Here is a 57,671-nt window from a genome sequence, read left to right on the forward strand (position 1 = left end):
TGCAGCAGCGGCACGAGATGTTCGAGGAGGCCCTGCAGATCATCCGGCCGCTGCTCAACGGCGAGACGCTCACCTTCTCCGGCAACCACTTCGACGTGCCCGACGCCTACGTCTGGGACCGCCCGGAGCGTCCAGTGCCGATGGCCGTCGCCGCGTCCGGTCGGCAGTCCGCGACGCTCGCCGCCGAGTACGGCAACGGCATCATCGCCACCGAGCCCGACCGCCGGATCATCGAGATGTACGACGACGCCGGCGGCGCGGGCCAGCCGCGCTACGGGCAGGTGGCCATCTGCTACGGCCCGGACGAGGCGGAGTGCCGCAAGATCGTGCACGACCAGTTCCGCTGGTTCGGGCTGGGCTGGAAGGTCAACGCCGACCTGCCCGGCCCGGAGTCCTTCGCCGCCGCCACCCAGTTCGTCCGGGAGGAGGACGTCGCCGAGGGCATCCCCTGCGGCCCGGACGTCGACGCGCACGTCGAGGCGTTCCGCAAGTTCGTCGACGCCGGATTCACCCACGTGGCGGTCCTCCAGGTCGGTGGGGAGACCCAACCGATGTTCCTGGACTGGGCGCAGGAGCAACTGCTGCCCCGGCTGCGGCAGCTGTGAGGTTGAGCCGACAGGGCCGTTTCGGGCCGGCCGAGTTGCGCCGCGCGATGGCCGCGCCCCGGCCGGCCGCCGGACTGGTCAGCGAATGGCGGCTCGTCGACGGTCTGCGCACCCACACCCGGCGGAGCGAGGACCCCGGCACCGGCGCACCACCTGTGGTCCTGGTGCACGGGCTCGCGGTCTCCCACCGCTACCTCACCCCGCTGGCCGTCGCGCTCGCCGCAACCCACCAGGTGTACGTGCCGGACCTGCCCGGCTTCGGACTGTCCGAGCGCCCCCGGGGCGCGTACGACGTGCGCCGGCACGCCGAGCACCTGGCCGCCTGGCTGGCGGCGTACCGGCTGCCGCCGGTGTGCCTGCTCGGGCACTCGTTCGGCGCGGAGGTGGCCGCCTCGCTCGCCGCCACCCACCCGGACGCGGTGCGCGCGCTGGTCCTGGCCGGGCCGACGAGTGACCCGGCCGCCCGGTCCCGCCGCGGGCTGTTCGGCCGGTGGCTGGTGGACACCGTGCGGGAGGCGCCGTTGCAGGCGCCGATCCTGGTGCGGGACGTGTGGAACGCCCGACCGTGGCGGGTCCTCGCGACCCTGTCGTACTCGGCCCGCAACGCCATCGAGGCCGATCTGGTCCGGGTCACCGCGCCGACCCTCGTCGTCGCCGGACGCCGTGACCCGGTCGCGCCGGCCGGCTGGCGGGACGAGGCGGCCCGGCTGGCGAACGCCGACCTGGTGGTCGTCCCCGGCGCCGCGCACAACGTGGTCACCACCGCCCCGACGGCGGTCGCCCACGCGATCCGCCACCTCCTCGCCCCTACCCTGACGAAAAGGTGAACCCATGCGCTTCGGCAACACGGAGATCCGCCCCCTCGGCGGCGGCCTCGGCTGCCTCCTGATGATCCTCTTCTCGATCGTCGCCTCGGTGGTGTTGACGGTCCTGCTCAACCTGGTGCTCTGAGGCCCGACCACGTCACCGGCGCAGACCCAGGGCGGTGAGCACCTCACGGGAGGCCAACCGGGCCGGGTCGAGCACCGACCGACGGATCCAGCGGGCCACCGGCGAGACGGTGGCCCGCCAGGCCGCCCTGACACCGCGCGCCACCGGCACCACCGTCACCGACCAGACCCACCGGACACCGAGCAGCAGCGGACGCAGCAGCAGGCGGTGGAGGAACCCCAGCACACGTCCGGCCGTCCGCCACGCGGCGACGACCAACCGGCCGCAGCCCGCGACGATCCACCAGATCCCGCGCAGCAGCCAGACGAGTGCGGCACCCGCAGCCCCGACGAGAACGCCGACGCCACGCCACAGCAGCCGTCCGGCGGGCGCGAGCACCTCACCCAACCACGTCAGCGGACGCACGACCAGGTGCCCGGTGAGCCACACCAGAACGCGCCCCAGCCCGACGAGAGGCGGACGCAACACGCTGCGGGCCACCCAGACCAGCGGTAGCCAGATCAGGGTGCGGGCCACCCACGCGAGGCCCCGCCCCGACCACACCAGCGGAATCCAGACCAGCGTGCGGGCCGCCCACACCAGCGGAAGCCACAGCAGGTGGCGGACGCACCAGACCAGCGGGGCCAGCAGCCAACGGCGCAGGAACCGGCCGACCGGCGTGAGCAGGTGCCGGTGCACCAGCCGGCCGGCAGCCTCGATCAGCTCCCAGAGCAGGCGTACCGGCAGCACCACGACCAGCGCCACACCGCGCGCGACGGCCGCGACGAGCGGGAGCGCGACGGCGGCCGGCTCTCCCCCGTCGCCGGACTCACCTGCCGTCGTGGACGAGCCGGGGCGGCCGGGCAGCGGCGGGTGGACGGTGGGTCGATCGGTCACGGAGGGCACGATAACGGGCCTGTGCCACCGCTCGCGGACCGTTCACAGTGGAGTGGGGTCCAGGTCCAGGTCGGCAAGCAACGGATAGTGGTCCGAGGCCGTGTCGGCCGCCCCGCCGCGGATCACCCGACAGCCCAGGACGCGGTCGGCCAGCGCGGGGCTGCCGAACAGGTAGTCCAGGCGCATCCCGGCGAACTCGGCCCCGCCGAAGCGGGTGGGCACGGTGAGGCCGTCGGCCTCCGGCGCCCCGGAGGCGGACGCGGGCCAGAGGTCGACCAGCCCGGCGGCCAGCAACCGGGCGATGGCACGGGTGTCCACCGCCCCGCCGGCCCGTCGCAGGTGCCGCCGCCGGTACAGGGCGGGCATCCCGGCCAGGCGCGAGGTGTGGTCCACTGTGGGGTCCAGCGAGTTGAGGTCACCGCCGATCAGCGTCAACGGCCCCCGCGCGCGCCGCGTCGCCGACACCAGCCAGTCGACCTCCATCCGCCGGCGCCCACCCGCGTACGGGTAGAGGTGGGCGCTCACCACGGTCAGCGGGCCTCCCGATGTCGACACCACGACGCGGGAGGCGGCGTGGTGGAACGGGCGGCGCACCGGCCCCGCGTCGACGACCCGGTACGGCGGGCGGACCAGCACCGCCACCGGCTGCCCGAAACAGGACCGGGCCAGGTGGGGCGTCATCCCCACCCGGCCCGCCACGGCTGCCGTCAGCCCGTCCCGGTCGAAGCCGCGCAGCTCCTGAAGGGCCAGCACGTCCGGTGCCTGCTCGGTGACGACCCGGACCACCTGATCCAGCCGGTCGGGGCCACCGCGGTCCCGACCGCCGGTACGGATGTTCCAGGTCATCACGCGCAGCACGGCGCGGCGCTCAGTCGGCCCGGCCGGCCCGCGCCAGCTCGTCGTCGAGGGTGTCCACGTCCTCTGACTCGATCTCCGGCTGGTTGCCCTCCTTCAGGTCGGCGTTCGGCCGGACGACCAGGTAGAGCAGCCCGATCCAGAGCGCGGAGAGCAGGATCGCCCCCATGAAGTCGGTCGGGTGGTGCATTCCGCGGTACATCCGCGACGTGGCCACCCCGACCGGCATGATCACCGCCAGCGCCACGAAGATCCACCGCCACCACCTGTCGGTACGGGGGAACACGATGAGGGTGATGGCCAGCCAGACGCAGATCGTCGCCGCGATGTGCCCGGACGGGAACGACGAGGTGGGCATCTGCCCGTCCAGGTTCTCCACCGGCGGACGCGGCCGGTCGACCGCCCGCGCCGAGGCCAGGAAGAGGGTCAGCTCGCCGACCATCGCCAGCGCCACGAACAGCACCGGCCGCCAACGCCGCCACACCGCCAGCACCAGCGGGCAGAACACCAGCGAGATGAGCAGGATCGCGTGGGTGTCACCGAACTTGCTCCACCACCAGCTCACCTCGGTCAGCACCTCGGTGTGCCGCTCGGCGAACCAGCGCGGCACCTCCGTGTCGAGGGTGTCGAAGAAGGTGCCCTTGGCGTGGTAGCTGACGTACGTGCCGAAGGCGTACAGCGCGCCGAACACGAGCACCCAGCCGACCAGCAGCTCGGCCACCGCCGAACGCGGATGGGCAAGCACGTGCTCCTCGGCCGGGGCGGGGGCGATGTCGTGCCCGGCCTCCGGCTCCAGACCCTCGCTCAGCGACGGCACCCGCCGGCCCCGCTCACGCCGCCACAGCCGGAAGGCGTACGCGGTGACGCCCAGCCACGCCGCGCCGAGCAGCCAGCCGGCCAGCACGTCGGAGACGAAGTGCACGCCGAGCGCGATCCGGGTCAGGCCGATGAGCGCCACCAGCACGCCGACGCCGACGATCGCCGGCTTACGCCAACGCGGCGCCATCGCCGGCAGGAACACCAGCAGCAGCGCCCCGTACGCGACGAACGAGCCGAGCGCGTGCCCGCTGGGGAAGCTATTGCCCGGGGCGCTGGCGACCGGCACGTCCACGATCGGGCGGAGCCGACCGACGAGCGTCTTGAGCGACGGGTCGAGGATCAGACCGCCGACCCCGGTGATGATCAGGTAGACGGCCAGGCGGGGCTGCCGCCGGATCAGCAGCCCGACCACCGCGATGGTGACCAGCCAGATGAGAATCGGCCGGCCGCCCAGGTCGGTCACCGCCTGGAGCACGGTGACGAGCGCGTGGTGCGGGGCGACGAGTCCGTTGAACCATTCGGCGACGGCGTGGTCGGCGTCCTGCAACGGGCTCCATCGCACCCGGACGAGCAGCAACAGCAGCCCGAAGGCCACCCCGGCGCCGGTGACGGCCACCAGGCCGGCGATGCTCCGTTCGGCGAAATGACCGATCGGACGCCGCGCCACCTCTTTGACCGCGGTCACCCCGCACCTCCCTTGTCGTCTCTGGCGAGGCGCTTTACCCGATCCGCGTCGTGCGTACACGCGCGGGCCGCTACAGGGCGGTCATGTCCCCGGTGTCGAGCAGCTCGGCGCGGTCGGCGTCGGGCTCCCACAGATCCGGTTGGGCGGGCTCCTGCACGCCGATGCGCAGCGCCTCCAACTGGGCGGCGAACGCCAGCCCACCGAAGAGCGCCATGCCGGTCAGGTTGGCCCAGAGCAGCAGCGCCATCATGCCTGTCAACGCGCCGTAGGTCTGCCCGAAGCCGTCACTGAACCGCACGTACGCGGCGAGCAGCAGGCTGGCCATCCACCACAGGGCGGTGGCGATGCCGGCGCCGAAGAGCAGCCAGGACAGGCCGGGCTGCCGGCGGCGGGGCGCGTGCCGGAACAGCACGGCCACCGCGAGCACGGTCAGCCCGAGACTCAGCGGGAAGCGGACGGCGTCCCAGATGCCGTTGGCGACCTCGCCCCACTCGTAGTGCTCGCGCACCGAGTCACCCATCGCGCCGCCGCCGACCAGGATGAGGAACCCGGCGAGCGCGGGCAGGCCGGCGGTGACGGCCAGGACGGCGGCGCGCAGGTACTTGCCCAGGGCGGGGCGGTCCCGTTCGACACCGTAGATGCGGTTGGCGCCCCGCTCGATCTGGGCCATCGTGGTGGTCAGCGCGACCAGGCCGGTGAGCAGACCGAGGGTCAGCGCCAACTCGCCGGCGTCCTCGACGCGCTCGCCCTCGCCGAGCAGCTCGCCGACCACCTGGGCGCTCTGGCCGGGGGTGAGCGCCAGGACCGTGTCGGCCACCACCTGGCCGCCCTCCTGGACGCCCAGCTCGCTGACCAGCCCGGTGAGGGCGATCAGGAACGGCACGACGGCCAGGCAGAGTTGCAGCGCGAACGCCCGGGAGTGGCTGAACCCGTCGCCGTAGCGGAACCGGATGAAGGCGTCCCGCAGCAGGTGCCAGCCACCCTGCCGGCGCAGCGTGTGCCAGGCGTCGTCGGCGGACAGCTCCGCGTCAGCCATCAGCCGGGTCTCCGGCACGATCCGGGTGCTACTCACGGCGCGCTTCCTCGATCAGCCGCTCGCCCCGCTCTCCGGCGCCCTGCGCGTCCACGGCCAGGTCGGGGGCGTCCTCGGGTTGGGGGACGCAGAGCCAGAGCGCCTCGGGCCGGATGTCCGCCCGCAGTTGCCGGCCCGGGGAGATGAGGTCGCCGTCGAGCTCGCGGGGCTGCGCCCGGTTGCTGGTGACCACGACGCTCCGACCGCGGAACACCTCCATCCGGGGCACCTGGCCGCTGCGGCGGATCACCGCCCAGCCGAGCGCGAGCCAGTGCCGCAGGCTGTGCGGGGTGAGCACGGCGACGTCGAGCCAGCCGTCGTCCGGCTCGGCCTCGGTGAGCAGGCGTACCCCGCCCTGGAGCCGGCCGACGTTGGCGATCAGGACCGAGCGGGCGCGGCGGCGTACCGGCGGTCGGTCGTCGATGCGGATCTGCACCCGCATCGGCCGGTCCCGCAGGTGCCGGGCGGCGCCCACCACGTACGCGGGCCAGCCGATGCGGGCCTTGGTGGTCTCGTTCGTGGCTTCGAGCATCTGGGCGTCGAAGCCCATGCCGGCCATCACGGTGAAGTACTTGTCCTCGACGGCGCCGACGTCGAGCAGCCGGCGACCCCGCTCGACGGCGACCTGCAACCCGGCGGCCAGGTCGGTGGAGAGGCCCAGGTTGGCGGCGAGCAGGTTGCCGGTGCCCTGCGGCAGCACCGCGAGGGCCACGTCGGTGCCGACCAGCGCGCTGACGCAGGACATCACGGTGCCGTCGCCGCCGCAGGCGAAGACCAGGTCGACGCCGTCCTTGACGGCCTGCTCGGCCTGACCGCGGCCCGGGTCGTCGACTGTCGTCTCGTACCACTGCGGCGCCGGCCAGCCGGCGGCGGCGAGGGCGTCGTCGACGGTGCGGCGCAGCTCGTCGAGATCGTCGACCTTCACCGGGTTGACCACCACGGCGGAGCGCAACCCGCCGTCGCCGCCCGAGGGTCGTCTGTCCTGTCCAGCATCCACGGCGACAGTGTGCAGCACCCGGACGGCTTCAGCGAGCCTGTGAACGCGCGGCGTCGGAAGTGCCACAGACAGGTTTCAACGTGTGCGCGCCCGTCAGGCGGCGGCGCGGAGGGCGGTCTCCACCCGTCGGCGCAGATCGTCGAGGTCGACGCCGGACTCGGTGAGCACCTGCGCGCCCAGCCCGTGGCCCTCGCGGAGCACGCCCAGCAGGATGTGCTCGGTGCCGATGTGCCGGTGGCGCAGACGCAGCGCCTCGCGCAGGGACAGCTCCAGGACCTTCTTGGACCGGGGTGAGAACGGCCCGCCCAGGTACCTCCTGCGCCTCCAGCGGCGGCGCGGCGCGGGTACCGCCTCGCGGAGCGCGTCCGGGCCGAAGGACTGCTCGATGCGGGCCACGATCGCGGCCAGGTCGATGCCGATCTCCCGCAGGGCGGCCGCGTCGGCGTCGCCGAGTCCCGCGCCGCCGCTGGCGGTGTGCCGGCGGACCCGTTCGCGCAGGTCGTCGGCGCGCACCCCGGCGTCGGCCAGCACCCGGCTGGCCAGGCCGGCCTCGTCGGCGAGCAGGGCGAGCAGCAGGTGCTCGGTGCCGACGGGTCGTTGCCCCTCGACCCGCGCCTCCTCCAACGCCCGCCGCACCACGTCGCGCGCCCGGTCGGTGAACCGTTCGAACATCACGCCTCCCAGGATGAGTTGACCGCCGGTCGCCCGGCGTGCTTCTTGTGCACCGCCTGCCGGCTGACCTCGAGCGCGTCGGCGATCTCCTGCCAGGACCAGCCCTGTCGACGGGCGTTGTCCACCTGGACCACCTCGAGCCGCTCGAGCAGCCGGCGCAGCGCGCGGACGGCCCGCAGCCCGACCCGGGGGTCGGTGCTGCCGGCTTCCGCCGCGAGTTCCGTCGCCTGACTCATGCCGTCAACATACGTTGACAGCGCAACCCGTGTCAACTTTTGTTGACGAACGATCGCGGCTCGGCTCGGCTGTGCAGGATCAGCGAAGGCCACCGGCTCGACCGGGACCACACCCGCGCAGTCGGACGACCGCGACAACCACGCCGATCCGGCCCGCCGTCGCACCCGTCCGACTAGCCTCGATCAGGGACAGCGTGGTCGTGCCGGGCGCGACGCCCGGGAGGTGATGTCGGATGACCGCAGCCGCCGACGCGGAGGTGATCGTCGGCCTCGGCTCGGAGCGCGATCTCCCGGTCGTCCAGCAGGCGGCCCTGGAGGCCGCCGGACACGGCCGGGCACTGCACCTGCTGCACACCTTCGACTGGCACGCTGCCTTCGCCGCCGACACCGTCGCCGCACCCCGGGACCGGGCCGAGCGGCTGATCGCGCAGGCCGCCCAACTCGCCCACCAGACCGAGCCGGGGCTGACCGTACGCGGCGAGATCGTCCAGAGCGGCATGCTGCCGACCCTCATCCGGCGCTCCAAGGCGGCCTTCCTGCTCGCCGTCGGCGACAGCGGCATGGCCGGCAGTGGCCAGTGCGTACCGGCCGAGACGCCCGCGGTGCAGCTGGCGGCGCGGGCCGGCTGCCCACTGCTGGCGGTCCGCAGCGAGCCCCCGCCGGAGGGGCCCATCCTGGTCGGCGTGGACGGCTCACCCAGCTCCCACCTCGCCCTGCGCTGGGCTGTGGACTGCGCGGCCCAGCGCGACGCCCGGCTCGTGGCCCTGCGGGTCGTGGAGTACGACGAGGACACCGACGCGGTCGCCGAGCAGCTCACCGAGGCGCTGGCCCGGCACACCGCCGACCGCCCCGGGGTGGTGACCGAGTGCCGCGTCGAACGCGGCGACCCCGGCGAGGTGCTCGTCGAGACGTCCCGCTCGGCGCAGATGGCGCTTGTCGCGGCCCGGGGCGACGAACCGGGCCGAGCCATGTTGGGCGCTGTCGCCCAGTCCCTGCTCTACCACTCCCCCGCCCCGGTGATCGTCGTGCGAGGTCTCGCCACGAAGCCGCTCAACGGACCCGACGCCCAATCCGCGCAGGTCCGACAGCCCTGAAATCAAGTCGACAGCGCTCGTGTCGATTGGGTGGTTACCGCATTCGAAGAATGCCGTCCACTCTCACACCAGAAGCCACCGCCGACGTTCCGCAATTGCGCATAATCGCTGCGAGTAGGCGCGCATCGCACCTGCTGGGCGCGTACGCGTCCTCGTTCTATCGAGCACGTCACGAGAAGCACTCCCGGACCCGTGCCACTTATCGTCGGAAAGCGAAAATCTCGCCTTTCACCCCCTGCACCACAGGGCTCCTTCTCTGGAGGACGGTAAGTGAGAAAACTCCCTTCATGGGGTCGGCATGGCGTTGCCGCACTGCTCGCCACCGGCCTGGCGGCCGGCATGACGTTCGCGGGCCCACCCTCGCTCGCCACCGCCGAGCCGACCGACACGCCCGGAAAGACCAAGGGCGCGCGGGCGGGCGCCCTCGACGCGCACGACGTCGATCTGCTCGCTCGGGCCAACGCGAAGGGTGAGCAGCACGTCATGCTCATCGTGGCCACGGAGAAGGGCGACGCGAAGGATGTCGCGACGAAGCTCGAGAAGCTGGGCGGAGTCGTCGCGAAGCGGTACGACTCGATCGGCTACGTCCGCGCCCGGGTCCCCACCGGGTCCGTGGAGAAGGCCGCGAAGCTGCCGGGTGTGGCCGCCCTCGACCTGAACGAGTCGATCCCGCTGGCCGCCCCGACACCGGAGGCCAAGGCGAGCCCGCGTGGCACCACGACGCGGGCTGTCGCCGACCCCGGCCCGGACACGCCGGCCGCCAACGCCTTCCTGCCCACGCACGAGATCGGGGCGGTCGCCTTCAAGCAGCAGCACCCGACCTGGGACGGGCGCGGCGTGACGATCGGCGTCCTCGACTCGGGTGTCGATCTCGACAACCCCGCCCTGCAGAAGACGTCCACGGGTGAGCGGAAGGTCGTCGACTGGTTCACCGCGACCGATCCCATCTTCGATCCGGACGGCACCTGGAAGGGCATGCACACGAGCGTGACCGGGCCGACCTTCACGTACGCCGACGCCACCTGGACGGCGCCGGCCGGTTCGTACAAGATCAACCGGTTCAACGAGGCGATCACCATCCAGCCCCCGGCTTCGCCGGCCCGGCCCGGCGACCCCGCCGGCGACGTCAACCGCGACGGCGACACCACCGACCTCTTCGGGGTGCTGTACGACCCGGTGAGCCACGACATCCGCGTCGACACCAACCAGAACCGTGACTTCACGGACGACGCCGTGATGCGGCCGTACAAGGAGAAGTTCGACGTCGGCCACTTCGGCGTGGACAACCCGGCCACGGCGGTACGCGAGCAGATGCCGTTCACCGTGGAGTTCCGCGAGGACATCGACACCACGCCGGTGGGCGTGCCCGGCCTCACCGACTTCGTGAACATCGGCCTCACCCAGAGCTCCCACGGCTCGAACGTCGCCGGCATCGCCGCCGCCAACGACATCCTCGGCAACCCCGTCTTCGACGGCGTCGCGCCCGGCGCGAAGATCGTGTCCGGCCGCGCCTGCAACTGGAGCGACGGCTGCACATCCGCCGCGCTCCTGGACGGCATGGCCGAACTGGTCATCAACCGGGGCGTCGACGTGGTCAACATGTCGGTCAGCGGCGTGCCGGCGTTCAACGACGGTGGCAACGCCCGCGCCCAGCTCTACAACCGCCTGATCAGCGACTACGGCATCCAGCTGGTCATCTCGATCGGCAACGACGGTCCGGGCATCAACGCGGCGGGCGACCCCGCCGTGGCCACCGACGTGATCGGTGTGGCGGCCAGCATGAGCAAGGAGACCTGGCTGGCCAACTACGGCTCCTCGGTGCGCAAGAAGAACGCGTTGTTCAACCTCTCCTCCCGCGGTCCACGGGAGGACGGCGGGTTCAAGCCGAACATCACCGCACCGGGCTCGGCGATCGCGCCCGGGCCCATGTGGTGGCCGGGCACGCCGGTCGCCGAGGCCGGCTACCAGCTGCCTCCTGGTCTGGTGACGGCCTTCGGCAGCACGATGGCCGCGCCGCAGACCGCCGGCGCGGTCGCACTGCTGCTCTCGGCCGCGAAGGCGACCGACCGGGGTCTCACCCCGGCCGCGCTGCGCCGGGCGCTCTACAGCTCGGCTAAGTGGATCGACGGCGAGCCGGCGTACGGGCAGGGCAACGGCATGGTCAACGTGCCGGGCGCGTGGAAGCTGCTGCGCGGCGGCGTCGAAACCCGCGCGTACACCTCGTCGGCACCGGTGTGCACCGAGCTGTCCAACTTGCTCATCCCCGCCAACCAGGGCACCGGCATCTACAACCGGTGCATCGCGGCGAGCGGCGGGCACCGGCCGGGACAGTCCAAGGCGTACCGGGTCAACCTGACCCGTACCAGCGGCCCGGCGGCGGCCATCCGGCACAAACTGACCTGGCTCGGCAACGACGGCACGTTCTCGGCACCGCGCGACGTGACGTTGCCGCTGAACAGGACCGTCGGGATCACCGTCACGGCCAAGCCGTCGGTCGGCGCACACGGCGCGATCCTCAGGGTCGACGACCCGGCGACGCCCGCCGTGGACTTCGAGGTGATGAACACGGTCGTCGTGTCGAACGACCTGAAGCAGCCGAACTACTCGTTCAGCGCGACGGGCGAGACGGACCGGAACTCGTACAAGAGCTACTTCGTCACCGTGCCGCCGGGCGCGGCCGCGCTACAGGTGAACCTCTCCGCCATCGCGACCGGCTCGCAGGCCCGGTTCCTCGCGTTCAACCCGCACGGCGTCCGACAGGAGGACCTCAACAGCACGTTGTGCTACACGAACTTCTCCAACCCGGCCATCTGCAAGCCGCAGGAGCGGTCGTACGAGAACCCGGTACCCGGCGTGTGGGAGATCGCGGTCGAGGCACGTCGTACCTCGCCGGCGCTCAACAACCCGTTCTCGCTCACCACGCGGGTACAGGGCGTCCGGGTGGAGCCGCCGGTGGTCGAGCTGCCCGCCGTGACGACGGGGCAGGCCAACCCGGTCAGCTGGAAGATCACGAACGAGTTCGGCCCGATCAACGTGTCCGCGCAGGGCGGCTCGCTCGGCAGCGCCCTGGTGCAGCGCCCGACCATCGCCGAGGGCGAGACGCAGACGTACGAGGTGGAGGTGCCGGCCGGTGCGACCCGGCTGGAGGTGAAGATCGGCAACGTGAGCGACGTGGGAGCCGACCTCGACCTGTACGTGTCGCGCGACGGCGCGCTTGTCGACTTCGACGCGGACGGCGACTCCGAGGAGTCGGTGTCGCTTCCGAACCCGGTGCCGGGTACGTACACGATCGAGGTCGACGGGTTCTCCGCGCCGTCCGGCTCGACGACGTACGACTACCGCGACGTGTTCTTCGCGTCGGCGCTCGGTGAGATCTCGGTGCCACCGACGGTGGTCCCGCTGACGCGCGGCACGTCGACCACGGTCAGCGGCACGGTGACCGTCAACTCCGTCCCGGTCGGCGGTCGCAGCCTCTTCGGCGAGGCCGTCGTCGTGACCGACGAGGGCGCCGTGGTGGGCCGGGCCGGCGTGGCGATCGGCTCGGTCAGCTGACCCGCGGCACGTGAACACGGATCGGGGCGTCCCCACCTGGTGGGGGCGCCCCGATCTGCTGGAAGGTCACGGGCGGCCTCGGCCCGGACCGGCATCGGCACCGCCGCCGATCCGACCTCGGCGACGCACCGATGCGACTACGCTCGGTCAGGGACGTGTGGCGGGGCTACCCCGGCCCCGGCCATCGTCGTTCGCGGACTGGCCCGCACCGCGCCGAACGGGGCCACGCATCCTCACCAGTTGGGACCAACGGCCCTGATCCAGCCTCCCGCCGGCGACGAAGCTGGACGTGGCCGGGAAAACCCGGGACACCCGATGCGACGTCCCCGATCTCGCGAGAGGCATACGCAGCATGGACTCCGCTGTTGACCTGCACAGTCCCCTGACCGAAGACGAGCTGCGTCGGCTGGACTCCTACTGGCGCGCCGCGAACTACCTCACCGTCGGGCAGATCTACCTGCTGGGCAACCCCCTGCTGCGTGACCCGCTGACCCCGGACGACATCAAGCCGCGGCTGCTCGGCCACTGGGGCACCAGCCCCGGGCTCAACCTGATCTATGCCCACCTCAACCGGGTGATCGTGGCGCGCGACCTGAACGCCATGCTGGTCACCGGCCCCGGGCACGGCGGCCCGGCCATCGTGGCCAACACCTGGCTGGAGGGCACCTGGTCGGAGCGGTACCACGACGTCGCGCGCGACGAGGCGGGGATGGCCCGGTTGTTCCGGCAGTTCTCGTTCCCCGGCGGCATCCCCAGCCACGTCGCTGCGGACGTGCCGGGTTCGATCCACGAGGGCGGCGAGCTGGGGTACGCGTTGAGTCACGCGTACGGCGCCGCGTTCGACAATCCGGACCTCGTGGTGGCCTGCGTGATCGGCGACGGCGAGGCGGAGACCGGCCCGCTGGCCGGTAGCTGGCTCTCCGACGTGTTCCTCAACCCGGCCCGCGACGGCGCGGTGCTGCCCATCCTGCACCTCAACGGATACAAGATCGCGAATCCGACCGTGCTGTCCCGGATCCCCGAGGCCGACCTGCTGGACCTGATGCGCGGATCGGGCTACCAGCCGTACGTGGTGGCCGGCGACGACCCGGCCGAGGTGCACCGCACGCTCGCCGCGACGATGGACCGGGCGCTGGACGAGATCGCGGAGATCCAGCGCCGGGCGCGTGCCGGCGGCGTCGTCGAACGTCCGCGCTGGCCGATGATCATCCTGCGCACGCCGAAGGGCTGGACCGGCCCGGACGAGGTCGACGGCACGCAGGTGGAGGGCACCTACCGCGCCCACCAGGTGCCGCTGTCGGGGGTCCGCGACAATCCGGCGCACCTGGCCGAGCTGGAGCGGTGGCTCCGCAGCTACCGACCGGAGGAGCTGTTCGACGCCACCGGCGCACCCGTGGAGGAGCTGCGTACGCTGCCGCCGCGCGGCGACCGGCGGATGAGCGCCAACCCGGTCACCAACGGCGGCGTGGTGCTGCGCGACCTGGCCCTGCCCGACTTCCGCGACTACGGCGTGGAGGTCCCCGAGCCGGGCCAGCCGATGGCCGGCGCGACCGGGGTGCTCGGCCCGTGGATCCGCGACGTGATCGCCGCCAACCCGCAGACGTTCCGGCTGTTCGGCCCCGACGAGGTCGCCTCCAACCGGTTGGGCGCCGCGTTCGAGGTGACCGACCGGGCCTGGGTGGCCGCCACGGTGCCCGGCGACGACCACCTCTCCCCCGACGGCCGCGTGATGGAGGTGCTCTCCGAGCACCTGTGCCAGGGGTGGCTGGAGGGTTACCTGCTGACCGGTCGGCACGGCGTGTTCACCAGCTACGAGGCGTTCATCCACATCGTCGACTCGATGCTCAACCAGCACGCCAAGTGGCTGAAGGTGACCCGGGCCATCCCATGGCGCCAGCCGATCGCCTCACTGAACTACCTGCTGTCCAGCCACGTCTGGCGCCAGGACCACAACGGCTTCTCCCACCAGGACCCCGGCTTCATCGACCACGTGGTCAACAAGAAGGCCGAGGTGGTCCGGGTCTACCTGCCGCCGGACGCGAACACCCTGCTCGCCACCATGGACCACTGCCTGCGCAGCCGGCACTACATCAACGTGGTGGTGGCCGGTAAGCAGCCGGCGCCGAACTGGCTGACCATGACCGAGGCGATCCAGCACACCCGGCGCGGCCTGGGCATCTGGGAGTGGGCCAGCAGCGACGCCGGCACCGAGCCGGACGTCGTGCTCGCCTGCTGCGGGGACGTGCCCACCCTGGAGACCCTCGCCGCCGTGGAACTGCTGCGCCGGCACCTGCCGGAGCTGAAGGTGCGGCTGGTCAACGTGGTCGACCTGATGCGGCTCCAGCCGGACACCGAGCATCCGCACGGGCTGCCCGACAAGGAGTTCGACACCATCTTCACCGCGGACCGGCCGATCATCTTCGCCTACCACGGCTACCCGTGGCTGATCCACCGGCTCACCTACCGCCGTACCAACCACGAGAACCTGCACGTGCGCGGCTACAAGGAGGAGGGCACCACCACCACCCCGTTCGACATGGTGATGCTCAACGACCTGGACCGCTTCCACCTGGTCATCGACGTCATCGACCGGGTGCCCGGGCTGGCGGCCCGCGCCGCGCACCTGCGGCAGGAGATGGTCGACGCGCGGCAGGCCGCCCGCGACTACACCCGCCGGTACGGCGAGGACGACCCCCGGGTCGCGGAGTGGCGCTGGGTCCGCGAGACCGACCCGACGACCGCCTGAGGAGGACGACATGCGTGACGCGGAGATCCTGGTCGGCTACGACGGCTCCACCGACGCGTCGAGGGCCCTGGACTGGGCGCTGGACGAGGCTCGGTGCAGCGGGCAGCCGGTGCGACTGGCGTACGTGTTCGAGTGGTTGACGGTGGCCGGGTGGGTGGGCCCCGGCGTGGCGCCCGGCGTCTGGCCGGACGACACCGCCCGGCGGCAGGTCGAGGACCTGGTCCGCAGGGCCGCGGCGGACGCCACGGCCGCGAACCCCGGGCTGACGATCACCGGCCAGGTGTACGACGGGCCGCCGGCCCTGGTGTTGCAGGAGCGCTCGGCCGAGGCCGGGATGCTGGTGCTCGGCAGCCGGGGGCACGGCGGGTTCGGTGGCCTGCTGGTCGGGTCGACGGCGGTGGCGGTCGCCGCGCACGCGCACTGCCCGGTCGTCGTGGTCCGCGACGGCGACGCCCGGGGCGGCGCGTCGGCCGGCCCGGTGGCCGTCGGCGTGGACGGCTCGGAGCCGTCGCAGGTGGCACTGGGCTTCGCGGCGGAGCGGGCGGCGCAGCGGCGGGTGCCGCTGCGTGTCCTGCACGCCTGGACGCCGGGCCCCGGCGGGGCGGCGGGTGTGCCCGACGAGCGGGCCGTGATCGACGAGTCGGTGGAGACCTGGCGGCGCACGTTCGCCGAGCTGGACGTCACAGTCGACCTGGTGCCGGGCAGCCCGGCGGCGATGCTGATCGAGGCGAGCCGCGACGCGCGCCTGGTGGTGGTCGGCACGCGCGGCCGGGGTGGGCTGGCCGGCATGCTGCTCGGATCGGTGAGCCAGCAGCTGATCCAGCACGCCCACTGCCCGGTCGCCGTGGTCCGGGAACGCTGAGACCGACCCCGCCCGGGGTCAGCGCCGCTCGGCCACCGGGTCGGACGGGTCCAGGGAGAAGAACTCCTCCTCTTCCTGGGCCAGGTGCAGGCGCAGCACGGCGTCCAGGCCGTACAGGGTGGCCAGCAGGTCGGGCACCTGGTCCGGGCGCAGCCGGCCGTCGGCGCTCTGCGTGAGCTGGGCGCCGAGCAGGTCGACCTGGCGGCGGATCTCCACGTGGGCGCGGCTCATCGTCGAGGTCGCCTCGCCGCTGCCCAGCGGCTCGGCCAGCACCGGGTAGAGCTGCCGTTCCTCGGCGGCCTCGTGCGGCAGCACCTGCTCGGTCAACCGGTGGTGCGTCTCGCGCAGCGCCGGCAGGCACCTCGGCGAGGCCCGGTCGGTGGCGACCAGGTCGGCGGTGTCCCGCAGCCCGGCCAGCACACCCCGGACCGCCTCGTGTTCCGCGTCGAACCGGGCGAGCAGCTCGCGCGTACGCGGGGCGACGTCGCGTCGGCTCAGTCCGCCCCGTAGTGCCCGCAAGGCGTTGAGGATGACCAGCACGTCGATGCCCTCCTGGAGGAACGCGCCGACCACCGGGGGGAGCCGACCGGCCGCCGCCGCGACCATCGCCAGCACGGCCAGACCCATGCCGACGGTGGCGCTCTGCACGGCGATGCGGCGGGCGTACCGGGCGATCTCCACCGCGTCGGCGAGCCGGTCCAGCCGGTCCACGGTGAGCACCGCGTCGGCCACGTCCGCCGAGGCGGTCGCGCCCGTCGCGCCCATCGCGACGCCCACGTGCGCCTCGGCCAGCGCCGGGGCGTCGTTCACCCCGTCGCCGACCATCACCGTGACCGCGCGCTCGGCCTCCGCACGGACCCGGGCCACCTTCTCCGCGGGCGTGCAGCGGGCCAGCACGTCGTCCACGCCGACAGTCGCGGCGACCTGCGCGGCGGTGGAGGGGCGGTCACCGGTGACCAGCACGATCCGTCGCAGCCCCGCCGCACGCAGCCGGCGCACGGTCCGACGGGCGTCGGGGCGGACCGGATCCTCCAGCAGGATCGCCCCGAGCGGCCCGTCGTCGTCGCTGACCCACACCGCCGACCAGCCGGCCAACTCGGTGCGGGCGCGCGCCCGGTCCGCCCACACCGGCGACTCGCCGGCGAGCTGCCCCACCCGGATCAGCCGCCCGTCGACCCGGCCACTGACCCCCCGGCCCGGCTCCTCGGTCACGTCGGTCGGCTCGGTCAGCGCCAACCCCCGCTCGCGGGCCTGCCGGACCAGCGCGGCGGCCAGCACGTGCGGCGACAACTGCTCCACCGACGCCGCCAGCCGCAGGACCTCGTCCCGGTCGCTCCCCGGCGCGACGACCGTCTCGGCGGCACGGGGGTGGCCGGCGGTGAGCGTGCCGGTCTTGTCCACCAGCAGGGTACGGGCCCGGCCCAGCAGCTCCAGCGAGCCACCGTCGCGGACCAGCACCCCACGCCGGGCCACCCGGGACAGCCCGGAGACGATCGCGATCGGGGTGGCCAGCAGCAGCGGGCAGGGGGTGGCCACCACCAGCACCGCCACCGCCCGCACCACGTCACCGGAGAGCAGCCACGCCAACCCGGCCAGCACCAGCGTGAACGGGACGAAGGCGGCGGCGTACCGGTCGGCCAACCGCACCATCGGGGCCTTGTGGGCGGTCGCCTCCTCGGCCAGTCGTACGATCCCCGCGTACGTGCTCTGCGCCGCGTTCTTCGTCGCCCGCATCGCGAACCCGGCGCCGGCGTTGACCACGCCGCTGGCCACCGGCTCCCCGGCGGCCCGCTGGATGAGGCGTGACTCCCCGGTCACCACCGACTCGTCCAGGGTGACCGCCTCGTCGACGGTCCCGTCGACCGGCACCACGTCACCCGGCCCGACGAGCAGCCGGTCCGCCGCCTCCACCTGGTCCAACGGCACCACCTCGATCCCGCCGTCGCGGCCGCGCCGACGGGCGGTACGCGGGGCGCGTGCCAGCAACGCCCGCAGGTCGCGGGTGGCGCGGCGCTGCGCGTACGACTCCAGGGACCGGCCGGTCGCCAGCATCACGGCGATCACCGCACCGGCCAGGTACTCGCCGACCGCGAGCGCGCCGGCCAGCGCCAGCACGGCGATCACGTCCACCCCGAACTGCCGGTGCCAGAGCGCCCGCAGCATCGACCAGGCGGCGGGCAGCAGCGCGGCCACCGTGACGGCCGCCCAGATCAGGTCGGCCGCGTCCGGCCGGTCGGCGATCCGCAGTGCCGCACCGGCCAGCACCGCGATCCCGAGCCCGACCAGCGGCGCCCACGCCCACCACCGGCGGACGCGGACCCGGACCGGCCGCTCCGGCACGCACTCGGTCGACTCCGCCGCCCCCACCTGCGCATCGTCGCAGCCCGCAGCCGGTCGGTGGCCGTACACGGGATGTTTCGTCGGCAGGGTGGGCGGGCGCAACGTCCGGTCGGGTCGGGACCTGCGACCCCTGCGGGACAGCGCCGGATGGCACAGGATGGTTGCCGCAAGCCCCGCACGGCATCGCGTCGTGAGGCACGATGAGCAGAGACGGAAAGGTCGTGACCATGAGTCAGGAGAGCCAGCTGACCACCGCGCTGGCGGAGGCCGCCGCCACCGCCGGCCACGCCCCCTCGGTGCACAACACCCAGCCGTGGCGGTGGCGGGTGCTGCCCGACGCGTTGGAGCTGCGCTCGGTCGCCGACCGGCAACTGGCCGCCACCGACCCGGAGGGTCGGCTGCTCGCCATCAGCTGCGGTGCCGCCCTGCACCACGCCCGGGTGGCGCTTGCCGCGCAGGGGTGGCGTGCCGTCGTGGAGCGGCTGCCCGACCCGGGTGACCGCGAGCTGCTGGCCCGAGTGAGCGACCTGAGCCGCACCGACGCCGACCCGGACGCCATGCGCCTGGTGCAGTGCATGCAGGTCCGGCACACCGACCGGCGCCCGGTGAGCGACGAGCCGGTGCCGACCGACGCGATCACGCAGATCAGCCGGGCGGTCACCGGCGAGGGCTGCCGGTTGCAGATCCTCGACCGCGACCAGGTGCTGGAGCTGGCCGCCACGGCCGGGCACGCCGACACGGTCGAATCGGAGGACCCGGAGCTGCGCGCCGAGTTGGCCTACTGGACGGGCCGGGCCGGGGCCGGCACCGGGCTGCCGGCGGAGGTGCTGCCCGAGCAGCTCCCGCAGACCACCGTGCCGGCACGCGACTTCGGCCGCCCCGGCAGCCTGCCGATGGGTCAGGGCCACGACCGCGCCGCGGTGTACGCGCTGCTGCACGGCGACGAGGACGAACCGGACAGCTGGCTGCGCGCCGGCGAGGCGCTCTCCGCCGGCTGGCTGACCGCCACCCGCCTCGGCGTGTCGGTGGTGCCGCTCAGCGCCGTGGTGGAGGTGCCGGGCACCCGGCAGACCCTGCGTCAGCTGCTCGCCGGGCTCAGCTACCCGTACCTGGTGCTGCGTCTGGGGATCGCCGACCCGGCACACGCGGGCCCGCCGCACACCCCGCGACTGACCACCGAGCAGGTGGTGGACACCACAGCGGTCCGCGGTGAGCAGGGCTGAGGATCCCGGCCGGAAATTTCGCGGCGCTACCATCGCCGGGTGACGAGCAGCCCTTCGGACCCCCGCCACGAATCGCCGGTGACCCCGTCGCTCGGGTTGAGCCCCCTGTCCCGGGTACGCCTCGACGAACTGCTCCAGGAGATGCTGGACCGGGTCGGTGAGGTCGTCACCAGTCGGGAGCGGCTGCGTGCCCTGCTCGACGCGGTGGTCGGCATCGGCACCAACCTGGATCTGCGCACCACCCTGCAACGGATCGTGCAGTCCGCCTCGGAGCTGGTGGGCGCCCGGTACGGCGCGCTCGGCGTGATCGGGCCGGACCGGCTGCTGCACGACTTCATCGTGCACGGCATCACCCCCGAGCAGCACGCGCAGATCGGCGACCTGCCGCACGGGCGGGGTGTACTCGGCCTGCTCATCGACGAGCCCCGGCCGCTGCGGATGCCGGACATCACCCAGCACCCGCGCTCCTACGGCTTCCCGCCGAACCACCCGCCGATGCACAGCTTCCTGGGCGTGCCGGTGCGCATCCGCGACCAGGTGTTCGGCAACCTGTACCTGGCCGAGAAGCAGGGCGGCGCGCAGTTCACCGAGGACGACGAGGAGATCGTCGTCGCGCTCGCCGCCGCCGCCGGCGTGGCCATCGAGAACGCCCGCCTGTACGCCCTGGCGCACCGCCGGGAACGCTGGCTCGCCGCGACCGCCGAGATCACCTCGGTGCTGCTGGGTGAGGTGCGCCGTACCGACGCGCTGGCCCTGGTCGCGCGTCGCGCCCGCGAGGTGGCCGAGGCGGATCTGGCGCTGGTGCTGCTCTACGACACCGACGCCGAGCAGTTCACCATCGAGGTCGTCGACGGCGTCGACGAGCAGGCCCGCGGGTTGGTCGGCGCGGTCCTGCCGGCGGCCGACACCAGCTTCGGCAGGGCCGTCGCCGAGGGCCGCCACGACCAGGTGGACGATCTCGCGCACGCGGCGCCGTGGCCGGCGCTGCTGTGCACCGGGCCGGCGGTGATCTCACCGTTGGCGACCGCCGAGACCCTGCACGGGGCGCTCGTCGTCGCGCACCGGCCGGACCACGGTGACGGCGCCAGCGACGACGAGGTGGCCCTGCTGGGCAGCTTCGCCGGCCAGGCGGCGCTGGCCATGGAGCGGGCGCGCGGTCAGGAGGAACGGGAGTTGCTTGTGGTCCTGGAGGACCGCGAGCGGATCGCCCGCGACCTGCACGACGTGGTGATCCAGCGGCTCTTCGCCACAGGTCTGCAATTGCAGAGCGCCGCGCCGATGATGACCCGCCCCGAGGTGGCCAAGCGGATCAACGCGGCCGTCGACGACCTGGACGCCACCATCCGCGACATCCGCCGGACCATCTTCGAGCTGCGCACACCGATGACCGCCGCGCTGCGCACCGAGATCCGCGAAGCGGTCGAGCTGGCCGCCGAGTCGCTGGGCTTCAGACCGCACCTGGAGCTGACCGGCCCGGTGGACAGCGCCGTGCCGGACGCCGTACGCCCGGACCTCACCGCCGTGCTACGCGAGGCGCTGTCGAACGCGGTCCGCCACGCCCAGGCCAGCCGGGTCACCGTCGCGGTCCGCGTGGACGGCGGGCAGGTGAGCGTGACCGTCACCGACGACGGGGTGGGCTGCGACCCGGCCGCCGCCCGGGGCGGCCTCGTCAACCTGCGCGAGCGCGCCGAGGGTCACGGCGGCATCTTCACCGTCGGGCAGGTCGAGCCGCACGGCACCGAGCTGTGCTGGACCGTGCCGCTGCGCGACTGACCGGGTGTCGGGTCAGGTGGACTTGCCGAGCAGGCGGGTCGCCAGGACGGCGGCCTGCGTACGGCGTTCCAGGCCCAGCTTGGCCAGCACGCTCGACACGTAGTTCTTCACCGTCTTCTCGGCCAGGAACATCTTCCCGGCGATCTCCCGGTTGGTCAGCCCCTGCGCCACGTACTCCAGGATCCGCCGTTCCTGCTCGGTGAGGGACTTCAGCTCGCGCGGCTGCTCCACGCCGTTGCGGATGCGCTCCAGCACCCGGGTGGTGATCGCCGGGTCGAGCAGCGACTGCCCGGCCGCCACCCTGCGCACCGCGTCGACCAGGTCGGTGCCGCGGATCTGCTTGAGCACGTACCCGGCGGCACCCGCCATGATCGCCGCGAACAGCGCCTCGTCGTCCTCGTACGAGGTGAGGATGAGGCCCTTGATGGACGAGTCGACGGCACGGACGTCGCGGCACACGTCGATGCCGTTGCCGTCGGGCAGCCGGGCGTCGAGGATCGCCACGTCGGGTCGCAGCGCCGGGATGCGGCGGGCGGCCTCCTGCGCGGAGCCGGACTCGCCGACCACCTCGATGTCGCCGCTGCTCTGAAGCAGGTCGGCCAGGCCACGGCGGACGACCTCATGGTCGTCGAGGAGGAACACGCGGATCATCCTTCGTTTCTACCCCGTCGCCGCGCCCCACCGCACGGGCCGAAGGTCCCGACCGGGCCGGGCCGGAATCCGTGGGCGGTCCGTCCCGACCTGTCGGGACGTCCGGCCCTGCTCGCCACCCACCCGCAGGGCGGACCGTGGGGGTGCACCGGCCGCGCGTCTCGTGGACCGGCACGAAGCGAGAGGAGCACCGCCATGGACGTCGGCTACACCGCGGCCCACCTGCGGGCCGCCGCCGCGGACGCGGTCCGGGCGCCGTCGTTGCACAACACCCAGCCGTGGCGGCTGCGCCTGCGCGACGGCGGCATCGAGGTGCTGGCCGACCAGACCCGCCGGCTGCCGGCGACCGACCCGAACGGGTGGGGGGTACGCATCGGCTGCGGGGCGGCCCTGTTCAACCTGCGCGTCGCGCTGGCAGTCGCCGGCGTTCCGGCCCGGGTACGGCTGCGTCCCGACCCGGCCGAGCCGGACCTGCTGGCCCGGCTGGTGCCGGACGTTCCGCGCCGGCCCACCCCCACCGAGCAGAGCCTGTACGCGGCCATCCCCCGCCGGTTCAGCAACCGGATGCCGTTCTGGCCGGACCCGGTGCCGGCCGACGCGCGGTGGCGCCTCGGTGAGGCGGCCCGCGCCGAGCAGTGCTGGCTGGAGCTGCTGGTCGGGGTCAGCGCGGTCGCCGCGTTCGGCGAGATCGCCCGCAGCGCCCACCGGGTCCTGGAGCGTGATCCGGCGTACCGGGCCGAACGCGAGGAGTGGCTGCGCCGGGAGCCCGCGCCGGACGGTGTACCCGTCCGCGCCGGCGGCCCGCAGGGCGAGCCGCAGGACGTGCTGCCGACGCGCGGCTTCGGCGGGCGTGACCGCGCGCCGGGGCGGGACTTCGAACCGGAGCCGCTGGTGGGCGTCCTCGGCTCGGTGGGCAACACCGCCGTGGACCAGGTGGTCGCCGGGCAGGCGCTGCAACGGCTGCTGCTCACCGCCACCGACGCGGGGCTCAGCGTGTCGATGCTCTCCCAGCCGATCGAGGTGCCCACCGCCCGGGACCAGCTGCGGCTGTCACTGGGCCGGTTCGGCACGCCGCAGATGGTGCTGCGGATCGGGTACGGCCAGCCGGGCCGGCCCACCCCGCGCCGTTGCGTGGACGAGGTGTTGGAGCTGCCGGTGGTGCCGGCCTGACCCCGGCGCCGTCGGGCCGTGTCACGGGACACGACCCGGCGGCCTGCCCGTCAGGTGGCGAGTACCCGCCGGTGGATGGCGGTGACGGCGGTACGGGCCGACAGGAACGCGCCGTGCTGCCAGGCCACCGCGTTGGTGAGCCAGTCCCCGGCGAAGTACACGCGGCCGGCCGGCTGCTGCAGCAGCTCGTAGGAGTTCACGTCCTGCGCGAAGGCCCACGCGCCCTCGAGGTACGGCATGCGGTGCCAGGCCACCGAGAAGGCACTCGCCAGTCCGGACCGGTACCGCTCGCCGTGGATCTTCACGCCCTGCTCGACGGCACGGGCGGTCCGGGCCCTGGGGGTGAGCGCGCCGTACGCCTCAGCCTGTTCCCCGAAGTTGTAGTAGCCGACCACGACGCCGCGCGGGGCGTGGAAGTCGTACGACGGATACCAGACCTGGTTGAGGTCGAGGTCGGTCTGGGTGATGCCCCCGTAGATCCGCAGGTCGTCCTCCCACCAGCGGCTGCGGTACTCCAGCCCGATCTTGCCGGCCGGCCCCGGGTAGAACCCGGACGACAGCGCGGCGGTCACGTTCGCGCCGAGGTTGTGGGGCACTCTGGCCATCATGTTCGGTGGCAGTGCGGCGACGCAGAAGTCGGCGGTGATCGCCTGAACGCGGCCGGCCTGCCGGAACGTGACGGTGACGTCCGACGCGCGGCTGGTCACGCCGAGCACCCGGGCGCCGAGGCGGACCCGGCGCCGTCCGACGGCGGCGGTGAGCGCGGCCGCGATGCGGTCCATGCCGCCCACCGGCTGGAACATCATCATGGCCTGGTCGTAGCCGAACTCGCCGCTGAAGTAGTGGCCGACGTTGCTGGCGAACACGTCGGACAGGCTCGGCGGTCCGGGCAACGGGGTGCCCTCGTCGTTGCCCGCGCCGGGATATCGCGAGAAGCCGCGCCGGGTCGAGCCGGTGTACTCGTGGCCCTCGCCGATGTCGCCGAAGTCCTCCAGGAAGGCCAGCAGCCGTTGCTTGTCCTCAGCGGTCAGGGTGCTGTCTAGGGCGCCCTGGTCGGTGGCCTTGGCCAGCAGTTCGGACACGTAGCCGTACACGTCCGCCTTGGCCGTCCGTAGCCGGATCGGCGCGCCGCCCTCGTTGTAGATCAGCGCGTCGGCGTTGGCGTTGACGAACGGCTGGATCGGTACGCCGAGTTCGCGGCAGTAGTCGAGGGTGACCATCCACTGGGCGATGCGGGCCGGACCGGCGTTGAGATAGTTGCCGGGGGCGAACGTGGACCGCTGGGTGTGTCCGTCGAGGTCGGTCTCGGCGCTGCCGCCGCGGATCGTGAGGTTGCGGCCACCGGTGACGGCCCGTGCCTCCAGCACGGTGCAGTCGTATCCGGCCTTGCCGAGTTCGTAGGCGGCGGTGAGGCCGGCGATGCCGCCGCCGAGGATGACGACCTTGCGGGCGGCCCGCCCGGTGAGATGGAAGTCGGACTGTCGTGGTGCCTGGAACGAGGGTGTGGCGGCGTTGGCCGGGGCGAGCTCGAGCGCTCCCATGGTTGCGAAGAGCGCCCCCGCCCCGCCGCTGATGCCCACTGCCTGAAGGAATCGACGTCGGGTGAGATCGCTGTCACTCATGGCCTGAGTGTCAGGTCCGGAAATGACGGCTGCTACTTCGGCGTTGCGGCTCGTCGCGCGGATGTCGGAAGCCGGAATTCGGCGTCGGCCGGCAACAGAAACGGGCTCCGTCCCGGTGGGACGAAACCCGTGCTGCCTGCTGTTTCGCGTGGTGGGCGATACTGGGTTTGAACCAGTGACCTCTTCCGTGTCAAGGAAGCGCGCTCCCACTGCGCCAATCGCCCGTGGTCTCCGCCAGGACCAGCTGGCGGATCGAGAGCGGACGACGGGATTCGAACCCGCGACCCTCACCTTGGCAAGGTGATGCGCTACCAGCTGCGCTACGTCCGCACGCCCCCGGCGAGCGCCGGCGACGGGTGAAACTCTACCCGATGCCAAGATCGGTGGGCGCGGCACCCTGCGGCGGTGGCGGTTGCGCTGCACGACGACGGGGTAATGAAGGACCTCGACAGCACACCACATCCCCCTAAGGAGGCTGTCGTGGGTATCGGCACCAGCATCTTTCTGATCGCCCTCGGCGCGATCCTCACCTTCGCGCTCGACGCGAGCGTCGGCGGCATCAACCTCGACGTGGTCGGCTGGATCCTGATGGGGGCCGGCGTGCTCGGCCTGATCATGACCACGCTGATCTGGGGTCGTCGCCGTGGCGCGGTGGTCGCCAGCACCGAACAGCCGGTCGAGTACCGCCGGGTCGAGGAGCGTCGGGACATCGCCCCGCCGCTGTGAGCCCTTCACCGCCCGAGCCGGCCACCTCCCCCCGAGGCGGCCGGCTCGTCGCATCCCCGACCACAGCGAGGCGCCGCCCGCGACCCTGAACGGCGGCAGATCCTCGTCCGGGAGCGCAGAAAAAGCCGTCCCGGGGCATGGTCAACGAACCCGCCGATTGCGAAACTGCTGGGGATGTCCAGCACACCGCTGTCCCTGCCGCAGCCGTCCGCGCGGGCGCCCGAGTTCGGCCGGGACGCGCTCATCGTCTGCGAGAACCTGGTGCGGATCTACCAGACCGGTTCGATCGAGGTGCAGGCACTTCAGGGCCTGGACCTGGCTGTGCAGAGCGGTGAGATGGTCGCCGTCGTCGGCGCCTCCGGGTCCGGCAAGTCAACCCTCCTCTCCATCCTGGCCGGCATCGACGCCCCCACCGCCGGGCGGGTCCGGGTCGACAGGTGGAATCTGCTGGCCATGTCCCGCGCGGACCGGGTGGACTACCGGCGGCACACCGTCGGATTCGTACGACAGCAGACGGCGGGCAACCTCATCCCGTACCTGACCGCACGGGAGATGGTGGACCTGCCGATGACGGCGGCCCGCACCGCGAAGAAGGAGCGCCGGGAACGCGCGGCCGAGCTGCTGGACAGCCTCGGTGTCGCCGACTGCGCCGACCGGCGCCCCGGGCAGCTCTCCGGAGGGCAGCAGATGCGGGTCGCGATCGCCGTGGCGCTGGCCAACCAGCCGCGGGTCCTGCTCGCCGACGAGCCGACCGGTGAGCTGGACGCCGCCACGTCCGCGGAGGTCTTCGGCGTACTGCGGGACGTCAACCGGCGCTACGGCGTCACAGTCGTCGTGGTGACCCACGACCCGGGAGTCAGCGGCCAGGTCGAACGGACCGTCGCGATCCGCGACGGTCGCACCAGCAGCGAGGTCCTGCGCCGCACCACCACCGACGCGGGGGGCGACACGCACACGACCGCCGAGGAGTACGCCGTGATGGACCGGGCCGGGCGGGTCCAGGTGCCCCGCGAGTTCCGCCAGGCGCTGGCGCTGACCCGACGGGTCCGGCTGGCCCTGGAACCCGACCACATCACCATCCACCCCGACTCGCGAAGCGGCGAATGAACGGCGAGCCCCTGCTGCGCGTGCGCGGTGTGCACCGGCGCTTCCGCACCGGGCCGAGCGTCGTGCACGCCCTGCGCGGCGTGTCGTTCGACGTGACCGCCGGTTCCATGGTGGCGCTCGTCGGCCGGTCCGGCTCGGGCAAGACCACCCTGCTCAACGTCATCGGCGGCCTGGACCGCCCGGACGCCGGCTCCGTGCACGTCGACGGCACCGACGTCACGACGCTCGACGAGGACGGCCTGTCCCGGCTGCGGCGCGAGAAGGTGTCGTACGTCTTCCAGAGCTTCGGGTTGATCCCGGTGCTGTCGGCCACCGAGAACGTCGCCGCGCCGCTGCGGCTGGCCCGCATGGCCCCGGCCGAACGCGAGCGGCGGGTCGAGCTGCTGCTGGACCTGGTCGGCCTGGCCGACCACGCCGGGCAGCGGCCGGCCGAGCTGTCCGGCGGCCAGCAGCAGCGGGTGGCGATCGCCCGCGCGCTGGCCGCCTCGCCCCGGCTCCTGCTCGCCGACGAGCCCACCGGGCAACTGGACGCCGAGACAGGTCTGTCGGTGATGGCCCTGCTGCGCGGGATAGCGGAGTCCGAAGGCGTCACCGTGGTGGTGTCGACGCACGACGCGGTGATGATGGCCCTGGCCGACCGGGTGATCCGCATCCACGACGGGCACCTCGACGAACAGGCGGCCGGGCAGCCGCACGCACCGATGCCGGACGCCGAATGACGCGACGATGCTGAGGCTGGTCAGCCGGCGCGCCCGCGCGCAGTGGCCGCTGCTGGCAGCCCTCCTCGGTGTCGTCACGATCGGGGCGACCCTGCTGGGCACCTGCACCCTGCTGGTCACCCGCACCGCCGAGCGGGCACTCGAGGTCGCCATGGCCCGCGCCGCCCCCGCCGCCGTCGACGTGACCGTCTACACCGGCACCGTCGAGGGCCGGGACACGCCGTCCGTCGCCGCCGACACCCGCACCGCGGTGACCTCCGCGCTCGCGCCGTTCCCGGCGACAACGACCGCGCGGGCGTCGACGGTGCTGCGGGCGCTCCCGCCCGAGCTCGCCCCGGGCACCACGGTCCCGGCCCAGGCGTACCTGTCCGGGCTGGACGACCTGCCGGCCCGAACCGAGCTGGTCACCGGGCGCTGGCCACAGCACCCGGGCGACGCGGTGCTGCTGGAGTCCACCGCCCATTTGCTCGACCTCACCCCCGGTCGCCGAGTACGCCTCGGCGCCGAGCTGGCCCACCCGCCCGTCGCGGCCATCGACGTGACAGTCGTCGGTGTCGTACGCCCACTGGCCGGGCGCGGCTGGGAGCGCGACCCGCTGGCCGCGGCCGGCTCCGCCACCGGCTACCGGGACGGCCGCTTCCTGCAACCGGTCAACGCGTACGGGCCGTTCCTCGTGGACCTCGCCGACCTGGTGGACAGCGGCGCCACCGTCGATCGGATGGAGATCACCGCCCATCCGGACCTGTCCCAGGCCAACCGCCGTGACCTGGAGACCGTGGCCGGGAATGTCAGTGCCGCCGACCGCCGGCTGGCCGGCACCCTCGGCGACCGTGTCACGCTCGCACGTGTCGCCTCCGACCTGCCGCTGACCCTGCGGTCCGTCGACGACCAACGGCACGTCACCGCCGCCGTCGTGCTCGCCATCGCGGTCCTCGGCGGTGTCCTGACCGCGACGGCACTCGTCCTGGCCGGCCGGCTGACGGCGGGCATACGCGCCGACGAGACCGCCCTGCGGTCCGCCGTGGGCACCAGCCGTCGACAACTCGCCGCCACCGCGACCCTCGAGGCGGGGCTCGTCGCCGCCGTCGCCGCCGCGCTGGCGACACCTGCCTCGTCGGCCCTGCACGCCGGCCTGACCCACCTGCCGCCGCTCGACGACGCCGGCCTGACCGTCCGGCCGGCCGTCGTCGGTGTCCAGGTCCTCGCGGTCACCGGCGGTGCGCTGGTGCTCGCCGCCGTCCTCACCGTCCTGGCGATCCGGCCCGTCCCGGCGGCCGGCGACCGGGGCACCCGCCGGGAACTGCTGGCCCGTTCCGGCGCCGACCTGATGCTCGTGGTGTTCGCCGCCGTCGGATGGTGGCAGTTGTACGCGCAGTCCACCGCCGCCAGCCCACGCGCCGACGCGGTCCGGGTGCTCGCGCCGGCGATGCTGCTCACCGGAGGCGCCGCCCTGGCGCTCCGGGTCGTACTGCCCGCCCTGCGCGGCGCCGACCGGTTGGCGTACCGCGCCCGTGGGCTGGCGCTCCCGCTGGCGGTCTCCGAGGCCGCCCGCCGGCCCCAGGCGGTGGCCGCCGGGCTGCTGGTCGGGCTGGCCTGCGCGTCCGCGACCTTCGGCCTCGCCTTCGACACCACGTGGCACCGGTCGCAGAGCGACCAGGCGGCGCTCTCCGTCGGCACCGACCTCGCACTCACCCTCGGCACGACGCCGCTGGCCGGGGACGGCGCGCTCGTCAGCGCGGCCACCTCGGGTGCGGTGAGTCCGGCCCTCAACCGTGGTACGACTGTCGGTCAGTGGCTCGGCACCGCCGGCGACGCGCCACGCCTGGTCGCCGTGGACACCACCCGCGCCGACGCGCTGCTGCGCGGGCGGGTGGACGGCGACCGCGGGTGGGCGGACGCGGCCGCCACACTGGCACCACGGACCCGGGTCACCGGCCTCGCCGTTCCGGCCGGCGCACCGCTCGTCCTGAACGGGACCGCGACCGGCGACACCCCGCTCACCGTGACGCCCCGGTTGCTGATGCAGGACGCCACCGGCCTCCGCACGTTCTGCACCGGTCCCGCCGTACCCCTCGACGGTCGGGACGTTCGCCTGCCCGCCTGCGCGACGGCCGACGGGCTGCGCCTCGTCGCCGTCGCCCTGCCGGTCACCGCCGAGCCGGTCAGCGGGCCCGTCGCAGTGGCCGTCACGCTCACCGTGCCGTCCGCCGGGTCGGCGGAGAGCTCCGCTGACGGATCGGACTGGACCGCCACGTCCGCGCCGCCGGTCCCGAGCAGGGTGAGCGACCCGGCCGTCACGCTGTCCACCACGTCGACGGGGACCGTCCTGCGGATGGCCGCGACCGTCGAGCTCGGCGGCGCGGACGACGCCGCCCGGACCCTCGTGGCCAGCGCCTTCCCGGACCCCGGCCCGGTGCCCGTCGCTGTCTCCGCCCGCTTCGCCGACGAGGTCGGTGCCGACAGCGGCAGCAAGCTCAGCGTCACGATCGGCATCACGCCCGTACCGATCGTCGTCACCGAGGTCGTGCCGACCGTACCGTCCGCCCCCGGCGCCGTCGCCGTCCTGGCCGACCTGGACATGCTGTCCCGCGCACGCGTCGTCACCGGCGATCTGACGTTCCCGGTCGACGCCTGGTGGGTCGGCGACCCCGCCGGTCCCGACGCCGCCGACCGGGCCACCGCCCTGCACCTGGGCACCGTCACGACCCGCGAGGCGGAGACGGCCCGCCTCACCGGCGGCCCGCTGCGCGCCGGGCTGCCGGGCGCGCTCCGGCTCATCGTCCCGGCCGCGGCCCTGCTGCTGCTCGCCGGCGTCGTCCTGCACGTCACCTGCGATCTACAGGCCCGCGCCGTCGAGGTGGCGAGGCTGCGCGGCCTGGGAATGTCCCGGCGCGGCATCCGGGCCGTGCTGCTCGGCCAGCACGCCGGCGTTCTGCTGCCCCTGCTCGCGGCGGGCGCCGCCGCCGGCGCGCTCGCCACCCGCGTCGTCGCTCCCCTGCTCGTGCGCTCCGACACCGGCGCCGCGCCCGTCCCGGCCGCCCAGCCACACTGGCCGTGGCCGGCCGAGGCCGCACTGCTCGCCGTCCTGCTGGCCGGATGCCTGCTGGCGGTCGCCGCCGTGGTCACCGTCCAGGTCCGCCGGGCCGACGCCGCCCACCTGCGGGTGGCGCCGTGAACCGGTGGCTGACCCGCCGGCGGCTCGCCCCGCACTGGCCCAGCATCCGTGGCCGGGGCCGGACCGACGCCGGCCCGCTGCTGCTCACCGCCGTCGTCGTCGCGGCCGTCGCGCTGCTCGCCGGGGCCGTTCCGGCGCTGCTGCGCGCCGCCGCCGACGACGCCGTCCAGGACGCGGTCCGCCGCGCCGGCCCCGACTCCAGCGTCCTCGTACGCGCCGACTGGGAACGCGACGACGGCCCGACCGGCGGACGGGTCCGGACGGCGAGCCTCGCGGAGAACGTCGACGACTTCCGCGCCCGGGCGACATCCGCGCTCGGGCCCGACCTGGACGCCGCACTGCTCCCACCCGTCGCGGTCGTCGACGGCCCGGTCCTCAGCATCACCGACGGCAACGTGCCGCGCAGCTTCCAGTTCACCTACCTGGCCGATGACCTCGGCGGTCCGGGAACGACGTGGGTCGCCGGCGGTCCGCCCGGCCCCGCCGTCCCCGAGGAGTACGTCGAGACCCCCTACAGCGGACCGCCCTGGCCGGTGCAGGTCGGACTCTCCGAGGCGGACGCCGCCGCACTCGGCCTCGGCCCCGGTGACCGGATCCCGGTCAGGGACGGCCAGGGCCGCGACAGGGACGTCCGGATCAGCGGGATCTACCGGCCGGCGGACAGCGCGGACCCGGCCTGGCGACTCGCTCCGGCGCTCCTGCGCCCCCTGCCCGGCGCCGACGGCGTGGGCATCACCCGGTTCGGCGGCCTGCTGTCGCGCGAGTCGTTGCCGGACGCCCGGCTCGCCGTGAACCAGGACCAGCTGCGGCGTACCGTCCACTTCGCCCCCGAACCCGACGCGCTCACCTGGGGCAGCGCCGGGACGCTCGCCAGCCGGGTGGTCGCACTCAAGGCGACCTCCGGCTCCTCGGGCACACGGGACGAGTCCCTGAAGTGGGAGTCGCAGCTCGACACCACCCTGCATGACACCCGTACGCGGATCAGCGCCGTGTTCGCGCAGTCCGCCGTTCTGCTCACCGGGGTGCTGACGGCCACCGTGCTGCTCCTGCTGCTCGCCGCCGACCTGCTGGTCCGCCGTCGTACCCCGGCGCTGGGCGTCGCCCGGCAGCGGGGGGCGGCGCTACCGGACCTCGGTGCGGAACTGGTCATCGAGTCGACAGTGGTGTCCCTGTCGGCTGCCGTCGTCGGGCTCGCGCTCGCCCGCGCGGCGGCTCCGGGTGTCTCCTGGCGCTGGGCCGTTCCGGTGATCCTGGCCGGTGTCGTCGCCGGGCCGGCGTTCGGCGTCCTCGCCGCCGCCCGCGCCAGCCGCGACCGGCGTCAACCCGCGAACGCGGCCGCCCGGCGCTGGATCCGGGCCACCGGTCAGCTGCGCCGCGCCGCCGTGGAGGCCGCGGTCCTGGTCGCCGCGGTCGCCGCCCTGGTCACGCTGCACCAGCGCGGGCTCCTGCCCGTCGCCCCCGACGGCGACACCGGCGAGCTGACCGGCGACCTGATCCTGCCGATCGGCGCGCTCGCCCTGGGCGTGCTCGTCGGCTCGCTCGTCCTGCTCCGGCTGCTGCCCCTCGGGGCGCGGTTCGCGCTCCGGCAGGCGCTGCGCTCGCGCCGCCCGCTGGCCGTGTTCGGTGCCGCTCGGGCTGCCACGACGGCCGGGCGCGCGCTGCCGCTGCTGGTTCTGGTGAGCACCGTGGCACTCGCGTCGTTCGCGCTCATCCTCGGCGCCACCGTCACCCGGGGGCTGGCCGACGGCGCGTGGAGCACCGTCGGCGCGGACGCCCGCCTCGACGTCGGCGCCGACGCGGCGGCCGCCACACCCCTGCTCGCCGAACGCATCGCCGCCGCACCCGGGGTGCAGCAGGTCGTCGTCGCGCAGGTGACCGACTCGGCGCGCGTGTTCAGCGATTCGACGCTGTTCACCCCACGCCTGGTCATCGTGGACGCCGCCGCGTTCCAGCGCCTGCTGGCCACCACCCCGCTGCCCGACGCTCCGGCGCTGGCCCGGCTGACGGCACCCGGTCCCGGGGACGTCCCGGCGCTGGTCCGGTCGAGCGGCGGCGATCTGCGGGCCGGCACGCGGTTGCAGCTACCCCGGGACGGCGCCCCCGCGATCCGGCTCGCCGCTGTCGGTGCCGCGCCCTCCGTCGGGGGTGCCGGTGACGTCGTCATCGTGGACGCGGCGGCCCTCGCCGGCGCCGGGCTGCCCGCCGTTCCGAACACCGTCTGGGTGACCGGCCCCGGCGCGGCGCGGGCCGTGTCGACAAGCGGTGTCACCGCCGACGTCGTGCTCCGGCCGGACGTCCTGCGGGCACAGCGAGTGGCTCCGCTGACCGCGGGACTACTGCGGCTGACGTGGACGGCCGCCGCGGTGCTGCTGGCGCTGGGGCTGCTCGGCCTCATGATCGCCGCTGCCGCGGGTGCGTCGGAGCGGTGGCAGACCCTGACCCGGCTGCGGACCCTCGGCCTGCGGCCACGCGACGCCCGCTGGGTCGCCGCCGGAGAGCTGCTGCCACCGGTCGTGGTCGCCGCGGTGTGCGGCCCGCTTCTCGGGGCCCTTCTGGCACGCCTGGCGCTCGGCCCGCTCGATCTGCGGCTGCTCACCGGCCAGGCCGCCGACCCGGGGGCGGTCCTGCCGTGGTGGCTGCTCGGCCTGGTGGGCGTGACGCTGCTGGTGGCGGCCGTGGTCGTCGTACCTGTCGAGTCGGTGCTGCGGCGACGCGACCGGTTGAGCGAGGTGCTCCGCGCCGGCGGGTGAGCCGGTTGGCAGGGCGGGCGGCACAACACGAAACGGCTCGTCACACGTGGTGACGAGCCGTTTCCCCTGGTGGGCGATACTGGGTTTGAACCAGTGACCTCTTCCGTGTCAAGGAAGCGCGCTCCCACTGCGCCAATCGCCCGTGCTTGATACCGAGGTGGGGACGGGATTTGAACCCGCGTACACGGCTTTGCAGGCCGTTGCCTCGCCTCTCGGCCACCCCACCGAGGTTGCCCCCGTCATGCGTGGCGGCAGCTCCGAGCGGACGACGGGATTCGAACCCGCGACCCTCACCTTGGCAAGGTGATGCGCTACCAGCTGCGCTACGTCCGCACGCCCCCGGTGTTCCCGGGTGACGGATGAGAACTTTAGCCGAGCCCGGGAACGACTGCCAACTCGGGGGGCGTCTCGGCGCGTCCGGTCCGTTCCGGCGACCACCACCCGCAGGCTTCCTAGGGGGCTGCCCTGGTTCCCCATTGCCGCCCTGCCGTCACACTCCGGCACCACGCGACCGAGCCCGGCACCTGCGGGGCGAATCACCGCCGGCGGGCCTCCCAGCAGTTCGGGGACGGCCAGAGGACCTCGACGAACACCCTCGGTATGAACGACCGACAGGGCCTCGGGGAAGTGTCCGGCTTCCGACTGTCGCAGCACGAATCGGGCACCGGTGGTAACTGTTCGTGTTCGGTTGGATGGGCTACGGTAACGGTCGTGACGAGACGTGCGGCCGAGATCCGCCTGGATGCCCTGCTGCGCACCGCCTGTGACGTGATCGTGGAGCGCGGGCTGTCCAACACCCGGACAGCGGACGTCGCGCAGGCCGCCGGCGTGAGTCAGGCACTGGTTTTCTACCACTTCGCCACCAAGGAACGGTTGCTCGCGCAGGCGTTCGCGTACGCCGTCGAGCAGGACCTGGCCCGACTGGACGCGGTGACCCGGTCCACGGCCCCGCCGCTGACCAAGCTCCGCCGGATCCTCAAGCTCTACACACCGGCCGGGCGGGCCACCTCCTGGTCGATGTGGATCGACGGCTGGTCCGAGTCACTGCGTACCCCCGAGTTGGAGAAGGTCTCCCGCCGGCTCGACCTGCGGTGGCGGCAGGACCTGGCCGCGGTCATCTCCGCCGGGGTGGCCGACGGCACCTTCCAGTGCGCCGACCCGGACGGGGCGGCCTGGCGGATCAGCGCCGTCATGGACGGCCTCGCCGTGCAGCTCGCCGTGCACGACCGGGTGATCTCCCGCCGGCAGTTCGGCGAGTGGGTGCGCCTGGTCACCGCCCGGGAGCTGGGCCTCGACCCGGCCGAGCTGGACTGAGCCGAGCCGGCGGCCGACGACGGCGCCGGACGGTGGGCGGACCACATTCGCAGGGCTCCGGACCTTGCCCTGCCCCCGGCCGGCTGATATCCACAGATGCGCATGCGTCACCCGCGCATCGTCGGCCGGCCGTCGCCGGCCATCCCGCTCCCACGAGGAGGTCCCGTGCCACAACCGGAGTGGTCACCCCCGATGAGCCGGCGTCGACGCCGGCTCATCGCCATCCTGGCGACGACGGCGACTGTCGCCGCGTTGCTCCCCACCGGCGTGAGCACCGCGGCCCCCAGCGCGACCCCGCCGTCCGCCGAACGCCGGTCCGGACCGTTCGCCGAGGGACACCAACCCGCCGACGTCGACAACCGCGCCGGTACGGCCGCGCCCGACGCCCGCCAGCGCGGCCTGGCCCGCGCCGCCGACCCGGACGTGCGGTGGAACCGCTTCGGCACCCCGCAGGCGCTCGGGCCCGGCCGCACCCCCCTCGCCACCGGGCTGCCCACCGACCCGGAAGCCGCCGCCCGCGCCTACCTGACCGCCAACCGCGACCTGTTCGGCATGGACGCCGCCACCGTCGCCGCCATGGAACGGGTGCTGGTCCGCCCCATCGGCAGCGGCGCGGTGGTCACCCTCCGGCAACGCTTCGGCGACCTGCCCGCCGGACCGGACGGCCTCGTCACCGTCGCCGTCGCCGGCGGGTCGGTGCTCTCGGTCAGCTCGTCGCTCGCCCGCGACACCGGCACGCCCGCGCCGGCCACCCGCACCGCCGAGCAGGCGTACGCCGCCGCGCTCGCCGACTCCGGGCTGGACGCCGACGCGGTGGCCGGTCACACCGTGCGCGAGGTGGCCGTACCCACCCCGCTGGACGGCCCCCGATCCGCGTACGAGGTGACGGTCATCGGCGCGGACAGCGACCACCCGGCCGCGTTCACCACCTACGTGGACGGCGTCACCGGGCAGGTGCTCGTCCGCGAGGACCTCGTCGACTTCGACTCCGACAACCCGAGCTGGGCGGTCTTCCCGGCCACCCCGCCGCGCGACCTCGGCCCCGGGCAGGACCCCCGGGTGCGCTGGTGCGGTGACCCGGCACCCGGCTGCCAGGCGGCCTTCCGCGACCCGGCCACCGGCCAGCCGTGGGACGTCGACGCGGCCACCGGCACGCCGACCTTCACCTCGCGTGGCAACTCGGCCAACACCGTGCTCTCCTGGGGTGCGGGCACCCCGGTCGTCCCGGCGCCCACCAGCCCGGAGCGCCGCTACGAGTACCCGTTCACCGACCAGTGGCACCAGGCGAAGTGCAACCCGGAGGTGTTCACCACCGCCCAGCGCAACGACGCGGACGCGTCGATCGCCAACCTCTTCGCCATGCACAACCGGATGCACGACTGGGCCTACCAGCTGGGCTTCACCGAGTCGGCGTGGAACCTCCAGGCGGTCAACCTCACCCCGGCGGGCCTGGGCGGTGACGCCGAGCAGGGCCGTGCCCAGCAGGGCGCGTTGAGCGGCAACCGCAACAACGCCAACCAGGGCACCCCGCGCGACGGGCTGCCGCCGACCACGAACATGTACCTGTGGCAGCCGCTGGCGGGCGGCCCGTACCCGCCGTGCGTGGACGGCGACTACGACATGACGGTGATCGGCCACGAGTACACCCACGCGATCACCAACCGGATGATCGCCGGCCCGGACAGCGGGATCAGCGGCCACCAGGGCGGCGCGATGGGCGAGTCGTGGGGTGACCTGCTGGCCGCCGAGTACCTCTACCAGAACGGCCTGCGCGCGCCCGGCGAGACGCCCTTCGTCACCGGCGGCTACGTCACCGGCAACCTGATCAGCGGGATCCGCAACTACGACCTGAGTCGCAGCCCGCTCAACTACTCCGACATCGGCTACAACACGGCCGGGCCGGCGGTGCACGCCGACGGGGAGATCTGGGGCGCCACCAACTTCCGGGTCCGCTCCGCGCTCGTCAAGCGGTACGGCCTCGGCACCCCGCAACGGCAGGCGGAGTGCGCGCAGGGCAAGGTCGCCGCCGACAAGTGCCCCGGCAACCGGCGCTGGTCGCAGCTGGTCTTCGACTCGTTCCTGCTCCAGGCGGCCAGCCAGGTCAGCATGCTCGACATGCGGGACAACATGCTCACCGCCGACCTGCTGCGCTTCGGCGGGGCGAACCAGGACCTGATCTGGGCGGAGTTCGCCCGCTCCGGGATGGGCCGCGACGCGGTCACCAACGGCGCCGCCGACACCGACCCGACGCCGAGTTTCGCGTCGCCGCGCGGCGGCAACGCGACGCTCACCCTGCGCCCGCGCGGCGACAGCGCCGACGCGCCGATCCGGGTGTACGTCGGGGCGTACGAGGCTCGGGCGATGCCGATCGCGGACACCGACCCGGCGACGCCGATCCCGGACACCGTGGAGATGGTGGCCGGCACGTACGACCTGCTGGCCGTGGCACCCGGCTTCGGGCACCAGCGGCTCAGCGTGGTCGCCGACGCCGGCCGCAGCGGATTCGTGGACCTGCGGCTGAGCCGCAACCTCGCGTCCACCGCGTCCGGCGCCACGATCAGCGGCGACGGGGTCAACCTGGACCGGATCGCCGACGACACCGAGGCGACGAACTGGGCCTCCCTGGACGGGGTGGCCGGTCGGCAGCTCACGGTTGCGCTGTCGGGTGGGATGCCGCGGACGGTCACGCGGGTCAACGTCAGCGCGATGCTGCGTCCCCCGGCGGCCGGGGACGTCGACACCGGCAGTCAGAACGCGCTGAGCGCGCTGCGCTCGTTCGCGGTGTCCGCCTGCAACGCCCGGACCACCGACTGCGCGGACCCGTCGCGCTGGCAGCGGATCTACACGAGCGCTGCCGACGCGTTCCCCGGCGGGGCGTACCGGGCGTACAGCCGGGACATCAACCTGCGGACGTTCACGGTGCCCGCCACGGTCGCCACCCACCTGCGGCTGGAGGTGCTGGCCAGCCAGTGCACCGGCGGCCCGAACTACGCGGGCGAGCAGGACGACGATCCGGCCACGACGACCGACTGCGCGACCGCCAGCCCGGCGCGCAACCAGGTCCGGATCGCCGAGTTCCAGGCGTTCACCAGGTGAACCGTGGGGGCCGGCGGCGATCCGCCGGCCCCCACGGCTGGCGGCCCGCCGCCGGCGTACCCGATCGTCGGCGGCGGGCGGTCACCAGCGGCCGGCGGGCGCCGGCCGTTCCCAGCGCCGGTCCACCGGCGGGTCCTCGGTCTCCCCGGCCGCGGCCCGGGTCAGGTGGCGCAACCGCAGCAGCAGCCCCACCCCGAGCGAGAGCAGCAGCCCGCCGAGCAGGAACGCGGCGTGCACCAGGCCGAACCCGCCGGCCTGCGAGACCGGACGGCCCGCCCCGGGCGGCGCGGCGTCGATCGGCTGGTCGGCGACCGGCTCCTCGGGCGGTGTGCTCGCGGCCCCGTCCGGCTCGCTCGCCGGGTCGCTGGGTGTCGGGGTCGGCTTCGGCCGGGCGGTCGGGGTGGCGTCCACCCCACCACCGAACGCGTGGCGGTCTGCCGGGCCAGCAGTCGCAGGTTCGCGTCGTACGCCTCGGCGGCGAGGGTGATCCGCCCGTCGGTGACGTCCTCGGCGAAGGCCACCCGGTAGCGGGCCGTGACCGTGCGGCCCGGGCAGAGGGTGCCCGGGTCGAGCTGCCGGTCGGTCAGCCGGGCCACGTCACCGTCGGTCCGGATCTCCAGCGGGAAGTCGCCGTTCTCCTCCACCCGGTCCATCTTCACCTGGTCGAGCCGGATGCCCCGCACGGTGAGCACCATCGACCAGCGCACCTTCGCGCATCCGCCGCGCCGGTCCGTCTGCGAGACCACCGCGGAGATCGTGCGTACCTGGTCGCCGGCGGTGAACCGGGCCGGCAGGCCACTCATCTCGGTCGCGAAGGCCGCCTGTGCCGGTGCGGCCAGGGTCAGCACCGCCCCGGTCAGGCCGGCCAGCACCACCCCGACCCTCAGCGCATTCCGCCACACCGTCACCACCGCCGCCTCCGTTCGGTCGTCTCCACCTCGCAACGCTAGGAGCGGGGCGGTGCCCCGACCAGACGGGTGTGTTCGCACCGGGCGGCAAGCACGGGCCGGGTTTTCACCGACGGTGGTGAACCGGTCACCACTCCCCCGCGACACGCCGGGCGGCGGGTCGCTGGAACAATCGGGCAGGTGTCCGAGCTCTCCAGCACGTTCGTCCGGCTGCACGCCCGGCTGGCTCCGGTCCCGTTCGTCCCCGAGGTCCGGCTGCACCAGGCGGACGAGCCGATCGGGCTGTGGGAGCTGACCGAGGGCGAGTTCTCCAGCGACCGGCCGCCGCCGTTCTGGGCGTTCGCCTGGGCCGGCGGTCAGGCACTCGCCCGCTACGTGACCGACCATCCGCAGCTGGTCGCCGGCCGCCGGGTGCTCGACCTGGCGTCCGGCTCCGGCCTGGTGGCCATCGCCGCGGCCCGCGCCGGCGCCGCGTCCGTGCGGGCCGTCGAGGTGGACGAGTTGGCGGTCGCGGCCGTCGCCCTCAACGCCGAGGCCAACGGGGTACGCGTCGACGCCGAGTTCGGCGACATCCTCGACGGCGACGCCGGGGACGCCGAGGTGGTGCTCGCCGGTGACGTCTTCTACAGCGACGCGATGGCCCGCCGGGTGCTGCGGTTCCTGCTGCGCGCCGCGCGGGCCGGGGCACCGGCGCTGGTCGGTGACCCCGGTCGGGCGTTCCTGCCCCGGGACCGCTTCGACGAGCTGGCCCACTACGACGTGCCGGTGCCGGAGGCGTTGGAGAGCGTCCGGGTGAAGCGCACCACCGTCTGGCAGCTGCGCGCCGGGCTGCCGGGAGCCGCCCGCTAGCGTGTCGGCGTGCTGTTCCGGAGTTGGGAGTCCGCGGTCGGGGCACCCGGGCCGGACGTCGCCGAGGTGACCGACCACGTCGGCGTACGCCATCTGGTCGTCACCCGGCACGCGCTGGTCCGGCAGGTCCTCGCGGACCCGGTGAGCTACCGGCCGGACAACGCGCTCGACGCGGTGACCCCGATGACGGTGACGGCGCTGCGGGTGCTGGCCGCGCACCGGTTCCGGCTGCCGCCGACCCTCGCGAACAACTCGGGTGCCAGCCATCCGGCGGTCCGGGCGATCGTGGCGGAGGCGCTGCACCCGGCGCGGGTCGCCGCGCAGCGGCCCTGGCTCACCGCGCTGGTACGGGGCCGGGTCGCCCGGCTCGACGCCGCGCTCGCCGCCGGCCGACCCGTCGACCTGTACGCCGATCTCGCCGCCGACCTGCCGCTGCTGGTGCTGGCCCGGATGGTGGAGTTGCCGGACGCCCCGGTCGGCGCGGTCAAGGAGTTCGCCCGGGCCGCGCTCGAGTTGTTCTGGGCGCCGCTGGACGCCGACCGGCAGGTGGCGCTCGCCGGCGAGGTGGGCCGGTTCCACCGCGTCCTGCGCGACTTCGCGGCCACCGGCGGTGGGCTGGCCGCCGACCTGAGGGCCGCCGGGCACCCGCCGGACGTGGTGGTCGGCGCGCTGTTCTTCCTGCTGGTCGCCGGGCAGGAGACGACGTCGCAGTTCCTCACCCTGCTGCTGCACCGGCTCGCCGGCGAACCGGCGGTACGGGCCGGGCTGCGCGGCGGCGAAATCGCGGTCGCCGACGTGGTGGAGGAGGGCCTGCGGCTGGAGCCGCCGATCGTCACGTGGCGGCGGGTGGCGGCGGTGGACGGCACGCTGGGCGGGACGGCCGTGCCGGCGGGCACCAGCCTCGTGCTGTGGTTGGGCCGCGCCGGCCGGGATCCGGCGGTCGTCGAGGCGCCCGACGAGTTCCGTCCGGGCCAGCGCGGATCGCGCCGGCACCTGGCGTTCGGGGCAGGCGCGCACCGCTGCGTCGGTGACGTGCTGGCCCGGATGGAGGCGGCCGTCGTGGTGGCCGAGGCCGCGCCGCTGCTGGACGGGGTCCGGGTGGTGCGTGCGCCCTGGTGTCCGGACAATCTCACCTTCCGGATGCCCGACGCCTTCGTGATCCGGCGCCCCCAAGCCTGATCTTCACTCGGTATGTTTCCGGGCGTGTCCGCCACCCCTGCCCGTCGGATCCGTTTCGTCACCGCGCTTCTGGCCCTGTTGGCGCTGAGTGCCTGCGCAGCCGGGCCGACGTTCCACGCCCGCCGGATCGCCGCGAGCCCGCTGCCGTCACCGTCCGCCCCGACACCGTCGGCCCCGCCGTCCCCCACGGCGAAGCCCACACCGGGGAGCCTGGCCTGGTACGTGTCGCAGGTGCCGACGTTCCCGCCGGCCCCGCCACCGCTGCCGGTGCCGCTGCCGGCGACCGGTCCGGCCCCCTTCTGGCACCGGCTGCCGACCGAGCAGAAGGTCGCCTTCATCACCATCGACGACGGAGGGCTGGCCCGACCGCCCGCCGTGGTCGACTTCATCCGGGAGGCGCACATCCCGGTCACGCTGTTCCTCAACTCGCCCGCGGCCGCGGAACACACCGACTACTTCCGGCAGATCGAGGCGGCCGGAGGGGTCGTCGAGAACCACACCATCTCGCACACCTCACTGTCCGGCCGGTCGTACGAGTTCCAGAAGCAGGAGATCTGCGGCGCGGCCGACCGGTTGGAGACCCTGTTCGGCAAGCGGCCCACCCTGTTCCGCCCGCCGTTCGGCAACCGTGACGCCAGCACCCTGCGGGCGGCGCACGACTGCGGCATGAAGGCGGTCTTCCACTGGACCGAGACCGTCCACGAGGGGAAGGTGCGCTACCAGACCCCGGAGAAGGTCGTACGCCCCGGCGACGTGCTGCTCATGCACTTCCGGCCGGCGCTCATGGACGACCTGCTGGGTGCGTTGAAGGCGATCCACCGGGCCGGGCTCACCCCGGCGCTGCTGACGGACTACATGCCGCTGACCTGACGAAAGTCAGGGCCGGGTGGTGCCGTTCGGGCGCGGTGCTGCGGCAGCCCCCACGCCTACCGTCACCGCATGATCACATTACGTGGGTTGACGAAACGGTTCGGCGCGACCGTCGCGGTCGACGCCCTGACCGTCGACGTCGCACCCGGCCGGGTCACCGGGTTCCTCGGCCCGAACGGCGCCGGCAAGTCCACCACCATGCGGATGATCCTCGGGCTGGACCGGCCCACCGCCGGGCAGGCCCTGGTCGGCGGGCGGGCGTACCGGGAGCTGCGCCGGCCGCTGCGCGAGGTGGGTGCGCTGCTCGACGCCCGCGCCATCCACCCGGCCCGGTCCGGGCGGGCGCACCTGCTGGCCATGGCCCGCAGCAACGGAATCCCGGCCGGTCGGGTCGACGAGGTGCTGGACACCGTCGGGCTGGACGCGCACGCCGCCGGGAAACCCGGCCGGACCCTGTCGCTCGGCATGGGCCAACGGCTCGGCATCGCCGGCGCGCTGCTCGGCGACCCGCCGGTGCTGATGTTCGACGAGCCGGTCAACGGCCTCGACCCGGACGGGGTGCGCTGGGTACGCCAGCTCACCCGGACCCTGGCCGACGAGGGACGCACCGTCTTCGTCTCCAGCCACCTGATGAGCGAGATGCAGCTCACCGCCGACCAGCTCGTGGTGATCGGCCGGGGCCGGCTGCTCGCCGACGCCCCGGTGGACGAGGTCATCGCGGGCAGCGGGATCGCGGTCCGCGTCCGCAGCCCGCAGAGGGAGGGCCTGGCCACCCTGGCGGCGCACCTCACCGCCGGCGGGGCCACCGTCGAGGCGGCCGGCCCGGACGAGCTGATCGTCACCGGCACCACCGCCGACCGCGTCGGCGACCTGGCCCACGAGCTGGGGGTACGACTGCACGAGCTGAGCCCGCACGGCGCGTCGCTGGAGCAGGCGTTCATGGAGCTGACCGCCGACAGCGTCGAGTACGCCGGCGGCCCGACCGGAGGTGGCACCCGATGAACGGCTCCCTGCGCGGCGCGGTGGCCGCCGAGTGGACCAAGCTCTCCTCGGTACGGAGCACCTGGTGGACGGCCCTGGCCGGGCTGCTGGTGATGGCGGCGGGCGCCGGGCAGCTGGCCATCTACGTCGCCAACGGCAACACCAACGACGACCTCACCGACAACGCCGGTGTCGTCACCGTCGGCAGTGTGGTCATCGACGCGGTCGAGCTGACCCAGTACGCGGTGCTGGCGCTGGGCCTGCTGGCGGTGACCGCCGAGTTCACCAGCGGCACCATCCGGAGCACTTTGCAGTGCACCCCGTCGCGCGGGCGCGTGCTGCTGGCCAAGGCGGTGGTCGCCGGCGCGGTGACCTTCGTACTCGGGCTGCTGCTGGCCGGTGTCGGCGCCCTCGTCGCCCGGCCGGTCCTCGGCGAGTGGGGCACCGCGCCGGCCGCCGACACGGTCGGCGACATCGTGGCCGTGGCGACCTACCTGGCGCTGGTCGGCGTCCTCGCGGTGGGTCTCGGTGCGGCGCTGCGCAGCGCGGTGCTGACGATCATCGTGCTCCTCGCCACCCTGATGATCGTGCCGCTGTCCCTCCAGCAACCGGACATCGCCGTGCTGAACCGGATCGCCGACGTGTTCCCCGGGGTGGCCGGCGGGCACTTCCTGGCCGGCGACACCGACCCGTACCCCGGCGTGGTCGGGCTGCTCCTGCTCGCCGGATGGGCCGCGGCGGCGCTGCTGCTGGGCCGTGCCGCGCTGCGCCGGCGCGACGCCTGAGTCGTTGAGCGGGGGCCGGACCGGTCCCCGCTCAGCCGTCGACCAGCCCCGCCTCGTACGCGAGGATCGCCGCCTGCACCCGGTTCCGCACGTCCAGGCGGGTGAAGATGCTGGTCAGGTAGCTCTTCACGGTGCCCTCCACGAGGTGCAGCCGGCGGGCGATCTCGGCGTTCGACAGCCCCGCGCCGACCAGCGCCAGCACCTCCCGTTCCCGCTCGGTCAACCCGGCCGTCCGGTCCCGTGCGGCCGGGCGACGGGCCAACCGCCCCGCGCCCAGCTCGATCACCCGCCGGGCCACCCGCGGCGACAGGTACGCGCCGCCGTCGGCGACCGCGTGCACCCCCGCGATCAGTTCACGCGGATCGCCGGCCTTGAGCAGGAACCCGCTCGCGCCGTGCCCCAGCGCCCGGGCCACGTGGTCGTCCTCGCCGAACGTGGTCAGCATCAGCGTCGCCGTGCCCGGCGCCACCCGACGGATCTCGGCGGCGGCGGCCAGCCCGTCCAGCCTCGGCATCCGGATGTCCAGCAGCGCCACCCGGGGCCGGTGCGCACGGACCAGTTCCACAGCCGCCCGCCCATCGCCGGCCTCGGCGACCACCTCGATGCCCGGGTCGGCGGCGAGGATCGCCCGGACGCCGGCCCGGATCATCGCCTCGTCGTCGGCGAGGACCACCCGGACGGGCTCCGCCGTCGTTTCGGTGTCCACTACGCGATCCGCTCCTTGCTGGCCAACCGGCCGTCGGTGAAGCAGAGCCGCCACGTCGGTGCGGCGAGCGGGAAGTTGCCGTCGGTGTAGTACTCGCAGCCCGGTTCCGCCGCGCCGAGCGGCCCGGTGAGCTGCCGGCGGGGCAACCCGACCAGGTCGGCGCGCGCGGTCCCGGGCCGCATCCGGTCGTACACCGACTCGCTCAGCACCGTGCCGGCCGTGGCGAACGGGTAGTAGACGAGCGACAGCGCCAGCGCGAGACCGGCGGGGGCGGCGAGCGCGGTCACCAGGCTGCGCCGGACCCGGCGGCGGGCCTCACCGAGCCGCCGCTCGATCCCACCGTCGTCGTCACCCGCGTCCGGGTCGAGGGGAGCCGCGGACCATCCTCCGGCCGGCGCACCCGTGGACAGGTCGGCGGGCAGGGGCAGCCGGGCCAGCACCGCGAAACCACCGTCCGGGCACGGGCCGGTGTCCAGGACGCCGCCGGCCAGGCGTACCCGCTCGGCGAGGGCGAGCAGCCCGCTGCCCGAGGACGCCGGTGTGGGCGGGTGGCCGGTGGGCGCGGGGCCGTTGCGTACCCGCACCTCGATCCCGTCCCCGGCGGGGGCGAGGGTGACCGTGACCGGGGCGCCCGGGGCGTACCGGGCCGCGTTGGTGAGCGCCTCGCGGACCACCCGGTGCGCGGCGGCGCCGGTCATCCCGGGCGGTTCGGCAGCGCCGGCCTCGACGTCCAACCGGACGGCCATCCCGGCCTCGCGCGCACCGTCCACGAGGTCGACGACGCTCTCCCCGACCGGCGCGACACCGGCCGGGCGGCCCTCCTCGCGCAGCACCCCGATGATGTCGTGCAGCCGCTCGGTCGCCGCCGCGACACTGGCCCGCAGCTCACCCACCGCCGCCCGGTGCGCCGGCGGCAGGTCGTCGGCCAGCTCCAGGGCGGCGGCCCGCAACGCGATCAGGCTGAGATCGTGGCCCAGCGAGTCGTGCATCTCCTCGGCGATGCGGGCCCGCTCGCGCAACCGGATCCGCTCTGCTGCGCCCCGCCGCTCGCGGGTCGACGCCTCGGCGTGGCGGCGGGCGGCGTCGGTCAACTCCCACTGCTGGCGGCGGTACCGGCCGACCAGCCACGGGAACACGCCGGCGAACAGCAGCACCGAGGCCAGCAGGAACCAGGTGGCCGCACCGGTGCCGAGCAGCCCCAGGTTCAGCACCGTGCCGCCGACCGCGATCACACCGAACAGCACGGCGGCCGGCGCCGCACCCGCGCTCCGACGCCCGGTCAGGTAGCTGAACACCGGGATCGCGAAGACGAAGTTGCCGTCCAGCACCGAACCGAGCACCACCAGCAGCAGACCCACGAGCGGCCACCGGCGCGCCGACACCACCGCCACGGCCAGCACCGCCAGCGACCCGACGAGCAGGGCGAAGTCCCACCGCGGGGACGGCGGACTCAACCGGGCGCCCGCGATCGGGGTGGCCATCGCCGCCCAGAGCAGCCCGTCCAGCAGCGGACGCCGCCACCGGCGTACCCGGGACGGCGGACCGGACGTCCAGCGGTCCGAAATCCTCACGGCGGCCACGCTACCCACGCCCGACCTGCCCGGACACCGACGAAAGTCAGGTGTTCAGCCGCTCTCCTCGGCCCAGGTCCGCCAGTCGTCGAGCACCCCGTGCAGGGCCGGGGTGAGCCAGCCCGGCGCCGACCGCCGGAACACGCCCGGGTCCATCGCGCCCGCGCCGTCGGGCACCGCGCCGAGCAGGTTCGGCACCAGGTCGGTGAGGTTCGTCCAGTGCACCAGCTCCGGCATGGCCGGCCACGCGCCGATCACCACGCCCGCCGGCACCGCCCGCCGGTCCAGCGCCTCCAGGGTCAGCGCGGTGTGGTTGAGGGTGCCCAGGCCGGCGCGGGCCACCACCACCGCGGGCGCGCCGAGCGACACCGCCAGGTCGGCCATCGTCCACGGCTCGCCCGACGGGCGCAGGCCCATCGGCACCAGCAGTCCACCGGCGCCCTCGACGAGCACCAGGTCGTGCTTGTCGGTCTCGTCGCGTACGGCGTCCACCGCCGTGTACAGCTCAAGCGGGGGCAGGTCGGCCACCCGGGCGGCGGCCAGCGGCGCCAGCGGATCCGGGTAGCTGGCCAGCGTACGGCCGGTCAACGGCGCGGCGAGCCGGTTCACCGCGTCCACGTCACCCGGTTCACCGCTGGCCGTGCCGGTCTGGCCCGGTTTGACCACGGCCACCCGGAGGCCGGCGGCCTGCGCGGCCGCCGTGATCGCCGCGGTCACCACGGTCTTGCCGACCTCGGTGTCGGTGCCGGTGACCAGCACCACTCCCTGCCAGGCACTCACGCGACCACCTCGGAATCCCTCGCCGGCGCACACTCCACGACGACGTTCAGTGCCTGCTCGAAGGCCGCCCGGGGCACCCCGGCGCTGACCGTGAGCCGCAGCCGGGAACGGCTGTCCGGGGTGGACGGCGGCCGGAAACAGCCCACCGCGACACCCCGGTCCCGGCAGGCTGCGGCCCAGGCCGTCGCCGCCTCCGGGCCGGGAGCGGTCACCGAGATCACCGCCGCGTCCGGGGCGGACACGACGAACCCGGCCGCGCGCAGCCGACCGACCGCCAGCACGACCCGGTCGGCCACCTCGGCCCGCAGGTCGTCGCCGGTCCGGGCCAGCCGCAGCGCGGCGTGCACCCCGGCGGCGACCGCCGGCGGCAGCGCGGTGTCGAAGATGAACGTGCGCCCGGTCTCGACCAGGTGCCTGACGAACTCGGCCGGACCGGCGACCACTCCCCCCGCGCCGCCCAGCGCCTTGGACAGGGTGGCGGTGACCACCACGTCCGGTTCGCCGGCCAGCCCGGCGGCGGCGACCGCGCCGGCACCGGCCGGACCGGTCACACCGAGTCCGTGCGCGTCGTCGACGAGCAGCAACGCGCCGTGGCTGCGGGCCACCGCGTGCAGTCGGGCGAGCGGGGCGAGGTCACCGTCGACCGAGAAGACCGACTCGGTGACCACCACCGCCGGACGGCCCGGGGCCGCCGCCAGCGCCGCGGCGACAGCCGTCACGTCGGCGTGCGCGGTGACCACGGTCTCCGCGCCGGAGATCCGGCACCCGTCGATCAGGGAGGCGTGGTTGTGCGCGTCGGAGACGAGCAGCGTGCGGGGCCGCACGAGGGCCCGCAGCGCGCCCAGGTTGGCCAGGTAGCCGGAGGAGAAGACGAGTGAGCCGTCGGTGCCCAGCCACCGCGCCAGCTCGGCCTCGAGCGCGTGGTGCGCGTCGGTCGAGCCGCGCACCAGCCGCGACCCGGTGGCCCCCAGCCCGTACGCCGACAGGGCCGCCGTGGCGGCGGCGGTGACCTCCGGGTGGGTCGCCAGGCCGAGGTAGTCGTTGCCGGCCAGGTCGGTCATGCCGTCGTTGGCGGGACGCGGCTGTAGTCGCCGGGTCAGGCCGGCCTTCGCCCGCAGGTCCGCGCGACGGTCGAGCGCCGCCAGCCAGTCCGCCACCGTCACCCCTTCGCCGCTGTCCGCGCCGGTCACGCCGACACCCGCCGGGCGAAATTACCACCCGCCGCCATCGGCCCGACGGATCCACCGGGTGCGAGGGCCCACCGACGGCGGGTCATTCCGGCTGATCGGGAGGCCTTGTAGGGTACGAGCCATGCCAGAGATCCTCGACCAGGCCCGGACCCAGGTCCTGGGTGACGGTGTCGGCCTCGACCAGGCCGGCGTCCTCGCCGTGCTCAGTCTGCCCGACGAGCACCTGCCCGCCGCCCTCCAACTCGCCCACGACGTGCGGATGCGCTGGTGCGGTCCGGAGGTCGAGGTCGAGGGCATCGTCTCGCTGAAGACGGGCGGCTGCCCGGAGGACTGCCACTTCTGCTCCCAGTCGGGGCTGTTCACCTCCCCGGTGCGCTCGGTCTGGCTGGACATCCCGTCGCTCGTCGAGGCGGCGAAGCAGACCGCGAAGACCGGGGCGACCGAGTTCTGCATCGTGGCCGCGGTGCGCGGCCCGGACGCGCGGCTGATGAAGCAGATGCGCGAGGGCGTGGCCGCCATCAAGGCCGAGGTCGACATCCAGGTCGCCGCGTCGCTGGGCATGCTCTCCCAGGAGCAGGTCGACGACCTCGTCGACATGGGCGTGCACCGCTACAACCACAACCTGGAGACCTGCCGGTCGTACTTCCCCAACGTGGTCACCACCCACTCGTGGGAGGAGCGCTGGGAGACGCTGCGGATGGTCCGCGACTCCGGCATGGAGGTGTGCTGCGGCGGCATCCTCGGCCTCGGCGAGACCGTCGAGCAGCGGGCCGAGTTCGCCACGCAGCTCGCCGAGCTGAACCCGCACGAGGTGCCGCTCAACTTCCTCAACCCGCGCCCGGGCACCCCGCTCGGCGACCGCCCGGTGGTCGAGGGCAAGGACGCGCTGCGGGCCATCGCCGCGTTCCGGCTGGCCATGCCGCGCACCATCCTGCGGTACGCGGGCGGCCGGGAGATCACCCTCGGTGACCTGGGCACCCGCGACGGTCTGCTCGGCGGCATCAACGCGGTGATCGTCGGCAACTACCTGACCACGCTGGGTCGTCCGGCGACCGCCGACCTGGACCTGCTGGACGAGCTGAAGATGCCGGTCAAGGCCCTCTCCGCGACCCTCTGAGCTGACCGGTGAGGACGACGTGACCGAGCTTGTGGCAGCGCAGCGTTGGTGTGACCGCTGCGGCGAGGAGGCGCCGGCCGCCGGGCACGAGTCGTGCGCGGCGGCCCGCACCCTGGAGCCGCCGCGCTACTGCCCGCGGTGCCGACGCCGGATGAAGGTGCAGGTGCTGCCGGTCGGCTGGTCGGCGGTCTGCGTCGAGCACGGCGAGAGCCGAGGCTGAGCCGGTGCTGCGCGGGCGTGCGGTGACCCTCCGACCGGCGACGGTCGCGGACGTGCCGGCCCTCGCGGCCATCCGGGCCGACCCGGAGGTACGCCGGTGGTGGCGCGGCGGCGACGACCTGGCCGCGTCCGTCCAGGCCGACCTGGACGACGACGACCTCGCCCTGTACGCCATCGAGCACGACGGCCGGGTGATCGGCGCGATCCAGTGGCACGCCGAGCAGGACCCGGACTACCGGCACGCCAGCCTGGACGTCTTCCTCGACCCGGCGGTACGCGGCGAGGGCCTGGGCGGAGACGCCGTCCGTACCCTGGCCCGGCACCTGATCGACGAGTACGGCCACCACCGGTTCACCATCGACCCGGCCGCGGCGAACAGCGCGGCCATCCGGGCGTACGCGAAGGTGGGCTTCCGGCCGGTGGGCATCATGCGCCGCTACGAGCGCGGGGCGGACGGGCGCTGGCACGACGCGCTGCTGATGGACCTGCTCGCGGAGGACCTGGCCGACTGAGTCAGCCTGCCCAGAGCAGATGCCCGTCGGGCAGGCGGCGGGCGCCCTCGGCCGGCCGGTGCGGGCTGAGCCGGCCGTCCGGCATGAGGTGCGACACCGGCACCCCGCGGCCGAGCACCGCGACGTCGGCGATCAGCCGCCGGTGGCAGCGCCACCAGACGCTCTCACTGCACATCACCGCTGTGGTGCGCGATGCGGCGTCGGCCAGCACCTCGTCCAGGGCCGTGCCGAAGTCGGGCGTGCGCGTGTACGCGGCGTACGCCCGGAAGGCCGCGACAGTCCACCAGGTGTCCGGTTCCGGCTCGCCGGCGCGGAGGTGTCGGCGGCCGCCGAGGCGCGGCTCCCAGCGGTAGCCGATGCCCCGTTCGGGCAGCCAGCGTTCCATGGCCTCCCGGCGGACGTCCGGGTTGGTCCGGCTGGCCGGGTAGCGGCGCACGTCCACGACCACGGCGATCTCCGCGTCGGCGAGCAGTGCCCCAAACTGGTCCCGGCCGGCGGTCCCGTGCCCGACGGTCACCAACTCGCGCTCCATCGACCCAGCTTGCCCCGGTTCGCCGTCGTCCGCCCGGCGGCCCCGGCCCGGTCCACCGAAAAGCGCGCCCGGCACCACACGGTGCCGGGCGCGCTTCGGTTCTGCGCAGTGGGCCTAGCGCTGGAGGGTCAGGACACCCGGCCGCCACGGCAGCAGGTTGTAGTCGCCTCCCGCACTGGGGTTCTTGCCCTGGTACAGCATCTGCAGGTTGCAGGCGTCGACGGTCTTGGTCTGGTCGGGGTTGGTGCGGACCAGGTCACCGTGGCTGATGTCGTTGGTCCACGTCGCGCCGCTGTTGGCCTTGCCGGCGAAGGGGTTGCTCTCGCTGGCGGCCTGCGGGGTCCAGGAGCCGCTCAGGCTGTTGGACGTGAACGACCGGAAGTAGCGTCCCTGGCTTCCGATCGCCTCGACGATCATCAGGTACTGGTTCTGGCCCTGCACCTTGTAGACCTCGACGCCCTCGAACAGGTTGTTCGTCGAGTCGGTCATGACCGTCGTGTAGGTCGAGCCGAAGCTGCCCGGGAAGTTCCCCAGCGGCATGCTCGACCGGTAGATCTTGCCGTTGTCCCCGGCGAAGAACAGGTACATGTTCTGGTCGTCGCCGATGAGGGTCTGGTCGATCACCCCGTACGGGGCGTCCGGGAGGGTGGCGGTGGACAGCGTCTGCGCCGAGGACCAGCCGTTGGCGTTCGTCGGGTCACTCGACGTCTTGTAGCTGAACGAGGTCGGTCCCCACTGGTACGCCAGCACCCAGATGTTCTTCGGTGCGAAGTACAGCAGCGTGGGCGCCACCGTGCCCTGGCTCATCCCGGTCTGGCTGGCCGAGGCCATGTCGGACCAGTTGGTGAACAGGCCGAAGTTCATCGAGCCGTACGAGCCGCCGCTGTTGACGTTGGACGCGTAGACCAGGTGCTTGCCGTTGTAGACCACGTTGGTGAAGTCCTTGACCGAGACCCACCCGTTCTGCGGGTTCGCCAGCGCGCCGGTCGACGACCACCGGTAGGTCGACGGGAGCGCGCAGCCGTTCTGCGGCGGGGTGGTGGTCGGCGGGGTCGACGTCGGCGGCGTGGTGCCGCCACCGAAGTCGGTCCGCCACTGCTGGTTGGTCTGCCCGTGGCAGTCGTACAGCTGGACCTGCTGGCCGTTGCCGGTGCCCCAGACGTCTAGGCAGCGGCCGGACTGCACGCCGCTGATGGTGCCGTTGGAGTTGATGTTCCACTGCTGGTTCGCCCCGCTGTTGCAGTCCCAGATGATGATTCCGGTGCCGTTCGCGGTGGCCGCGCCGTTCGCGTCGAGGCACTTGGTGCCGTAGACCCGCAACTGCTTGCCGCTGGTGTACGTCCACTGCTGGTTCGACTGGCTGTTGCAGTCGTAGAGCTGGACGCGGGTGCCGTTGGTCTGTGTGGCGTTGGGCACGTCGATGCACCGGCCCGACTGCACCCCGACGATCCGGCCGGCGCCGCCGCTCGGCGGTGGGGTCGTGGTCGGGGTAACCGTCGGGGTCGGGGTCGGGGTCGTGGTCGGGGGGGCCGCGTTGAGCGCGTTGAGGACGGAGTTGTACGCGGCCTTCTTGTTGCCGCCGCCGTCGAAGAGCAGCGGGCTCTCGTTCGAGCGCCAGGAGTCGCTGTCGCGTACGCCCCAGACGGTGATGCCGATGCAGCGCGGCACGTTCAGGCACGCCTGGGTCAGGCCGGCGTACTGGGTGGTGGAGGAGTTGGTGACGTCGACCTCGGTCAGCGCCACGTCCACGCCGAGCGCGGCGAAGCTGGACAGCGTCGTCTGGAAGTTGCTCGGCAGCGAGCTGCCGCCGGTGAAGTGGGTCTGCAAGCCGACGCAGTCGATCGGCACGCCACGGGACTTGAAGTCCTGGATCATGCGGTAGACGCCCTGCGTCTTGCCGTACGACCAGTTCTCGATGTTGTAGTCGTTGTAGCAGAGCTTGACCGACGGGTCGGCGGCCCGCGCGGCCCGGAACGCGGCCTCGATCCAGTCGTTGCCGGTGCTCTGAAGGTTCGACGACCGGCGGCTGCCGTCCTCGGCGAACGCCTCGTTCACCACGTCCCACGCGGCGAGCTTGCCCTTGTAGTGGGCCATCACGCCATTGATGTGGTCGATCATCGCCTGACGCAGGGCGCTGCCGCTGAGGCTGCCCCAGAAACTGGGCTGCTGCGCGTGCCAGGCCAGGGTGTGCCCCCGGACCTTCAGGCCACGCTGGGTGGCCCAGTTGTAGATCTGGTCACCGGCGCTGAAGTTGAACTGGCCCCGCTGGGGCTCCGTCGCGTCCGGCTTCATCTCGTTCTCGGCCGTGATCATGTTGAACTCACGGCCGGCGATCGTGCTGTACGTCGAGTCGTTGAGCCGGCCGGCCGCGATCGCCGTGCCGAAGTACCGGCCCGACTGCGCGGCGGCCGCGCCGAGCGTGGTCGCGGCGGCGTTCGCCGAGGGCATGATCACCGCGATGGCGGCCACGGTCACGACGCTGAACACGCCGGCGAGCAGCGCTCGGACGGCGGGTGATCGCCGTCGCCGAGTCCCGCCGCGATGAACGGATGGGTCTGTTGCCATCTCGGCCTCCTTAGTGGCCTGCACCCGGGCCGTCGAGGCGGGACGACCGGAGATGTCGATTGGAATATCTAACTCGGTCGATGCTAACCACGCGCCGGTCCGGGCAGCGGAGTTTTCGGAAAAGTTTCGGGAATGTTTTGAACTTGCGCGGTGCGGCGTGGCCGGCCGCCAGGTCGCGGCACCGGCCACGCCACACCGGGTCGAGGGTCAGGAGACGGTGCAGGCGGTGCCGTTCAGGGTGAAGGCGGCCGGCCTGGTGGCACTGCCGGTGTGGGTGCCGTTGAAGCCGAAGCTCGTCGACGCGCCCGGCGCCAGTGTCCCGTTGTAGGACAGGTTCGACGCCGTCACCGCGGTGCCGGTCTGGGTCACGTTCGCCGACCAGGCTTGCCCGATCTTCTGCCCGCTGCTCGGGAAGGTGAACGCGAGCGTCCAGCCGTTTATCGGCGTCGTTCCGGTGTTTGCGATCGTGATGTTCGCGGTGAACCCGGTGTCCCAGTTGTTCGCCGTCCAGGTCACCGCGCAGCCGCCGCCGGTCGGCGGGGCCGTGGTGGTGACCGTGACGCCGGGCGACGCGGACGAGACGTTTCCGGCCGCGTCCACCGCCACCACGGTGAACGTGTACGTCGTGGAGGCGGTCAGCCCGGTCACCGCCAGCGTGGTGCCGGCGGCCGAGCCGACCAGGACGTTCCCGCCCCGGTAGACGCGGTAGGCGGTGACGCCCACCGCGTCGGTGGACGGGCCCCAGGTCAGGGTCAGGCCGGTCGGGCCGATCGCGGAGGCGGTGGGCGTACCGGGTGCGGTCGGCGCTGTGGTGTCCGGCGCCGGGCCGGCCGGCGTGGTGACGCTGAGCGCTGCCGATGCCGCCGAGCGGTTGCCGGCGCCGTCGAGCGCCCGCACGGTGAACTGGTACGTCCGCTCGGGCGCCAGCCCGGTCACGACCAGGGTGGCCCCCGTCGAGGCGGTGACGACCGGGTCGGCGCCGGCCGAGGTACGGGTCACCTCGTAGCCGGCCAACCCGCTGCCGCCGGTGTCGGTGGACGCGGCCCAGGTCAGCGTGAGCCCGCTGGACGTGACGGCGGACGCGACGGGCGTACCGGGCGCCGTGGGCGCGGTGGTGTCCGGGATGGCCGGTCCGGGCTCCTCGCCCCACACACGTACCCCGGCGGAGTAGAGCGGCACCTTCCGGTTGGGTCCGGCGGTCGCCTGGTACGACGGGTCATTCGTCGGGTCCCACGTGCCGCCCTCCGGCACGCCGATCTTGAACTGGACCTCCATCCGGTGCTGCGACTGGCCGGCCGGGGCGATCGTGTAGCCGGTGCAGTCCACCTCGACGTACCAGATGTCGCCGCTGAGCTGCTTCGCGGTGGTCGGGGACGGGCAGCCCTGGGTGTAGCCGGCGGTCACCTGCACCGGGCCGGTGCCGTCGGGCCGGAAGTAGTACCGGAACTTTCCGGCGGTCAGCGCGCGGGCCGGGAACGCCGACTTGTTGTAGACCATCACCTTGAGCCCGGTGGCCCGCGGTTCGGCCTGCGCCACGGTGGTCTCCACGGTCAGCTCGTCCATGTCGGGCGTCTCGGCGACCGGGAAGTTGGCCAGCGGGCTGCCGCCGTACTCGGAGGTCAGCCGGACCAGCGACGAGGTGAAGCCGGCGTTGTAGTCGGTGGCGACCTCGTTCATCACGTAGTCCGACCGGCTGTCGGTGTACGCGTCGTTCGCCGAGGACGGGCCGCCGACGAGCGCGCCGTAGAGGGTGTGCCGGGTCTCGACGGGCACGGTCTGGCTGTCCCACCAGGACCCGTGCGCGGTGCGGTGGTGCGGGTTCTTCGGCGCGTTCGCCCCGAACCCGATCACGTAGCTGGAGTTGCGCGGGTTGTCACCGAGCGCGTAGTTGATCTGCCGGACGGCGAAGTCGTGGTAGCGCGCCTTGCGGGTCGTGTCGGTGGTCTTGTCGCTGTAGACGAGCGCGGCGAAGGAGGTGTTGGCCGCGTAGCGCAGCGCGCCCCAGGAGTCGAGCACCGCCATCCCACCGGGCGAGTACGGCACCCGCTGCCCGTTCACGCCGACGGTCCAGTAGTCCAGCCAACGGTTGGCGTCGTCGACGTACTTCTGCTTGCCGGTCAGGTTGGCCAGCAGCACGTACGCGCCGAACTGCTTGTTGTCCCAGGCGATGGTCCACTTGTAGGAGCGGGTGGTGGACTGCGGCTCGGTGCCGAGCTTGTCGTACTCACTCTCGGCCTTGGCCAGATAGCTGGCGTCGCCGGTGGCCCGGTAGAGCCAGATGGCGCCCCACACCAGCTCGTCCTGCCAGCCGCTCCACGACTTGTAGAACGACGCCGCGTCGGTGATGCACTCGCTGTAGGCCTTCCGCACCGTGTCGGCGAAGGTGTAGAGCTGCCGGGCGTGGCTGAGGAGCTTGTCCGCGTAGGCCGCGTCGGTGGGCCGGAACACCATCGAGGAGGCGGCCATCGCGGCCGCCGTCTCGCCCGCCAGGTCCGCGCCGCCACAGCTCGCATCGATCTTGTACGCGGGCCGCGCCATCGGCATCACCTCGGCCGGACCCCACCACTTGTGGTCGTCGTCGCCCTTGCCGACCTGCCCGTAGAGGACGTTTGCCGACGGGTGCGCCTTGATGAAGTAGTCGTTGACGAAGCGCAGGTTGTTGAGCAGGTGCGGCAGTTGCCCGGAGGTGGTGTAGCCGCTGCGGTACTCGACCGCGCCCCAGGCGAGCATCGTGGCGCTGAACGCCATCGGGAAGCCGAACTTGACGTGGTCGCCGGCGTCGTACCAGCCGCCGGTGAGGTCCACCCCGGCGTCCCGGCCGTCGGTGAGGGCGCTGTCGCCGCGCCAGGAGACCCGGTTCCAGTCCGGCAGGTCGCCCGACTGCTGCGCCTCGTAGAAGAGCAGCGACTTCTGCAACGCCTCGGCGTAGTTGAAGGTCGCCGGAGCGGCGGAGGCGGCCCCGGCCAGGGGGGCGGCGACCACGAGGGACAGTCCGGTGAGCAGGGCGATGCCGGCGGCCAGCATTCGTCTGGGCCAGGGCTGGTCGGCGGCCGGGGGCCGTTCGGGTCGGCCGGGAACCGGCCGGGTCAGGTGGCGCATGGCGGCTCCTGTCGGAGGCGCCGCCGGTGGTCGCACCGACGCGGGACGGCGTGGGGGCGGCGTGGCCACCGGCGACGGTGGGGTGGCGGTGTCACCAGGGCAGCCGTGGAAGCGCTCCCATGGATAATCGACAATGTAACGGCCGCGACATCGGTTTGGGAAGACCGCGCTCCGGCCCACATCACACCATCGATACATGTCGATGGTGTCGTCGACGTGTCCGCAGCTCGGGCTCGCCACCGCCGCACCGGCCGCCGGACACGACACACCCGACGAGGTCCAGCCAGACAAACGTACTGTTGCTGACCCGCTACCGCGCGCGAGACAGTACGGACCACCAGTGGTGCCACCGACGCCGCCGCTCCCCGGTCGACCCTGAGGAGGACGCGATGGCACTACGACTCGCCGACGGCACCGCCTGGTCCGAGGTCCTCGCCCGCGCGGTGGCCGCCGCGCCCGAGGCGTTCGGCGCCGACGTGGACGGCGTCACCACACTGCACAACCTCGTCGAGGGCGAATGGCGGGCTGTGGGCCGCCCCGCCCCGGTCCGCACCCCGGTGGACAACACGGTCATCATCAACCTGCCCCGGCTCGACGCCGACACGGCCCGCGCCGCCGTCACCCACGCCACCGCCGCGCACCACGCCTGGGCCCGGACCCCGCTCGCCGACCGCAAGGCCCGGGTCGCCGACGCGCTGGACGCCCTCACCGCCCACCGCGACCTGCTCGCGCTGCTGCTGGTCTGGGAGATCGGCAAGCCGTGGCGGCTCGCCTGCGCCGACGTGGACCGCGCGCTCGACGGCGTCCGCTGGTACGCCGACGAGATCGACCGGATGCTCGCCGACGGCCGTGAGCCGCTGCCCGGCCCGGTCAGCAACATCGCCTCCTGGAACTACCCGATGAGCGTCCTCGTGCACGCCGAACTGGTCCAACTGCTGGCCGGCAACGCGGTCATCGCCAAGACGCCGTCACAGGGCGGCGCGGTCTGCCTGACCGTCGCGCACGCGCTGATGCGCCGCGCCGGACTCCCCGCCACCCTCGTCTCCGGCGGCGGCGAGGAACTGTCCGAAGTGCTGGTCCGCGCACCCGAGATCGGCGCGGTGGCGTTCGTCGGCGGCCGCTCCAACGGCGGCAAGGTGGCCGCCGCGCTGCTCGACAGCGACAAGCGGCACTTCATCGAGCAGGAGGGCCTCAACGCCTGGGGCATCTGGAACTTCTCCCAGTGGGACCTGCTCGCCGCGCACCTGAAGAAGGGCTTCGAGTACGGCAAGCAGCGCTGCACCGCGTACCCCCGATTCGTGGTCCAGCGCGACCTGGTCGACGAGTTCCTCGACATGTACCTGCCGGTCGTACGCTCGGTCCGCTTCGGCCACCCGCTCGCCGTCGACGAGAACTGGACCGCCGGCGACCCCCTGCCCGAACTGGACTTCGGGCCGCTGATCAGCGCCGCCAAGGCCGACGAACTGCACCGCAAGGTCGACGAGGCGGTCCGCGGCGGTGCGGTGCCGCTGCACCGGGGCAAGCTGACCGGCGCGCCGTTCGTGCCCGGTCAGGACACCTCGGCGTACGTCGCGCCGTCGGTGCTGCTCGCCCCGCCCGGGCGGTCGCGGCTTATGCACGCCGAACCGTTCGGACCGGTCGACACGATCGTCGTGGTGGACACCACCGACGAGCTGCTGGCCGCGATGAACGCCTCCAACGGCGCGCTTGTCGCGTCCCTGGCCTGCGACGACGAGGAACTGGCCGGCAAGCTCGCGGTGGACCTCCAGGCGTTCAAGGTGGGCATCAACAAGCCGCGCTCGCGGGGTGACCGCGACGAGCCGTTCGGCGGCCGGGGCGCCTCGTGGAAGGGCGCGTTCGTCGGCGGCGACCTGCTGGTGCACGCCGTCACCGTCGGCGGCCAGGGCCGGCTGTACGGCAACTTCCCCGACTACAGCAGCTACCCCGCCACCTGATCGCAGTGCGTGGCGCGGGCCCCGGCGACAGGCCGGGGGCCCCGCGCCGCGACGCGCCGTTGGCGTACCGTCGGGTGATGGCGATGATCGCGCAACTCTCGCTGGGGGTGTCTGACGCGGACCGGGCCGGGGCTTTCTGGGCCGCCGCCCTCGGCTACCGCCGAC

The 57,671-nt window shown here is 73.5% G+C and carries 45 protein-coding genes, 5 tRNA genes and 1 pseudogene (2 of these 51 cut by a window edge); 26 read left to right on the forward strand and 25 right to left on the reverse strand.

The window, feature by feature from the left end:
• Together ABZS77_RS11445 and ABZS77_RS11450 are read left to right on the forward strand one after the other, a co-directional pair.
• Positions 1 to 605: the 3' portion of a TIGR03557 family F420-dependent LLM class oxidoreductase gene (locus tag ABZS77_RS11445; protein WP_354821286.1), read on the forward strand. 358 nt of this gene lie to the left of the window's left edge; only the last 605 of its 963 coding nucleotides appear in the window; its start codon lies off the left edge, out of view; its stop codon occupies positions 603 to 605.
• Positions 602 to 1,432: an alpha/beta hydrolase gene (locus tag ABZS77_RS11450; RefSeq protein WP_354820932.1), complete on the forward strand. Its 831-nt coding sequence runs from the start codon at positions 602 to 604 to the stop codon at positions 1,430 to 1,432. The genes ABZS77_RS11445 and ABZS77_RS11450 overlap by 4 nt, the downstream gene beginning before the upstream one ends.
• A gap of 136 nt (positions 1,433 to 1,568) precedes the next feature.
• Here the strand turns inward: ABZS77_RS11450 and ABZS77_RS11455 are convergent, their stop codons facing one another.
• The 7 genes from ABZS77_RS11455 to ABZS77_RS11485 form a co-directional block, all read right to left on the reverse strand.
• A complete protein-coding gene (locus ABZS77_RS11455; protein WP_354820935.1) occupies positions 1,569 to 2,432 on the reverse strand; it encodes a hypothetical protein in 864 nt (287 codons plus the stop codon).
• 42 nt (positions 2,433 to 2,474) lie between these two features.
• Positions 2,475 to 3,290: an endonuclease/exonuclease/phosphatase family protein gene (locus ABZS77_RS11460; protein WP_354820938.1), complete on the reverse strand. Its 816-nt coding sequence runs from the start codon at positions 3,288 to 3,290 to the stop codon at positions 2,475 to 2,477.
• A 10-nt stretch (positions 3,291 to 3,300) separates the two neighbouring features.
• Positions 3,301 to 4,791: a phosphatase PAP2 family protein gene (locus tag ABZS77_RS11465; protein WP_354820941.1), complete on the reverse strand. Its 1,491-nt coding sequence runs from the start codon at positions 4,789 to 4,791 to the stop codon at positions 3,301 to 3,303.
• Positions 4,792 to 4,861: 70 nt separating this feature from the next.
• Complete coding sequence (locus ABZS77_RS11470) at positions 4,862 to 5,863, reverse strand: YihY/virulence factor BrkB family protein (RefSeq protein ID WP_354820944.1); 1,002 nt, start codon at positions 5,861 to 5,863, stop codon at positions 4,862 to 4,864.
• Positions 5,856 to 6,860, reverse strand: a complete 1,005-nt coding sequence (locus tag ABZS77_RS11475) for a diacylglycerol kinase family protein (RefSeq protein WP_354820947.1) — start codon at positions 6,858 to 6,860, stop codon at positions 5,856 to 5,858. Before ABZS77_RS11475 ends, ABZS77_RS11470 begins: the two co-directional genes overlap by 8 nt.
• A 93-nt stretch (positions 6,861 to 6,953) precedes the next feature.
• A complete protein-coding gene (locus ABZS77_RS11480) occupies positions 6,954 to 7,532 on the reverse strand; it encodes a Clp protease N-terminal domain-containing protein (protein ID WP_354821289.1) in 579 nt (192 codons plus the stop codon).
• Positions 7,532 to 7,768: an HTH domain-containing protein gene (locus ABZS77_RS11485; protein ID WP_354820950.1), complete on the reverse strand. Its 237-nt coding sequence runs from the start codon at positions 7,766 to 7,768 to the stop codon at positions 7,532 to 7,534. Before ABZS77_RS11485 ends, ABZS77_RS11480 begins: the two co-directional genes overlap by 1 nt.
• Positions 7,769 to 8,001: 233 nt before the next feature.
• Here ABZS77_RS11485 and ABZS77_RS11490 point away from each other — a divergent pair, with 233 nt between their 5' ends.
• The 4 genes from ABZS77_RS11490 to ABZS77_RS11505 all read left to right on the forward strand — a co-directional run bounded on the left by ABZS77_RS11490 (position 8,002) and on the right by ABZS77_RS11505 (position 16,022).
• Complete coding sequence (locus ABZS77_RS11490; RefSeq protein ID WP_354820953.1) at positions 8,002 to 8,862, forward strand: universal stress protein; 861 nt, start codon at positions 8,002 to 8,004, stop codon at positions 8,860 to 8,862.
• Between the two features lie 339 nt (positions 8,863 to 9,201).
• Positions 9,202 to 12,414, forward strand: coding sequence for a S8 family serine peptidase (locus ABZS77_RS11495; protein ID WP_354821291.1), 3,213 nt, complete (start codon positions 9,202 to 9,204; stop codon positions 12,412 to 12,414).
• 352 nt (positions 12,415 to 12,766) lie between these two features.
• Entirely contained in the window at positions 12,767 to 15,160 is a 2,394-nt protein-coding gene (locus tag ABZS77_RS11500; RefSeq protein WP_354820955.1) for a phosphoketolase family protein, read from the forward strand.
• Positions 15,161 to 15,170: 10 nt separating this feature from the next.
• On the forward strand, positions 15,171 to 16,022 hold the full coding sequence (locus tag ABZS77_RS11505) for a universal stress protein (protein ID WP_354820958.1): 852 nt from the start codon (positions 15,171 to 15,173) through the stop codon (positions 16,020 to 16,022).
• 18 nt (positions 16,023 to 16,040) lie between these two features.
• On the opposite strand, the gene ABZS77_RS11510 is transcribed toward ABZS77_RS11505, so the two are convergent.
• Both ABZS77_RS11510 and ABZS77_RS11515 read right to left on the reverse strand, forming a co-directional pair.
• Positions 16,041 to 16,541: a hemerythrin domain-containing protein gene (locus ABZS77_RS11510; protein WP_354821294.1), complete on the reverse strand. Its 501-nt coding sequence runs from the start codon at positions 16,539 to 16,541 to the stop codon at positions 16,041 to 16,043.
• Positions 16,530 to 18,362 (reverse strand): annotated as a pseudogene (locus ABZS77_RS11515) (heavy metal translocating P-type ATPase); the annotation flags it as partial. The gene ABZS77_RS11510 and the pseudogene ABZS77_RS11515, both read right to left, overlap by 12 nt.
• Positions 18,363 to 18,562: 200 nt before the next feature.
• On the opposite strand from ABZS77_RS11515, the gene ABZS77_RS11520 reads away from it, so the two are divergent.
• Both ABZS77_RS11520 and ABZS77_RS11525 read left to right on the forward strand, forming a co-directional pair.
• Positions 18,563 to 19,585 (forward strand): nitroreductase, encoded by a 1,023-nt coding sequence (locus ABZS77_RS11520; protein ID WP_354820961.1) that lies wholly within the window; start codon positions 18,563 to 18,565, stop codon positions 19,583 to 19,585.
• Between the two features lie 96 nt (positions 19,586 to 19,681).
• Positions 19,682 to 21,358, forward strand: coding sequence for a GAF domain-containing sensor histidine kinase (locus tag ABZS77_RS11525; RefSeq protein WP_354821297.1), 1,677 nt, complete (start codon positions 19,682 to 19,684; stop codon positions 21,356 to 21,358).
• A gap of 12 nt (positions 21,359 to 21,370) precedes the next feature.
• Here the strand turns inward: ABZS77_RS11525 and ABZS77_RS11530 are convergent, their stop codons facing one another.
• On the reverse strand, positions 21,371 to 22,009 hold the full coding sequence (locus ABZS77_RS11530) for a response regulator transcription factor (protein WP_354820964.1): 639 nt from the start codon (positions 22,007 to 22,009) through the stop codon (positions 21,371 to 21,373).
• Positions 22,010 to 22,204: 195 nt separating this feature from the next.
• Between ABZS77_RS11530 and ABZS77_RS11535 the strand changes: the two genes are divergently transcribed.
• Positions 22,205 to 23,179, forward strand: coding sequence for a nitroreductase (locus ABZS77_RS11535; protein WP_354820966.1), 975 nt, complete (start codon positions 22,205 to 22,207; stop codon positions 23,177 to 23,179).
• 50 nt (positions 23,180 to 23,229) lie between these two features.
• Here the strand turns inward: ABZS77_RS11535 and ABZS77_RS11540 are convergent, their stop codons facing one another.
• The 3 genes from ABZS77_RS11540 to ABZS77_RS11550 form a co-directional block, all read right to left on the reverse strand.
• Complete coding sequence (locus ABZS77_RS11540) at positions 23,230 to 24,801, reverse strand: FAD-dependent oxidoreductase (protein WP_354820969.1); 1,572 nt, start codon at positions 24,799 to 24,801, stop codon at positions 23,230 to 23,232.
• A 149-nt stretch (positions 24,802 to 24,950) separates the two neighbouring features.
• Positions 24,951 to 25,025: transfer RNA gene (locus ABZS77_RS11545), tRNA-Val, on the reverse strand.
• 33 nt (positions 25,026 to 25,058) lie between these two features.
• Positions 25,059 to 25,131: transfer RNA gene (locus tag ABZS77_RS11550), tRNA-Gly, on the reverse strand.
• 150 nt (positions 25,132 to 25,281) lie between these two features.
• Here ABZS77_RS11550 and ABZS77_RS11555 point away from each other — a divergent pair.
• The 5 genes from ABZS77_RS11555 to ABZS77_RS11575 all read left to right on the forward strand — a co-directional run bounded on the left by ABZS77_RS11555 (position 25,282) and on the right by ABZS77_RS11575 (position 33,278).
• Positions 25,282 to 25,527, forward strand: a complete 246-nt coding sequence (locus ABZS77_RS11555) for a DUF6458 family protein (RefSeq protein ID WP_354820972.1) — start codon at positions 25,282 to 25,284, stop codon at positions 25,525 to 25,527.
• A gap of 174 nt (positions 25,528 to 25,701) precedes the next feature.
• A complete protein-coding gene (locus ABZS77_RS11560) occupies positions 25,702 to 26,634 on the forward strand; it encodes an ABC transporter ATP-binding protein (RefSeq protein WP_354820975.1) in 933 nt (310 codons plus the stop codon).
• Positions 26,631 to 27,353, forward strand: coding sequence for an ABC transporter ATP-binding protein (locus ABZS77_RS11565; protein ID WP_354820978.1), 723 nt, complete (start codon positions 26,631 to 26,633; stop codon positions 27,351 to 27,353). The genes ABZS77_RS11560 and ABZS77_RS11565 overlap by 4 nt, the downstream gene beginning before the upstream one ends.
• A 7-nt stretch (positions 27,354 to 27,360) precedes the next feature.
• The gene (locus tag ABZS77_RS11570; protein WP_354820981.1) at positions 27,361 to 30,528 is read left to right on the forward strand and encodes an FtsX-like permease family protein; all 3,168 of its coding nucleotides are present in this window, start codon (positions 27,361 to 27,363) and stop codon (positions 30,526 to 30,528) included.
• Entirely contained in the window at positions 30,525 to 33,278 is a 2,754-nt protein-coding gene (locus ABZS77_RS11575) for an FtsX-like permease family protein (RefSeq protein ID WP_354820984.1), read from the forward strand. The genes ABZS77_RS11570 and ABZS77_RS11575 overlap by 4 nt, the downstream gene beginning before the upstream one ends.
• A 67-nt stretch (positions 33,279 to 33,345) precedes the next feature.
• On the opposite strand, the gene ABZS77_RS11580 is transcribed toward ABZS77_RS11575, so the two are convergent.
• The 3 genes from ABZS77_RS11580 to ABZS77_RS11590 form a co-directional block, all read right to left on the reverse strand.
• Positions 33,346 to 33,420: transfer RNA gene (locus ABZS77_RS11580), tRNA-Val, on the reverse strand.
• Between the two features lie 13 nt (positions 33,421 to 33,433).
• Positions 33,434 to 33,504, reverse strand: a tRNA-Cys gene (locus ABZS77_RS11585).
• A gap of 34 nt (positions 33,505 to 33,538) precedes the next feature.
• Positions 33,539 to 33,611 (reverse strand) — tRNA-Gly (locus ABZS77_RS11590).
• A 378-nt stretch (positions 33,612 to 33,989) separates the two neighbouring features.
• Between ABZS77_RS11590 and ABZS77_RS11595 the strand changes: the two genes are divergently transcribed.
• Together ABZS77_RS11595 and ABZS77_RS11600 are read left to right on the forward strand one after the other, a co-directional pair.
• The gene (locus ABZS77_RS11595; protein ID WP_354820987.1) at positions 33,990 to 34,592 is read left to right on the forward strand and encodes a TetR/AcrR family transcriptional regulator; all 603 of its coding nucleotides are present in this window, start codon (positions 33,990 to 33,992) and stop codon (positions 34,590 to 34,592) included.
• Between the two features lie 165 nt (positions 34,593 to 34,757).
• Entirely contained in the window at positions 34,758 to 37,688 is a 2,931-nt protein-coding gene (locus tag ABZS77_RS11600) for a M36 family metallopeptidase (RefSeq protein WP_354820990.1), read from the forward strand.
• A gap of 81 nt (positions 37,689 to 37,769) precedes the next feature.
• Here ABZS77_RS11600 and ABZS77_RS11605 read toward each other — a convergent pair whose 3' ends face one another.
• Both ABZS77_RS11605 and ABZS77_RS11610 read right to left on the reverse strand, forming a co-directional pair.
• Positions 37,770 to 37,925 carry a hypothetical protein gene (locus tag ABZS77_RS11605; protein ID WP_354820993.1) on the reverse strand — a complete coding sequence of 52 codons (156 nt, stop codon included), beginning with the start codon at positions 37,923 to 37,925 and terminating at the stop codon, positions 37,770 to 37,772.
• Complete coding sequence (locus ABZS77_RS11610) at positions 37,850 to 38,599, reverse strand: hypothetical protein (RefSeq protein ID WP_354820996.1); 750 nt, start codon at positions 38,597 to 38,599, stop codon at positions 37,850 to 37,852. Before ABZS77_RS11610 ends, ABZS77_RS11605 begins: the two co-directional genes overlap by 76 nt.
• Before the next feature lie 177 nt (positions 38,600 to 38,776).
• Here ABZS77_RS11610 and ABZS77_RS11615 point away from each other — a divergent pair, with 177 nt between their 5' ends.
• From ABZS77_RS11615 to ABZS77_RS11635, 5 genes are all read left to right on the forward strand, one after another.
• Positions 38,777 to 39,445 (forward strand): 50S ribosomal protein L11 methyltransferase, encoded by a 669-nt coding sequence (locus ABZS77_RS11615; protein ID WP_354820999.1) that lies wholly within the window; start codon positions 38,777 to 38,779, stop codon positions 39,443 to 39,445.
• Between the two features lie 66 nt (positions 39,446 to 39,511).
• Complete coding sequence (locus ABZS77_RS11620) at positions 39,512 to 40,624, forward strand: cytochrome P450 (RefSeq protein WP_354821300.1); 1,113 nt, start codon at positions 39,512 to 39,514, stop codon at positions 40,622 to 40,624.
• A gap of 24 nt (positions 40,625 to 40,648) precedes the next feature.
• Positions 40,649 to 41,494, forward strand: a complete 846-nt coding sequence (locus ABZS77_RS11625; RefSeq protein ID WP_354821002.1) for a polysaccharide deacetylase family protein — start codon at positions 40,649 to 40,651, stop codon at positions 41,492 to 41,494.
• A 69-nt stretch (positions 41,495 to 41,563) separates the two neighbouring features.
• Complete coding sequence (locus ABZS77_RS11630; RefSeq protein WP_354821005.1) at positions 41,564 to 42,496, forward strand: ATP-binding cassette domain-containing protein; 933 nt, start codon at positions 41,564 to 41,566, stop codon at positions 42,494 to 42,496.
• On the forward strand, positions 42,493 to 43,260 hold the full coding sequence (locus ABZS77_RS11635) for an ABC transporter permease subunit (RefSeq protein WP_354821008.1): 768 nt from the start codon (positions 42,493 to 42,495) through the stop codon (positions 43,258 to 43,260). The genes ABZS77_RS11630 and ABZS77_RS11635 overlap by 4 nt, the downstream gene beginning before the upstream one ends.
• Positions 43,261 to 43,291: 31 nt before the next feature.
• On the opposite strand, the gene ABZS77_RS11640 is transcribed toward ABZS77_RS11635, so the two are convergent.
• Genes ABZS77_RS11640 through ABZS77_RS11655 form a run of 4 tightly spaced genes read right to left on the reverse strand, consistent with a single transcriptional unit; the run spans position 43,292 to position 47,474 of the window.
• Positions 43,292 to 43,966, reverse strand: coding sequence for a response regulator transcription factor (locus ABZS77_RS11640; protein ID WP_354821011.1), 675 nt, complete (start codon positions 43,964 to 43,966; stop codon positions 43,292 to 43,294).
• Positions 43,966 to 45,537: a histidine kinase gene (locus tag ABZS77_RS11645; protein WP_354821014.1), complete on the reverse strand. Its 1,572-nt coding sequence runs from the start codon at positions 45,535 to 45,537 to the stop codon at positions 43,966 to 43,968. Before ABZS77_RS11645 ends, ABZS77_RS11640 begins: the two co-directional genes overlap by 1 nt.
• Positions 45,538 to 45,591: 54 nt before the next feature.
• Complete coding sequence (bioD, locus tag ABZS77_RS11650; protein WP_354821303.1) at positions 45,592 to 46,296, reverse strand: dethiobiotin synthase; 705 nt, start codon at positions 46,294 to 46,296, stop codon at positions 45,592 to 45,594.
• Positions 46,297 to 46,313: 17 nt separating this feature from the next.
• Positions 46,314 to 47,474 (reverse strand): 8-amino-7-oxononanoate synthase, encoded by a 1,161-nt coding sequence (locus tag ABZS77_RS11655; RefSeq protein ID WP_354821306.1) that lies wholly within the window; start codon positions 47,472 to 47,474, stop codon positions 46,314 to 46,316.
• 154 nt (positions 47,475 to 47,628) lie between these two features.
• Here ABZS77_RS11655 and bioB point away from each other — a divergent pair, with 154 nt between their 5' ends.
• The 3 genes from bioB to ABZS77_RS11670 are packed head-to-tail and all read left to right on the forward strand — an operon-like array spanning position 47,629 to position 49,355.
• Complete coding sequence (gene bioB, locus ABZS77_RS11660) at positions 47,629 to 48,624, forward strand: biotin synthase BioB (protein ID WP_354821017.1); 996 nt, start codon at positions 47,629 to 47,631, stop codon at positions 48,622 to 48,624.
• Position 48,625: 1 nt separating this feature from the next.
• Entirely contained in the window at positions 48,626 to 48,844 is a 219-nt protein-coding gene (locus ABZS77_RS11665; RefSeq protein ID WP_354821309.1) for a hypothetical protein, read from the forward strand.
• Between the two features lie 4 nt (positions 48,845 to 48,848).
• Positions 48,849 to 49,355: a GNAT family protein gene (locus tag ABZS77_RS11670; protein WP_354821020.1), complete on the forward strand. Its 507-nt coding sequence runs from the start codon at positions 48,849 to 48,851 to the stop codon at positions 49,353 to 49,355.
• A gap of 1 nt (position 49,356) precedes the next feature.
• Here ABZS77_RS11670 and ABZS77_RS11675 read toward each other — a convergent pair whose 3' ends face one another.
• The 3 genes from ABZS77_RS11675 to ABZS77_RS11685 all read right to left on the reverse strand — a co-directional run bounded on the left by ABZS77_RS11675 (position 49,357) and on the right by ABZS77_RS11685 (position 55,551).
• Positions 49,357 to 49,887 carry a DUF488 domain-containing protein gene (locus ABZS77_RS11675; RefSeq protein WP_354821023.1) on the reverse strand — a complete coding sequence of 177 codons (531 nt, stop codon included), beginning with the start codon at positions 49,885 to 49,887 and terminating at the stop codon, positions 49,357 to 49,359.
• A gap of 114 nt (positions 49,888 to 50,001) precedes the next feature.
• Positions 50,002 to 52,452, reverse strand: a complete 2,451-nt coding sequence (locus ABZS77_RS11680; protein ID WP_354821026.1) for a non-reducing end alpha-L-arabinofuranosidase family hydrolase — start codon at positions 52,450 to 52,452, stop codon at positions 50,002 to 50,004.
• Positions 52,453 to 52,659: 207 nt separating this feature from the next.
• Positions 52,660 to 55,551: a glycoside hydrolase family 9 protein gene (locus tag ABZS77_RS11685; protein WP_354821029.1), complete on the reverse strand. Its 2,892-nt coding sequence runs from the start codon at positions 55,549 to 55,551 to the stop codon at positions 52,660 to 52,662.
• 389 nt (positions 55,552 to 55,940) lie between these two features.
• Between ABZS77_RS11685 and ABZS77_RS11690 the strand changes: the two genes are divergently transcribed.
• On the forward strand, positions 55,941 to 57,506 hold the full coding sequence (locus ABZS77_RS11690; RefSeq protein WP_354821032.1) for an aldehyde dehydrogenase family protein: 1,566 nt from the start codon (positions 55,941 to 55,943) through the stop codon (positions 57,504 to 57,506).
• Between the two features lie 77 nt (positions 57,507 to 57,583).
• Positions 57,584 to 57,671, forward strand: the 5' portion of a protein-coding gene (locus ABZS77_RS11695; protein ID WP_354821035.1) for a VOC family protein. It continues 317 nt past the right edge of the window; the window shows 88 of its 405 coding nt (coding positions 1–88); its start codon is at positions 57,584 to 57,586; the stop codon falls past the right edge of the window.

The organism is Micromonospora sp. NPDC005298, assembly GCF_040607375.1.
Classification (GTDB): domain Bacteria; phylum Actinomycetota; class Actinomycetes; order Mycobacteriales; family Micromonosporaceae; genus Micromonospora.

Bases quoted from the DNA above. Each gene is read 5' to 3' on its own strand.
- ABZS77_RS11505 (WP_354820958.1), top strand. From the start codon at position 15,171: ATGCGTGACGCGGAGATCCTGGTCGGCTACGACGGCTCCACCGACGCG.
- ABZS77_RS11635 (WP_354821008.1), top strand. From the start codon at position 42,493: ATGAACGGCTCCCTGCGCGGCGCGGTGGCCGCCGAGTGGACCAAGCTC.
- ABZS77_RS11565 (WP_354820978.1), top strand. From the start codon at position 26,631: ATGAACGGCGAGCCCCTGCTGCGCGTGCGCGGTGTGCACCGGCGCTTC.
- ABZS77_RS11685 (WP_354821029.1), bottom strand. From the start codon at position 55,551: ATGCGCCACCTGACCCGGCCGGTTCCCGGCCGACCCGAACGGCCCCCG.
- ABZS77_RS11540 (WP_354820969.1), bottom strand. From the start codon at position 24,801: ATGAGTGACAGCGATCTCACCCGACGTCGATTCCTTCAGGCAGTGGGC.
- bioB (WP_354821017.1), top strand. From the start codon at position 47,629: ATGCCAGAGATCCTCGACCAGGCCCGGACCCAGGTCCTGGGTGACGGT.
- ABZS77_RS11490 (WP_354820953.1), top strand. From the start codon at position 8,002: ATGACCGCAGCCGCCGACGCGGAGGTGATCGTCGGCCTCGGCTCGGAG.
- ABZS77_RS11520 (WP_354820961.1), top strand. From the start codon at position 18,563: ATGAGCAGAGACGGAAAGGTCGTGACCATGAGTCAGGAGAGCCAGCTG.
- ABZS77_RS11535 (WP_354820966.1), top strand. From the start codon at position 22,205: ATGGACGTCGGCTACACCGCGGCCCACCTGCGGGCCGCCGCCGCGGAC.
- ABZS77_RS11480 (WP_354821289.1), bottom strand. From the start codon at position 7,532: ATGTTCGAACGGTTCACCGACCGGGCGCGCGACGTGGTGCGGCGGGCG.
- ABZS77_RS11560 (WP_354820975.1), top strand. From the start codon at position 25,702: ATGTCCAGCACACCGCTGTCCCTGCCGCAGCCGTCCGCGCGGGCGCCC.
- ABZS77_RS11680 (WP_354821026.1), bottom strand. From the start codon at position 52,452: ATGGCAACAGACCCATCCGTTCATCGCGGCGGGACTCGGCGACGGCGA.
- ABZS77_RS11485 (WP_354820950.1), bottom strand. From the start codon at position 7,768: ATGAGTCAGGCGACGGAACTCGCGGCGGAAGCCGGCAGCACCGACCCC.
- ABZS77_RS11500 (WP_354820955.1), top strand. From the start codon at position 12,767: ATGGACTCCGCTGTTGACCTGCACAGTCCCCTGACCGAAGACGAGCTG.
- ABZS77_RS11495 (WP_354821291.1), top strand. From the start codon at position 9,202: ATGACGTTCGCGGGCCCACCCTCGCTCGCCACCGCCGAGCCGACCGAC.
- ABZS77_RS11570 (WP_354820981.1), top strand. From the start codon at position 27,361: ATGCTGAGGCTGGTCAGCCGGCGCGCCCGCGCGCAGTGGCCGCTGCTG.
- ABZS77_RS11530 (WP_354820964.1), bottom strand. From the start codon at position 22,009: ATGATCCGCGTGTTCCTCCTCGACGACCATGAGGTCGTCCGCCGTGGC.
- ABZS77_RS11690 (WP_354821032.1), top strand. From the start codon at position 55,941: ATGGCACTACGACTCGCCGACGGCACCGCCTGGTCCGAGGTCCTCGCC.
- ABZS77_RS11675 (WP_354821023.1), bottom strand. From the start codon at position 49,887: ATGGAGCGCGAGTTGGTGACCGTCGGGCACGGGACCGCCGGCCGGGAC.
- ABZS77_RS11630 (WP_354821005.1), top strand. From the start codon at position 41,564: ATGATCACATTACGTGGGTTGACGAAACGGTTCGGCGCGACCGTCGCG.